The 54,524-nt window shown below is 70.6% G+C and carries 55 protein-coding genes and 3 tRNA genes (1 of these 58 running past the window's edge); 18 read left to right on the top strand and 40 right to left on the bottom strand.

Annotation, left to right across the window (positions count from 1 at the left end; all coding sequences use genetic code 11):
- The 3 genes in view from ACFFGY_RS19365 to dapA are tightly spaced (at most 30 nt apart) and all read right to left on the bottom strand, a layout consistent with a single transcriptional unit that may run on beyond the window.
- A protein-coding gene (locus ACFFGY_RS19365; RefSeq protein WP_377046172.1) for a sulfite oxidase-like oxidoreductase crosses the window boundary here: on the bottom strand, positions 1-478 show its 5' portion. The gene continues 182 nt to the left of window position 1, outside the view; the window shows 478 of its 660 coding nt (coding positions 1-478); the start codon lies at positions 476-478; its stop codon lies beyond the left edge, outside the window.
- A 30-nt stretch (positions 479-508) separates the two neighbouring features.
- Positions 509-994: an SsrA-binding protein SmpB gene (smpB, locus tag ACFFGY_RS19360; protein WP_377046171.1), complete on the bottom strand. Its 486-nt coding sequence runs from the start codon at positions 992-994 to the stop codon at positions 509-511.
- A 13-nt stretch (positions 995-1,007) separates the two neighbouring features.
- Positions 1,008-1,886 carry a 4-hydroxy-tetrahydrodipicolinate synthase gene (gene dapA, locus ACFFGY_RS19355; RefSeq protein WP_377046170.1) on the bottom strand — a complete coding sequence of 293 codons (879 nt, stop codon included), beginning with the start codon at positions 1,884-1,886 and terminating at the stop codon, positions 1,008-1,010.
- A gap of 141 nt (positions 1,887-2,027) precedes the next feature.
- Between dapA and ACFFGY_RS19350 the strand changes: the two genes are divergently transcribed.
- Genes ACFFGY_RS19350 through ACFFGY_RS19335 form a run of 4 tightly spaced genes read left to right on the top strand, consistent with a single transcriptional unit; the run spans position 2,028 to position 5,777 of the window.
- A complete protein-coding gene (locus tag ACFFGY_RS19350; RefSeq protein WP_377046169.1) occupies positions 2,028-4,013 on the top strand; it encodes a lytic transglycosylase domain-containing protein in 1,986 nt (661 codons plus the stop codon).
- On the top strand, positions 4,013-4,852 hold the full coding sequence (locus ACFFGY_RS19345; protein ID WP_377046168.1) for an alpha/beta fold hydrolase: 840 nt from the start codon (positions 4,013-4,015) through the stop codon (positions 4,850-4,852). The genes ACFFGY_RS19350 and ACFFGY_RS19345 overlap by 1 nt, the downstream gene beginning before the upstream one ends.
- Positions 4,849-5,298, top strand: a complete 450-nt coding sequence (locus tag ACFFGY_RS19340) for a phosphatidylglycerophosphatase A family protein (RefSeq protein WP_377046167.1) — start codon at positions 4,849-4,851, stop codon at positions 5,296-5,298. The genes ACFFGY_RS19345 and ACFFGY_RS19340 overlap by 4 nt, the downstream gene beginning before the upstream one ends.
- Positions 5,295-5,777, top strand: coding sequence for a CinA family protein (locus tag ACFFGY_RS19335; protein WP_377046166.1), 483 nt, complete (start codon positions 5,295-5,297; stop codon positions 5,775-5,777). The genes ACFFGY_RS19340 and ACFFGY_RS19335 overlap by 4 nt, the downstream gene beginning before the upstream one ends.
- A gap of 2 nt (positions 5,778-5,779) precedes the next feature.
- On the opposite strand, the gene ACFFGY_RS19330 is transcribed toward ACFFGY_RS19335, so the two are convergent.
- A complete protein-coding gene (locus ACFFGY_RS19330; RefSeq protein WP_377046165.1) occupies positions 5,780-6,847 on the bottom strand; it encodes a threonine aldolase family protein in 1,068 nt (355 codons plus the stop codon).
- 202 nt (positions 6,848-7,049) lie between these two features.
- Between ACFFGY_RS19330 and ACFFGY_RS19325 the strand changes: the two genes are divergently transcribed.
- Positions 7,050-7,475, top strand: coding sequence for a CidA/LrgA family protein (locus ACFFGY_RS19325; RefSeq protein ID WP_377046164.1), 426 nt, complete (start codon positions 7,050-7,052; stop codon positions 7,473-7,475).
- Positions 7,468-8,166 (top strand): LrgB family protein, encoded by a 699-nt coding sequence (locus ACFFGY_RS19320; protein ID WP_377046163.1) that lies wholly within the window; start codon positions 7,468-7,470, stop codon positions 8,164-8,166. Before ACFFGY_RS19325 ends, ACFFGY_RS19320 begins: the two co-directional genes overlap by 8 nt.
- Positions 8,167-8,314: 148 nt before the next feature.
- On the opposite strand, the gene ACFFGY_RS19315 is transcribed toward ACFFGY_RS19320, so the two are convergent.
- The 9 genes from ACFFGY_RS19315 to eno form a co-directional block, all read right to left on the bottom strand.
- Positions 8,315-8,788, bottom strand: a complete 474-nt coding sequence (locus tag ACFFGY_RS19315; RefSeq protein ID WP_377046162.1) for a type II toxin-antitoxin system RatA family toxin — start codon at positions 8,786-8,788, stop codon at positions 8,315-8,317.
- A gap of 3 nt (positions 8,789-8,791) precedes the next feature.
- Positions 8,792-9,841: a lipoyl synthase gene (gene lipA / locus ACFFGY_RS19310; RefSeq protein WP_377046161.1), complete on the bottom strand. Its 1,050-nt coding sequence runs from the start codon at positions 9,839-9,841 to the stop codon at positions 8,792-8,794.
- A 4-nt stretch (positions 9,842-9,845) separates the two neighbouring features.
- Positions 9,846-11,240 (bottom strand): dihydrolipoyl dehydrogenase, encoded by a 1,395-nt coding sequence (lpdA, locus tag ACFFGY_RS19305; protein WP_377046160.1) that lies wholly within the window; start codon positions 11,238-11,240, stop codon positions 9,846-9,848.
- A gap of 119 nt (positions 11,241-11,359) precedes the next feature.
- Positions 11,360-11,836 carry a GNAT family N-acetyltransferase gene (locus tag ACFFGY_RS19300; protein ID WP_377046159.1) on the bottom strand — a complete coding sequence of 159 codons (477 nt, stop codon included), beginning with the start codon at positions 11,834-11,836 and terminating at the stop codon, positions 11,360-11,362.
- Entirely contained in the window at positions 11,833-13,230 is a 1,398-nt protein-coding gene (locus ACFFGY_RS19295; RefSeq protein ID WP_377046158.1) for a pyruvate dehydrogenase complex dihydrolipoamide acetyltransferase, read from the bottom strand. Before ACFFGY_RS19295 ends, ACFFGY_RS19300 begins: the two co-directional genes overlap by 4 nt.
- A gap of 12 nt (positions 13,231-13,242) precedes the next feature.
- Positions 13,243-14,667, bottom strand: coding sequence for a pyruvate dehydrogenase complex E1 component subunit beta (locus ACFFGY_RS19290; protein ID WP_377046157.1), 1,425 nt, complete (start codon positions 14,665-14,667; stop codon positions 13,243-13,245).
- A 1-nt stretch (position 14,668) separates the two neighbouring features.
- On the bottom strand, positions 14,669-15,691 hold the full coding sequence (gene pdhA / locus ACFFGY_RS19285; RefSeq protein ID WP_377046156.1) for a pyruvate dehydrogenase (acetyl-transferring) E1 component subunit alpha: 1,023 nt from the start codon (positions 15,689-15,691) through the stop codon (positions 14,669-14,671).
- 317 nt (positions 15,692-16,008) lie between these two features.
- Entirely contained in the window at positions 16,009-16,308 is a 300-nt protein-coding gene (locus ACFFGY_RS19280) for an FtsB family cell division protein (RefSeq protein ID WP_377046155.1), read from the bottom strand.
- A gap of 258 nt (positions 16,309-16,566) precedes the next feature.
- A complete protein-coding gene (gene eno, locus ACFFGY_RS19275) occupies positions 16,567-17,850 on the bottom strand; it encodes a phosphopyruvate hydratase (protein ID WP_377046154.1) in 1,284 nt (427 codons plus the stop codon).
- A gap of 176 nt (positions 17,851-18,026) precedes the next feature.
- On the opposite strand from eno, the gene ACFFGY_RS19270 reads away from it, so the two are divergent.
- A complete protein-coding gene (locus ACFFGY_RS19270; protein WP_377046153.1) occupies positions 18,027-18,653 on the top strand; it encodes a YceI family protein in 627 nt (208 codons plus the stop codon).
- Between the two features lie 53 nt (positions 18,654-18,706).
- Here the strand turns inward: ACFFGY_RS19270 and kdsA are convergent, their stop codons facing one another.
- From kdsA to tpiA, 4 genes are all read right to left on the bottom strand, one after another.
- Positions 18,707-19,540: a 3-deoxy-8-phosphooctulonate synthase gene (kdsA, locus tag ACFFGY_RS19265; protein ID WP_377046152.1), complete on the bottom strand. Its 834-nt coding sequence runs from the start codon at positions 19,538-19,540 to the stop codon at positions 18,707-18,709.
- Positions 19,537-21,168, bottom strand: a complete 1,632-nt coding sequence (locus ACFFGY_RS19260) for a CTP synthase (RefSeq protein ID WP_377046151.1) — start codon at positions 21,166-21,168, stop codon at positions 19,537-19,539. The genes kdsA and ACFFGY_RS19260 overlap by 4 nt, the downstream gene beginning before the upstream one ends.
- A 176-nt stretch (positions 21,169-21,344) precedes the next feature.
- A complete protein-coding gene (gene secG / locus ACFFGY_RS19255; protein WP_377046150.1) occupies positions 21,345-21,719 on the bottom strand; it encodes a preprotein translocase subunit SecG in 375 nt (124 codons plus the stop codon).
- 66 nt (positions 21,720-21,785) lie between these two features.
- Entirely contained in the window at positions 21,786-22,535 is a 750-nt protein-coding gene (gene tpiA, locus ACFFGY_RS19250; protein ID WP_408905992.1) for a triose-phosphate isomerase, read from the bottom strand.
- Positions 22,536-22,667: 132 nt separating this feature from the next.
- On the opposite strand from tpiA, the gene ACFFGY_RS19245 reads away from it, so the two are divergent.
- The 6 genes from ACFFGY_RS19245 to lexA all read left to right on the top strand — a co-directional run bounded on the left by ACFFGY_RS19245 (position 22,668) and on the right by lexA (position 29,159).
- On the top strand, positions 22,668-24,557 hold the full coding sequence (locus ACFFGY_RS19245) for a SurA N-terminal domain-containing protein (protein WP_377046148.1): 1,890 nt from the start codon (positions 22,668-22,670) through the stop codon (positions 24,555-24,557).
- 136 nt (positions 24,558-24,693) lie between these two features.
- Entirely contained in the window at positions 24,694-25,725 is a 1,032-nt protein-coding gene (gene trpD, locus ACFFGY_RS19240) for an anthranilate phosphoribosyltransferase (protein WP_377046353.1), read from the top strand.
- Positions 25,726-25,758: 33 nt separating this feature from the next.
- Positions 25,759-26,616 carry an indole-3-glycerol phosphate synthase TrpC gene (gene trpC / locus ACFFGY_RS19235; protein ID WP_377046147.1) on the top strand — a complete coding sequence of 286 codons (858 nt, stop codon included), beginning with the start codon at positions 25,759-25,761 and terminating at the stop codon, positions 26,614-26,616.
- Complete coding sequence (moaC, locus tag ACFFGY_RS19230; protein WP_377046146.1) at positions 26,613-27,092, top strand: cyclic pyranopterin monophosphate synthase MoaC; 480 nt, start codon at positions 26,613-26,615, stop codon at positions 27,090-27,092. Before trpC ends, moaC begins: the two co-directional genes overlap by 4 nt.
- On the top strand, positions 27,092-28,297 hold the full coding sequence (locus ACFFGY_RS19225) for a molybdopterin molybdotransferase MoeA (RefSeq protein ID WP_377046145.1): 1,206 nt from the start codon (positions 27,092-27,094) through the stop codon (positions 28,295-28,297). The genes moaC and ACFFGY_RS19225 overlap by 1 nt, the downstream gene beginning before the upstream one ends.
- 121 nt (positions 28,298-28,418) lie before the next feature.
- Complete coding sequence (gene lexA, locus ACFFGY_RS19220) at positions 28,419-29,159, top strand: transcriptional repressor LexA (RefSeq protein WP_377046144.1); 741 nt, start codon at positions 28,419-28,421, stop codon at positions 29,157-29,159.
- Here the strand turns inward: lexA and ACFFGY_RS19215 are convergent.
- Complete coding sequence (locus ACFFGY_RS19215) at positions 29,153-31,339, bottom strand: ComEC/Rec2 family competence protein (RefSeq protein ID WP_377046143.1); 2,187 nt, start codon at positions 31,337-31,339, stop codon at positions 29,153-29,155. The genes lexA and ACFFGY_RS19215 overlap by 7 nt on opposite strands.
- Before the next feature lie 144 nt (positions 31,340-31,483).
- Here ACFFGY_RS19215 and gltX point away from each other — a divergent pair, with 144 nt between their 5' ends.
- Positions 31,484-32,866 (top strand): glutamate--tRNA ligase, encoded by a 1,383-nt coding sequence (gene gltX / locus ACFFGY_RS19210; protein WP_377046142.1) that lies wholly within the window; start codon positions 31,484-31,486, stop codon positions 32,864-32,866.
- Positions 32,867-32,960: 94 nt separating this feature from the next.
- Here the strand turns inward: gltX and ACFFGY_RS19205 are convergent, their stop codons facing one another.
- The 4 genes from ACFFGY_RS19205 to gloA all read right to left on the bottom strand — a co-directional run bounded on the left by ACFFGY_RS19205 (position 32,961) and on the right by gloA (position 37,010).
- A complete protein-coding gene (locus ACFFGY_RS19205; protein WP_377046141.1) occupies positions 32,961-34,190 on the bottom strand; it encodes a PQQ-dependent sugar dehydrogenase in 1,230 nt (409 codons plus the stop codon).
- A 107-nt stretch (positions 34,191-34,297) separates the two neighbouring features.
- Positions 34,298-35,179: a DUF697 domain-containing protein gene (locus tag ACFFGY_RS19200; protein ID WP_377046140.1), complete on the bottom strand. Its 882-nt coding sequence runs from the start codon at positions 35,177-35,179 to the stop codon at positions 34,298-34,300.
- Complete coding sequence (locus tag ACFFGY_RS19195; protein ID WP_377046139.1) at positions 35,176-36,591, bottom strand: YcjX family protein; 1,416 nt, start codon at positions 36,589-36,591, stop codon at positions 35,176-35,178. Before ACFFGY_RS19195 ends, ACFFGY_RS19200 begins: the two co-directional genes overlap by 4 nt.
- Positions 36,592-36,614: 23 nt before the next feature.
- On the bottom strand, positions 36,615-37,010 hold the full coding sequence (gene gloA, locus ACFFGY_RS19190) for a lactoylglutathione lyase (protein ID WP_377046138.1): 396 nt from the start codon (positions 37,008-37,010) through the stop codon (positions 36,615-36,617).
- Between the two features lie 642 nt (positions 37,011-37,652).
- On the opposite strand from gloA, the gene ACFFGY_RS19185 reads away from it, so the two are divergent.
- Positions 37,653-37,994 carry a hypothetical protein gene (locus ACFFGY_RS19185; RefSeq protein ID WP_377046137.1) on the top strand — a complete coding sequence of 114 codons (342 nt, stop codon included), beginning with the start codon at positions 37,653-37,655 and terminating at the stop codon, positions 37,992-37,994.
- 187 nt (positions 37,995-38,181) lie between these two features.
- Here ACFFGY_RS19185 and ACFFGY_RS19180 read toward each other — a convergent pair.
- From ACFFGY_RS19180 to ACFFGY_RS19095, 18 genes are all read right to left on the bottom strand, one after another.
- A tRNA-Glu gene (locus ACFFGY_RS19180) sits at positions 38,182-38,257 on the bottom strand.
- 48 nt (positions 38,258-38,305) lie between these two features.
- A tRNA-Arg gene (locus ACFFGY_RS19175) sits at positions 38,306-38,382 on the bottom strand.
- Positions 38,383-38,554: 172 nt separating this feature from the next.
- Positions 38,555-38,631 (bottom strand) — tRNA-Arg (locus ACFFGY_RS19170).
- Positions 38,632-38,816: 185 nt separating this feature from the next.
- Positions 38,817-39,932, bottom strand: coding sequence for a 3-isopropylmalate dehydrogenase (leuB, locus tag ACFFGY_RS19165; protein WP_377046136.1), 1,116 nt, complete (start codon positions 39,930-39,932; stop codon positions 38,817-38,819).
- A 1-nt stretch (position 39,933) separates the two neighbouring features.
- A complete protein-coding gene (gene leuD, locus ACFFGY_RS19160) occupies positions 39,934-40,560 on the bottom strand; it encodes a 3-isopropylmalate dehydratase small subunit (RefSeq protein ID WP_377046135.1) in 627 nt (208 codons plus the stop codon).
- Complete coding sequence (gene leuC, locus ACFFGY_RS19155) at positions 40,560-41,975, bottom strand: 3-isopropylmalate dehydratase large subunit (RefSeq protein ID WP_377046134.1); 1,416 nt, start codon at positions 41,973-41,975, stop codon at positions 40,560-40,562. Before leuC ends, leuD begins: the two co-directional genes overlap by 1 nt.
- A gap of 60 nt (positions 41,976-42,035) precedes the next feature.
- Entirely contained in the window at positions 42,036-42,470 is a 435-nt protein-coding gene (gene rplS / locus ACFFGY_RS19150; protein WP_377046133.1) for a 50S ribosomal protein L19, read from the bottom strand.
- A gap of 15 nt (positions 42,471-42,485) precedes the next feature.
- The gene (trmD, locus tag ACFFGY_RS19145) at positions 42,486-43,226 is read right to left on the bottom strand and encodes a tRNA (guanosine(37)-N1)-methyltransferase TrmD (RefSeq protein WP_377046132.1); all 741 of its coding nucleotides are present in this window, start codon (positions 43,224-43,226) and stop codon (positions 42,486-42,488) included.
- The gene (rimM, locus tag ACFFGY_RS19140; RefSeq protein ID WP_377046131.1) at positions 43,223-43,777 is read right to left on the bottom strand and encodes a ribosome maturation factor RimM; all 555 of its coding nucleotides are present in this window, start codon (positions 43,775-43,777) and stop codon (positions 43,223-43,225) included. Before rimM ends, trmD begins: the two co-directional genes overlap by 4 nt.
- A 28-nt stretch (positions 43,778-43,805) precedes the next feature.
- Positions 43,806-44,141 (bottom strand): 30S ribosomal protein S16, encoded by a 336-nt coding sequence (rpsP, locus tag ACFFGY_RS19135; RefSeq protein ID WP_377046130.1) that lies wholly within the window; start codon positions 44,139-44,141, stop codon positions 43,806-43,808.
- A gap of 29 nt (positions 44,142-44,170) precedes the next feature.
- Positions 44,171-45,559, bottom strand: coding sequence for a signal recognition particle protein (gene ffh / locus ACFFGY_RS19130; RefSeq protein WP_377046129.1), 1,389 nt, complete (start codon positions 45,557-45,559; stop codon positions 44,171-44,173).
- 245 nt (positions 45,560-45,804) lie between these two features.
- Positions 45,805-46,512 (bottom strand): RraA family protein, encoded by a 708-nt coding sequence (locus ACFFGY_RS19125; RefSeq protein WP_377046128.1) that lies wholly within the window; start codon positions 46,510-46,512, stop codon positions 45,805-45,807.
- 78 nt (positions 46,513-46,590) lie between these two features.
- A complete protein-coding gene (locus ACFFGY_RS19120) occupies positions 46,591-46,998 on the bottom strand; it encodes a hypothetical protein (protein WP_377046127.1) in 408 nt (135 codons plus the stop codon).
- Between the two features lie 3 nt (positions 46,999-47,001).
- Positions 47,002-47,271 carry a hypothetical protein gene (locus tag ACFFGY_RS19115; protein ID WP_377046126.1) on the bottom strand — a complete coding sequence of 90 codons (270 nt, stop codon included), beginning with the start codon at positions 47,269-47,271 and terminating at the stop codon, positions 47,002-47,004.
- 238 nt (positions 47,272-47,509) lie between these two features.
- On the bottom strand, positions 47,510-49,174 hold the full coding sequence (locus ACFFGY_RS19110; RefSeq protein WP_377046125.1) for a sensor histidine kinase: 1,665 nt from the start codon (positions 49,172-49,174) through the stop codon (positions 47,510-47,512).
- A gap of 68 nt (positions 49,175-49,242) precedes the next feature.
- The gene (locus ACFFGY_RS19105) at positions 49,243-49,449 is read right to left on the bottom strand and encodes a NepR family anti-sigma factor (RefSeq protein ID WP_377046124.1); all 207 of its coding nucleotides are present in this window, start codon (positions 49,447-49,449) and stop codon (positions 49,243-49,245) included.
- Positions 49,450-49,455: 6 nt separating this feature from the next.
- Positions 49,456-50,088, bottom strand: a complete 633-nt coding sequence (locus ACFFGY_RS19100; RefSeq protein WP_377046123.1) for a sigma-70 family RNA polymerase sigma factor — start codon at positions 50,086-50,088, stop codon at positions 49,456-49,458.
- A 131-nt stretch (positions 50,089-50,219) separates the two neighbouring features.
- Positions 50,220-50,729, bottom strand: a complete 510-nt coding sequence (locus tag ACFFGY_RS19095; RefSeq protein ID WP_377046122.1) for a sigma-70 family RNA polymerase sigma factor — start codon at positions 50,727-50,729, stop codon at positions 50,220-50,222.
- 65 nt (positions 50,730-50,794) lie between these two features.
- On the opposite strand from ACFFGY_RS19095, the gene ACFFGY_RS19090 reads away from it, so the two are divergent.
- The 3 genes from ACFFGY_RS19090 (at position 50,795) to ACFFGY_RS19080 (ending at position 54,259) form a co-directional block, all read left to right on the top strand.
- Positions 50,795-51,514: a response regulator gene (locus tag ACFFGY_RS19090; RefSeq protein ID WP_377046121.1), complete on the top strand. Its 720-nt coding sequence runs from the start codon at positions 50,795-50,797 to the stop codon at positions 51,512-51,514.
- Between the two features lie 298 nt (positions 51,515-51,812).
- Complete coding sequence (locus ACFFGY_RS19085) at positions 51,813-52,400, top strand: hypothetical protein (protein WP_377046120.1); 588 nt, start codon at positions 51,813-51,815, stop codon at positions 52,398-52,400.
- Positions 52,397-54,259 carry an ABC transporter ATP-binding protein/permease gene (locus ACFFGY_RS19080; protein ID WP_377046119.1) on the top strand — a complete coding sequence of 621 codons (1,863 nt, stop codon included), beginning with the start codon at positions 52,397-52,399 and terminating at the stop codon, positions 54,257-54,259. The genes ACFFGY_RS19085 and ACFFGY_RS19080 overlap by 4 nt, the downstream gene beginning before the upstream one ends.
- Positions 54,260-54,524 lie beyond the last annotated feature (265 nt).

The raw sequence follows: 54,524 nt of genomic DNA, 5'->3' as shown, positions 1-54,524 counted from the left end.
CGGCCCAGCCGAAGGCCAGGAAGTTCTCCGGACGGGCGAAATCTTCCATGGCGAGGTTCGTGGTGTAGCCGTCATGCGCCTCGAGCGACACGAAGCGCGCCTCGTCCTTGGGGCGGACCATCTCCAGCAAGGAGCTGACCGGCACGCCATCCCAATCGTTGTCGTAGCGCGACCACTGGGTGACGCAGTGGATGTCGTTGCGGAACGCCTCGCGCGGCAGGGCCTGGAGGGCGGCCCAATCCAGCCGCACCGGCACGGCGACGAGCCCGTCGAGCCCGAGCCTGACGTCCTCCGGAGGCAGGTTGGGCTGCACGCCCAGGTCCAGCACCGGGAAATCCGTGACCAGGCGCTGCCCCGGCGGCAGGCGGTCCTGCGCCGGATCGGAGGTCTGCCCGGTCAGCAGCCGCCCCGCCCTGGCCCAGCTTTCCTTGGTGCGGATCAGCTTGTCGCGGAAGCGCCCCTCATCGTCACCGGGCATGCGCGGTCTCCTCCGTTTTCAGGCGCGGCCTCAGCCGCGGTCGCGCATCAGCCTCGCCTTGTCGCGCTGCCATTCGCGCGCCGCGATGGCCTGACGCTTGTCGGCCTTGTTCTTGCCCTCGGCCAGACCGAGCACGACCTTGGCCACGCCGCGCTTGTTGAACAGGATCTCGAGCGGCACCAGCGTGGTGCCTTCGCGCGACACCTCGCCCGCCAGCGCGTTCACCTGCTTGCTGTGCAGCAGCAGCTTGCGCGGGCGGCGCGGCTCGAACTTGGCCACCACCGAGCCCGCCTGCCATTCGGGGATGTAGCAGTTGAACAGCCACATCTCGCCGTCGCGCTCGCCGGCCCACGCCTCGGTCAGGGTCGCGCGGCCGGCGCGCAGCGACTTGACCTCCGGCCCCACCAGCACGAGTCCGGCTTCCACGGTGTCGTTGATCTTGTAGTCGAAGCGCGCCTTGCGGTTGGACGCTGCCGTGCCGTGGCTGATCAGGCCCTTCTTGCGGGGTTCCGCCATGCTCGCTGTCCGTTCAGTTCAGGAGGCCGGCGCGCACCATGGCGTCGCGCAGCGCGGCCTTGTTGGTCTCGCCCACCGGCGCCAGCGGCAGCCGGCAGTGCTCGCTGCCGTAGCCCAGCAGGCTCGCCGCGTACTTCACCGGCCCGGGCGAGGTTTCCGCGAACAGCGCGTCGTGGATCGGCAGCAGCCGGTCCTGGATCGCCTGCGCGTCCTCCATGCGGCCGAGGTCCCAGGCATCGTGCATCTCGCGGCACAGGCGCGGCGCGATGTTGGAGGTCACGCTGATGCAGCCATGGCCGCCGGCGGCGCGGAAGGCCATGGCGGTGTGGTCCTCGCCGCTCAGCTGGCAGAACTCGGGACCGCAGGCGGCGCGGGTGTGCAGCGGCCGCGCCAGGTTCGCGGTCGCGTCCTTCACGCCCACGATGTTCGGGTGCTTCGCCAGCCGCGCCATGGTGGCCACGGTCATGTCGATCACCGAGCGAGGCGGGATGTTGTAGATGATGATCGGCAGGTCCACCGCGTCGGCGATGGCCATGAAATGAAGGTAGAGCCCTTCCTGCGTCGGCTTGTTGTAGTAGGGCGTGACGATCAGCGCCGCGTCCGCGCCCGCCTGCTTGGCGTTGCGCGTCAGGCGGATCGCCTCGGCCGTGCTGTTGGAGCCGGCGCCGGCGATCACCGGCACCCGCCCGCCCGCGGTCTCGACGCAGAGCTCCACCACCCGGTCGTGCTCGGCATGGGACAGGGTCGGGCTTTCGCCGGTGGTGCCCACGGGGATGAGGCCCTGGGTGCCTTCCGCGATCTGCCAGTTCACGAAATCCCGGAACGCAGCCTCGTCCACCGCTCCCTCGCGCGTCATGGGCGTGATCAGGGCGGTGAGCGAGCCCTCGAACATGGGGAACATCCTTGATGAGATTGAGGCCGCAGCGATCACGGCGGACAGTGAGGCGTGAAGGTAAGGGCGCGAGTGCGGCGGAACAAGCCGGTCACAATCCCCGTCGCGACAGGCCGGCCGGGATCGGATAAGAGGAGCGCCATGCGCCGCGCCGTTTCCGCCCTGCTTCTCGCCACCCTGGGTGCGGCGGTGGCCTGGCCCCCTTCCTCGCCAGCGCAGCCCTGGCCGCCCGAAGAGCGCCGCGCCGCCGGACGGCTCGCCCTGAGCACGGCGGAGAGCGGGCGCGTGGCCGAGGCGCAGGCGATCGCGCAGATCGCCGATCCGCTGCCGCGCAAGATCATCACCTGGATACGCCTGCAGGCCAAAGGCCAGGCGGATGCCGCCGAACTGTCGGATTGGCTGCTCAACAACCCCGACTGGCCCTTGCCGGATCTGATCGCGCGGCGGGCGGAAGAAGCGCTGGTGTCAGACGCGGACGACGCGCTGGCGCTGGGGCAGTTCTCCCGCTTTGCCCCGCGCACGCTGGACGGGGCGCAGCGCTACGCCGACGCCCTGAACCGCGTCGGCCGCGGCGCCGAGGCGGGGCCGGTGCTGCGGGCCGCCTGGGTCGCGGCCGCCACCGATCCGGTGGCGGAGCCCGGCTTCGCGGTGCGCAACGCCTCGGTGCTGACGCCCGAGGATCACTGGGCGCGCTTCGAGCGCCTCACCACGGCACGCGATGCTGCCGGCGCCGCACGGCTGCTGTCCTTCCTTGACCCTTCGCGCCGCCCGGCCGCGGAGGCGCGGCTGGCCCTGATGGCCGACCGCCCCGACGCGGAACCGCTGCTGCCTCCGCCCGAGGCGCGCGACCTCGGCCTGTCGGTGGAATATGCGCGCTGGCTCCGCCGCAAGGACCGCGACAGCGATGCCGCAGCCGTCTGGGCCACCCTCGTCGCGTCGCAGCACGACCTCGCCCCCGAACTGGCGCGCGCCATCTGGTCGGAGCGCGAGGTTCTGGCCCGCAAGCTGATCCGGCTGAGCGACGCGCCGACGGCCTATGCCGTGGCCTCGGCGAACGGGCAGCTTCCCGGCACCGCCGCGCGCAGCGATGCGGAGTTCCTGGCCGGCTGGATCGCCCTGCGCCGCCTGAACGACCCGGCCGGTGCGGAAGACCACTTCCGCCGCGTGGCGGAGCGCAGCACCAGCGTCATCACCCGCGCCCGCGCCGCCTACTGGCAGGGCCGCGCCCTGGCAGCGGAGGGGCAGGACGCCGCTGCCCGCGCCCAGTGGGAAGCGGCCGCGACCCTGCCGACGGCCTTCTACGGGCAGCTGGCCTCAGTCGCGCTGGGGGAAACGCCGGCACGGCTGGCGGAGCGCGTCCGCACCGCCGACACCCCGGTGGCCACGGCGGATCAGGCGCAGCTCTTCCTGGGGCGTGAGTTGCCGCGCGCCGTGCTGAGCCTGGCCGACCTGGGCGACAGCCGCCGCGCCCTCACCTTCCTGCTGCGCCTCGAAAGCCTGAGCTCGGACGGGCCGACGCGGGTGCTGGTGGCGGACCTCGCCGATACCATCGGGCGCCCCGACCAGGCGGTCTGGGTGTCCCGGCGCGCGGCGATCGACGGCGTGGCCATGGTGCCGCAGGGCTGGCCCACCCCCTACCCGACGCCGGCCGAGGGGCCCGAGCCCGCGCTGGTGCGCGCGATCTCACGCCAGGAAAGCAATTTCGACCCGCTGGCCGTCTCGCCCTCCAACGCGCGCGGGCTGATGCAGCTGCTGCCCGCCACCGCGGCCGAGGTGGCGCGCCAGAACGGCATCGCGCACCAGGTCGGCTGGCTGACCGCCGACCCGGCCCACAACATGCGCCTGGGCTCGCTCTACCTGTCGCAGCAGCTTCTGCGCTTCAACAACAACCCGGCCCTGGCCGCGGCCGCCTACAATGCCGGCCCCCGGCGCGTGGCCGAGTGGCAGGTGACCTACGGCGACCCCACGGCAGGCACGGCGGACATGATCGACTGGATAGAGCTGATCCCCTTCGGGGAAACCCGGAACTACGTGCAGCGCGTGGTGGAGAACATCGTGGTGTACCGCGCGCTCGACGCCGCGGCGGCGCCGCAGCCGCATCCGCTCAGTAGCTGGCTGCGCTCCTGATGCGGCTGCGCGACGTTTCGGCGGCCGACGGGCTGCGCCTGCGCCTGCGCGACTGGCCGGGCGATCCCGGCCGCACGCCGCTGCTCTGCCTCGCGGGCATCGGCCGCAACAGCCTCGACTACACCGGGCTGGCGGAGCGCCATGCCGGCACCCGCCGCATCATCGCCCCCGACTACGCCGGCCACGGCGAGAGCGACCGCGCCCCCGAGCCCGAGCGCTACACGCCGGATCACGCGATCTCGGACCTGCTGGACTGCTGCGCCTCGCTGGGGATCGACCGCTGCGTCGTGGTCGGCACCTCCTTCGGTGGGCTGCTCGGGATGTTTCTGGCGGTGGCGCGTCCGGCACTGGTGCGCGGCGTGGTGCTGAACGACATCGGCCCGCAGATCGAGATGCAGGGCCTGATGGAAGCCCAGGGCCTGCTATCGGACGACCCGGCCTTCCTGGACCTCGCCACGGCGGCGGACTACCTGCGTCGCCTCATGCCGGGCGTGCCGCTCGAGGGCGAGGCACGCTGGCAGGACTTCGCGGAACGGACCTATCGGCTGGGCGAGGACGGACGCTGGCACCCGCGCTGGGACACCCGGCTGGGGCAGGTCGCCTCTTCCGGCACGCCCATGACCAGTTTCGATCCCGTCTTCGAGGCCTTGGCCGACCTCCCGACCCTGCTGGTCTGGGGCGAGCAGAGCCACATCCTTTCGGCCGGAACCGTCGCCGCCATGCGCCGCTCCAAGCCGGACCTCGAAGTCCTGGTGGTACCGGAGGCCGGGCACGCCCCGACGCTGGAGGAAGACAGCGTCATTCCCCGCCTCGATGCCTTCCTGAACCGCCTGGCATGACCGCGGCCGGTTTCCTGGCCTCCATGGCCGGCATCGGCCGCCTGCGCCCGGCACCCGGCACCTGGGGATCGGCCCTGGTGCTGCCGCTGGCCTGGGGCGGCCCGGCGCTGTGCCTCCTGGCGGCGGCGCTGTTCTCGGCGCTCGGGGTCTGGGCCATCTCGCGCCTGCCCGAGGCACGGGACGATCCGTCCTGGGTGGTGATCGACGAGGGCGCGGGGCAGAGCCTCGCCCTGGCGGCGCTGCCCGGCTTCTGGACGCCAGGCTGGACCGCGCCGATCTGGGTCGTGGGCGCCTTCGTGCTGTTCCGCTTCTTCGACATCGTGAAGCCCTGGCCGGTGTCCTGGGCGGATCGACGCGCGGGCGCGGTCTGGGTGATGCTGGACGACCTGGTGGCCGGAGCCCTCGCGGCGGCCTGCCTCCTGGCCATGAGGATCGTAGCCGGATGATCTCACAGGATATGTTCGCCCAGGCGGAGGCGTTGCTGGCGCGGCTGCAGGCGGCGGGGTTGACGGTGGCCACCGCGGAGTCCTGCACCGGCGGCCTCGTCGCCGCCTCGCTCACCGCCGTGCCGGGCTCCTCCGCCACGGTGCTGGCCGGCTTCGTCACCTACGCCAACAGCGCCAAGACCGGGATGCTGGGGGTCGCGGAGGAACTGCTCAACCGTGTCGGCGCGGTCAGCGAGGAGGTCGCGCGCGCCATGGCGGAAGGCGCCCTCGCCCGCGCCGGCGCCGACCTCGCCGTGTCCACCACCGGCATCGCCGGTCCGGGCGGCGCGGTGCCGGGCAAGCCGGTGGGCACCGTCTGGCTGGCGGTGGCGCGTCGCGGTGGCGCCACCACGGCGCGGCGGCACGTCTTTCCCGGGGACCGCACCGAGGTCCGCAACGCCACGGTGGCCGAGGCGCTGCGGATGCTCGAACCCGGCTGAGTTCAGGCGCGGGCCAGCGCCTCGCGGATCGCCGTCAGCGCGTCGTCGATCATGGCGGACCCCACGTCGAGATGCGTGCAGGCGCGCAGCCGGCCGCCCAGCAGGCTGATCAGGATGCCCCGCATCCGCAGTTCCGCCTGCAGCCGCTCGGAGGAAAGCCCGGCGCCGGTCGGGTCGAAGTAGACGAGGTTGGTGTCGGGGTCCGTCACCTCGACGCCCGGGATCTGCTTCAGGCCGCGGGCCAGCGCCTTGGCGTTGGCATGATCCTCCGCCAGCCGGTCCACGTTGTGGTCCAGCGCGTAAAGGCAGGCCGCCGCGCAGACGCCGCCCTGCCGCATCGCGCCGCCCAGCCGCTGCTTCCAGCGCCAGGCATGGCCGATGAAGTCCGAAGTTCCCACCAGCACGGCACCCAGCGGCGCCCCGAGACCCTTGGTAAAGTCGAGCCAGGCAGTGTCGTAGCTCGCGCACATGTCGCTGGCCGAGATGCCCGAGGCCACGCAGGCGTTGAGCAGCCGGGCGCCATCCATGTGCGTCACCCAGCCCTGCTCGTGGGCCACGGCCGCGACCTCGTCCAGCTGCGCCTTGGGCCAGACGGTGCCGCCGCCGGTGTTGGCGGTCTGCTCGACCTCGAGCATCGTTTGCGGCGGCGCGTTGCGGTTGCGCGGGCGGATGGCGCGGCGCACGGCGTCGGCATCGAACAAGCCGTTCGGCCCTTCGAGGCCGGTGATCTGCACGCCGCCCAGCGCGCCGTGGGCACCGCCCTCGCTGGTCAGGATATGCGCGGTCCGGTGCGCCAGGATCTCGTCGCCCGGGCGGGTGTGCACCAGCGTCGCGATGACGTTGCACATGGTGCCCGAGGGCAGGAACACCGCCGCTTCCTTGCCCAGCAGCGCCGCCATCCGGTCGCACAGGGCATTGATGGTCGGGTCGTCGCCGGACTGATCGTCGCCCGTGGGTGCCGACATCATGCTGGCGAGCATGGCCTGGCTCGGGCGCGTCTGGGTGTCGGAATACAGGTTGATGCGGACGGGCGGGGCACCCTCGGGCGGGCGGCTGGGGGCGTGAACCATCTCGGAGGACCTTTGCAGGCAAGAACGGGCAGGAAAACAGGTGCCGCCCGGAAAGCTGACAGGGATACTCCGCCGCGTCACCCCTGCGGCAGCGGCAGATCTGGATCGCGTGATCGGGGCGGCCCAGCGCGGCGCGCACCCTTCGGGCATGCTGCAATGCAGCGTAGAACGGGCGGCTGTTAATGGAGGTCGAAGCGGTTCCATGGTTGCACGCGCGCTGGTCGGTCGCTGGAAGCACGAGTGGATCAAGCGCTGGTGGCTCCAGACCGCGTTCTTCATCCTGTTGTCCTGGCTCGGGGATCAGGCAGTGCGGCTGCTGCACCTTCCCATGCCGGGCAGCATCGTGGCGCTGCTGGCGATGCTGCTCCTGCTGCTGACCCGGACGCTGTCGGTGGAAGGCGTCCGGCGCGGCGCCCTGAAGCTGCAGGACCACCTGATGCTGTTCTTCGTGCCGCCCATGCTGGCACTGCTGGACCATCCGGAGCTTCTCAGCTTCCGCGGCGTCGAGGTGCTGGCGGTGGTGCTGCTCGGCACCGTGGCGGTGCTCCTGGGGACCGGCCTGGCGGTGGAGCGCTTCATCCGGCGGCTCGAGCCGCAGGCGCAGGACCGGACGCCCGATCATGCTTGAACCGAAGCTCTACGCCGAGGGCATCGCCTGGCTCCTCGTCACGCTGGTGATCTACGTCCTGTCCAGGCGAGCGAACCGGCGCTACCCGAGCTGGTGGACCTCGCCGCTCCTGGTCACCTGGGGATCGCTGCTGGTGCTGGTCCCGCTGTTCCACTCGAACTACAGCACCTACCTGATCGGGACCTCCTGGCTCGGCGCGCTGGTGGGACCTGCGACCGCAACCTTCGCCCTGCCGATCTACGACCAGCGGCAGCTGATCCGCCGGCACTGGCCCATCCTCCTGGCCGGGGCCTGCACCGGCAGCCTGTTGTCGGTGGCGCTGTCCTGGGTGCTCGCCACGGCGCTGCACTTCCCGGAGGAACTGCGCCTGAGCCTCCTGCCCCGGTCCGTCACGACGCCCTTCGCCATGGCGATCTCGGGCACGATCGGCGGCTCACCGGGCCTGACCGCGAGCTTCGTGGCCATCACCGGCATCTTCGGCTCGACGGTGGGCCCTGCCCTCACCCAGCTGATGCAGCTGCGCAGCGCCTTCGCGAGCGGCGCCGGCCTCGGCATGGCCGCCCACGGTACCGGCGTGGCACGCGCTTATCAAATTGGCCCGGCGGAAGGCTCCATTGCCAGCGCCACGATGGTGCTGGCGGGGCTGCTGAACGTGCTCGCGGCCACGATCATCAGCGCGCTGGCGCGCTGACCTTCAGCGTGTGACCTTCTGACATGTCAGCGGAAAGATTAAGCAAGGCGCCTGGGCGCGTCCTGGAATGGCTTCCTGAGACGGCGCCACACAGGAACCGCGGAGCCCGAAGGAGCCCGACAGCGAAGACTCGCGGCTACGCTTGGCTTCAGCTCGCCGCCTGGGGCGCGGCGGATCGGGCAACGGCGCCCGGACGACCGTAAAGGACCATGGCGCGCCGCTCGAAGGCCCGCACCATCATTCGCACGGCTTCCGTGAACACGGTCCCGATCACCGCCTGCAGGAGGCGCGACCGGAACTCGAAATCCACGAAGAAGTCGACCTCGGTGCCACCTTCCACGGCACGAAAGCGCCAGCGGTTGTTCAGATACCGGAACGGCCCATTCAGGTACTCGACATGCACCTCGGTCGGGCGCTGCAAGGCAACGCGGGACCGGAAGGTTTCGCGGAACATCTTGAAGCCGATGGTCATGTCCGCCACCAGCTCGTGCTCATTCTCCGAGATGATCCGCGCCCCGACGCACCAGGGAAGGAACTCGGGATATCGTCGGACGTCCGCAACGAGTGCGAACATCTGGTCCGGCGTGTACCGGAGCACTTTCTTCTCGGAATGGGTCGGCATGCGCTAGATCGAACGCGCCGTTGAAGCACCCAGTTTCGCCTCGCGCGCCGAACGCAGGGCCGCGAAGTCCCGGTCCGCATGGTAGGAGGAGCGCGTCAGCGGCGTCGCCGAGACCAGCAGGAAGCCCTTGGACCGCGCCATGGCGGCGTAGTCCGCGAACTCCGCGGGCTCCACGAAGCGGTCCACGGCGGCGTGCTTGACGGTGGGCTGCAGGTACTGGCCGATCGTCAGGAAGTCGATCTCGGCCGCCCGCATGTCGTCCATGACCTGCAGCACCTCGATCCGCTCCTCGCCCAGCCCGACCATGATGCCGGACTTGGTGAAGATCATCGGGTCGAGCTGCTTCACACGGTCCAGCAGCCGCAGCGAGTGGAAGTAGCGGGCGCCCGGCCGGATCGTCGGGTAGAGCTTCGGCACCGTTTCGAGGTTGTGGTTGAACACGTCGGGCTTCGCCTCGACCACCACCTCCAGCGCCCCGTCCTTGCGCAGGAAGTCGGGGGTCAGGATCTCGATCGTGGTGTCCGGCGCCGCCGCACGAATGGAGCGGATCACCGCCGCGAAGTGCGCGGCACCACCGTCGCGCAAATCGTCGCGGTCCACCGAGGTGATCACGACGTGACGCAGGCCGAGCTTGGCCACCGCCTCGGCGACGCGACGGGGCTCGTCATGGTCCAGCGCCTTGGGCAGGCCCGTGGTAATGTTGCAGAAGGAGCAGGCGCGGGTGCAGATCTCGCCCATGATCATCATGGTGGCGTGACGCTGCGACCAGCACTCCCCGATATTCGGGCAGGCCGCTTCCTCGCAGACCGTGACCAGCTTGTTGTCCCGCATCAGCTCGCGGGTCTCGTGATAGATCGGGTGGGTCGGTGCCTTCACGCGGATCCACTCGGGCTTCCGCTTGATCGGGTTGTCCGGCCGGTGCGCTTTCTCGGGATGGCGCAGGGCCGCGCGTTCCGCCGGCTCGGCGGCCGGAGCCACGGCCGGAACCTCAATGGCACCGGCGACGCTGAGAGCGCCGCCGGAACGATGATCCACGAGAATGCGCTGGGACATGGCGCTAGATGTGGATCACCCGGCCGTAGGCATCAAGCACGGCTTCGTGCATGGCTTCCGAGACCGTGGGGTGGGGGAAGACCGTGTTCATCAGCTCGGCCTCGGTGGTCTCGAGCGTCCGGGCGATGGTGTAGCCCTGGATCATCTCGGTGACCTCGGGGCCGACCATGTGGGCGCCCAGCAGCTCGCCGGTCTTGGCGTCGAACACGGTCTTTACGAAACCCTCCGGCTCGCCCATCGCGATGGCCTTGCCGTTGCCGATGAAGGGGAAGCGGCCGACGCGGACCTCATGGCCCTTCTCCTTGGCCTTGGCTTCGGTGATGCCCACCGACGCCACCTGCGGACGGCAATAGGTGCAGCCCGGGATGTTGGTCACGTCCATGTGGTGCGGGTGCATCCCCGCGATCCCCTCGACGGTGGCGATGGCCTCGTGGCTCGCCTTGTGCGCCAGCCAGGGCGGGCCGGTCAGGTCGCCGATGGCGTAGACGCCGGGCTCCCCGGTGAAGCCGGCCGGGTCGGTGACCACGTGGGTGCGCTCCACCTTCACCTTGGTGCCTTCGAGGCCGATATCCTCAACATTGCCCACGATGCCCACCGCCGAGATCAGCCGGTCGGCCGTGATCTCCTGCGTCTTGCCGCCGACTTCCACCGAAACGGTGACGGCATCGGCGGTCTTGCGCACGGCGTTGACCTTGGCCGCCGTCAGCACGGTCATGCCCTGCTTCACGAAGGCCTTGTTCACGAAGGCGCTGATCTCGGCATCCTCGACGGGGAGGATACGGTCCAGCGCCTCGATCAGCGTGACCTTGGCGCCCATGTTCAGGAAGAAGGAAGCGAACTCCGACCCGATCGCGCCCGAGCCCACCACGATCAGCGACTTCGGCATGGTGTTGGGCACCAGCGCCTCGCGGTAGCTCCAGATCAGCTTGCCGTCCGGCTCCATCCCCGGCAGCACGCGGGCGCGGGCGCCGGTGGCCAGGATGATGTTCTTGGTCTCGAGGTCAGCGACCGGCTTGCCGTCCTTGGTGACCGCGAGCTTGCCCGGGCCGTTCAGCTTGGCATGGCCGTCGAAGACCGTGACCTTGTTCTTGCGCAGCAGGTGCTTCACGCCGCCCGAGAGCTGCCCGGCGACCGCGCGGGAACGCTTCACCACCTTCTCGAAATCGAAGCGCACGTTGTCGGCCGCGAAGCCGTAGGCGTCGAGGCTGTGCAGCAGGTGGTTGATCTCGCTCGCGCGCAGCAGCGCCTTGGTGGGGATGCAGCCCCAGTTGAGGCAGATGCCGCCGAGGTTCTCACGCTCCACCAGCGCCGTCTTCATCTTGAGCTGCGCCGCGCGGATCGCCGCGACGTAGCCGCCGGGACCGCCACCCACCACCACGAGGTCGAACTGCTCGGCCATCGGTTCTTTCTCCGATCATTCCCGCCAGAAGGGGGCGGACAGGGAACAGGGGCATGGCCGATGCCAAGCCGCGAATACTTCAAGATCAACGTACTGAGCCATGATGCTCAGAACAACACTCAGGCTGCCAGGGCCCTCAGCGCGGCACCTTCGAGGTACCGGCGGGAGGTTGCCGGTGGCGTTCCGGCACCCAGGCGATCATAGAAGGCGATGGCCGAACGGTTGGTCTCGAGGACGCTCCACTCCATCCGCTCCAGCCCTTCCGCCACGGCCCGCGCCGCCAGGGCCGCGAAGATCCGCCGGCCGAGGCCACGCCCCTGCCATGCCGGTTCCACGAACACCGTGTTGACCGACAGCACGCCCTTGCCCCGGTACATGCTGAAGGGCGTGCTCCAGGCCGCGAAGCCCACCGGCTCCCCCGCCACCTCGGCGACAAGGAACCAGACGCGCCGCGGGTCGCCGAAGCCGGCCGACCGGAGGTCGTCCAGGCCGGCGCTGACCGCCTCCGGACGTCCCTCATGCGCCGCCAGCGCCCGCGTGAAGCGGAGGATGGCGGGCAGGTCGGCCTCTACGGCGTCCCGCAGCAGCACGGTCACAGCAGCAGGCTCAGCGGATCCTCGACGGTCTTCTTGAACGAGGCCAGCCATTCCGCCGCCAGCGCGCCGTCCACCACGCGGTGGTCGACGGACAGGGTGCAGGTCATGACGGTCGCCACCGCCAGCGCCCCGTCGATCACCACCGGCCGCTGCTCACCCGCGCCCACGGCCAGGATACCGGCCTGGGGCGGGTTGATGATGGCGGCGAAGTCCTTCACGCCGAACATCCCCATGTTGGAGATGGAGAAGCCGCCGCCCTGGAACTCCTCGGGCTTCAGCTTGCCGGACTTGGCGCGAGCGCCGAGGTCCTTCATCTCGTTGGAGATGGTGGCGAGGCCCTTGCGGTCGGCGCCACGGACGATCGGGGTGATCAGCCCGTCGGGGATCGACACCGCGACCGAGATGTCCACGTCGTGGAACTGCAGGATCGCGTCGTCGGTCCAAGTGGCGTTGACGTTGGGGAACTTCCGCAGCGTCGCGGCCGCCGCCTTGATGACCAGGTCGTTGACCGAGAGCTTGTAGGCGCCCGGACCGTCCTTGGGCGAACGCGCGTTCAGGTCGGCCCGCAGCTTCAGCAGCGCGTCGAGGCGGATGTCCATCGACACGTAGAAGTGCGGAACGGTTTGCTTCGACTCCGACAGGCGACGCGCGATGACCTTGCGCATCGAGGAGTTCGGCACGGCCGTGTGCGGCGCGGTGATCGCGGGCGCCTTGGGCGCGGGCTTCGGCGCGGCGGGCGCCGGGGCCTCGGCCGCCGCGGGCTGCGCCGCCGCCTGGGCCGGCTGAGCCTTGGGCGCCTTCTGCGCCGCCTCGACATCGGCCTTCACGATGCGGCCGTTCGGGCCGGAGCCGCTGATCGCCGACAGGTCGAGGCCGGCCTGCTCCGCCATGCGGCGCGCCAGCGGCGAGGCGAAGACCCGCCCACCCTGCGAACCACCCTTGGACGCGGCACCGCCGGTCTGCGCTGGGGCGTTGTTGCCACCGGTCGGCGGCGCCACTGGCTGTTCCGGCGCACCGGCGACCTTGCCGCCCGAGGCCTGCACGGCCTCCAGCGCCGGGCTGCCGGAAGCGGAGGGGTTCGGCCCCTCTGCGCCCTTGGCTCCGCCACCCTGCGCACCGCCGCCGGCCGCGGCGCCTTCCGGCACCGCCTCGCCTTCCTCGACCATGATGCCGATGGGCTGGTTGACCTTCACGCCCTCGGACCCTTCGGGCACCAGGATCTTGCCGAGGATGCCCTCATCCACGGCCTCGAATTCCATGGTGGCCTTGTCGGTCTCGATCTCGGCCAGCACGTCGCCGGACTTGACCGTCTCGCCTTCCTTCTTGAGCCAGCGCGCCAGCGTCCCTTCCGTCATGGTCGGGGACAGCGCGGGCATCAGGATATTGGTCGCCATGCGAGCTGCCCCTTACTTCCGGTAGGTCACGGTCTTGACCGCGTCCACCACTTGGTCGAGCCGCGGCAGCGCCAGCTTCTCGAGGTTGGCGGCGTAGGGCAGCGGCACGTCGGCGGCACAAACGCGGACCGGCGGCGCGTCGAGGTGGTCGAAGGCCTCCTCGATCACGCGCATCGACACCTCGGCGCCGATGCCGGCATATGGCCAGCCTTCCTGCACCACCACGAGGCGATTGGTCTTCCGGACCGAGTTCACGATCGTCTCGGTGTCGAGCGGGCGCAGCGTGCGGAGGTTGATGACCTCGGCCTCGATCCCCTCGGCCGCCAGCTTCTCGGCCGCCTGCATCGCGAGCCCGACCTCGATCGAGTAGGCGACGATGGTGACGTCCTTGCCCTCGCGCTCGATCTTCGCCTTGCCGATCGGCAGGACGAAGTCGTCCGAGGTCGGGCACTCGAAGGTCTGGCCGTAAAGGATCTCGTTTTCCAGGAAGATCACCGGGTTCGGGTCCTGGATCGCGGCGCGCAGCAGACCCTTCGCATCGGCTGCCGACCAGGGTGCCAGCACGATCAGGCCGGGCACGCTGGCGTACCAGGCGGCGTAATCCTGCGAGTGCTGCGCCGCCACGCGGGCCGCCGCGCCGTTGGGGCCGCGGAACACGATCGGACAGGCGATCTGGCCGCCCGACATGTAGCGGGTCTTGGCGGCGGAGTTGATGATCTGGTCGATCGCCTGCATGGCGAAGTTGAAGGTCATGAACTCCAGGATCGGCTTGAGGCCGTTCATGGCGGAGCCGACCGCGATGCCGGTGAAGCCGTGCTCGGTGATCGGGGTGTCGATCACGCGGCGCGGGCCGAACTCATCCAGCAGGCCCTGGGAAATCTTGTAGGCGCCCTGGTACTGCGCGACTTCCTCGCCCATCAGGTAAACGCGATCGTCGGCGCGCATCTCGGCGGCCATGGCGTCGCGCAGCGCTTCGCGCACCGTGATCGGCTTGGTCGGACCCCAATCCTTCTCGGGCGCGACCGGCTTGGCGGAGGCCTCAGGCCGCTCGGCGGCGCCCTTCTCGGCGACCTGCTTGTGGTCCTCGGCCTTCTTGGCCGTTTCACCCGTGCTGCCACCGGCGGCCGCCGCCGGCGGGGCGGGCTGCTGCGGCATGTTGGTGTCAGCGCCCGGCGCCTGCGGCGTCACCGCGCCGCCGCCGCCGTCGATCTCGGCGATGGGGGAGTTCACGCTGACGCCCTCGGTGCCTTCCGGCACCAGGATCTTGGTCAGCTTGCCCTCGTCGACGGCCTCGAACTCCATGGTGGCCTTGTCGGTCTCGATCTCGGCAATCACGTCGCCGGAGCGCACCTCGTCGCCTTCCTTCTTCAGCCAGCGGCTGAGCTTGCCCTCCGTCATGGTCGGGGAGAGCGCGGGCATCAGCAGGGTCGAACCCATCTTACTTCGTCTCCGCCAGCACGTCGGTCCACAGCTCCGACTCTTCGGGTTCGGGCGAGGTCTGCGCGAAATCCGCAGCGTCCTGCACGATCACCTTCACCTCGTCGTCAATCTTCTTCAGGTCCGCTTCCGTCACGTCCTGGCCGAGCAGCAGCCGGCGCACCAGCTCGATGCAGTCGCTGGTCTCGCGCATGTGCTGCACCTCCTCGCGGGTGCGGTACTTCGCGGGGTCGGACATGGAATGGCCGCGGTAGCGGTAGGTCATCATCTCCAGCAGGTACGGGCCGTTGCCAGCGCGGCAGTGCGCCACCGCCCGCTCACCGGCCTCACGCACCGCGGTCACGTCCTGACCGTTCACCTGCTCACCCGGGATGCCCCAGGGCGCGCCATTCTTCGACAGGTCCTTGGAGGCCGAGGAACGCTCGACGCTGGTGCCCATGCCGTACTTGTTGTTCTCGATCACGAACACGACCGGCAGCTTCAGCAGCGCCGCCATGTTGAAGCTTTCGTAGACCTGGCCCTGGTTCGACGCGCCCTCGCCGAAATAGGCGACCGACACGTTGTCGTTCTGGCGGTACCAGTTGGCGAAGGCGAGGCCGGCGCCGAGGCTCACCTGCGCGCCCACGATGCCGTGGCCGCCGAAGAAGCCCTTCTCGACGCTGAACATGTGCATCGAGCCGCCCTTGCCCTTCGAGTAGCCACCCGAACGGCCCGTCAGTTCGGCCATCACGCCGCGCGCTTCCATCCCCGTGGCCAGCATGTGCCCGTGGTCGCGGTAGGAGGTGATCACCTGGTCGCCCTTCTTGAGCGCCATCTGGAGCCCGACCACCACGGCCTCCTGGCCGATATAGAGGTGGCAGAAGCCGCCGATCAGCCCCATGCCGTAGAGCTGACCGGCCCGCTCCTCGAAGCGGCGGATCAGCACCATGTCCCGGTAGGCGCGCTGAAGGTCTTCCCGCGACATCGCGGGGGCGTTCTCCCCTCCGCGACGCTGCTTCGGTGAGGTCTCGACACCCTGGCTCATGGGAGTCCCTTCGCTGCTGCCCAGAAGAACCTCAGTCCAAAGGACCTTGGTTGCTCTGGCAGATACGCGCGCCCAGAGGGCTGCGCAAGCGAGCGGGCCGCGCCGAAAGATCGCAAGCCATTGATGTTGCGGCGCAACATGCAAAATAGCCGGTTTTACATGCGCCGCGTTACGCAGAACTCGGGTTATTTACCCATAACTTGTAGAATTCTACAACTATGCTTTTAACGGAGAATGGTCTCGTCCGAGGCACTCCAGGGCTCCTCGGAACAGCGGCCGGGAGTCGGCCGGTTAGACCTCCCCGCGATGCCGCGGCGTCAGAAAAGACGCTCGTTCGGGCCGTAGGGAATCACGAGTTCATCCTTGGCCACCACGTTGAGCAGCGCCCGGGCACGCTCGTCGAGCATGTCGAGGTCCAGGTGCTCGCCGCGCAGCCCGTTGACCTTCACCGCGATCGCGTCGCGTTCCGCCACGGCCGCCGCCAGTTCCCCTTGCGCCGCCGCGATTTGCGCCAGGCGCACGGCACGCGCCTCGGTCCCGCGCGACCCGCTGATGGCGTGCTGCGCGAAATAGGCACAGATCGCCAGGAATAGCGCCGGCAGGATCGCTGCCTGCAAGCGCCGCTTCAAACTCTTCAGCACGATGTTCGCCCCCCAGCGAATACGTCCCCACGAGCCCAACCAGACACGGGCGCGTGATGCTCCACAACAGATTCGGCGGAACCGCGGCGCTTTGCGGCCGCACTGTGTCGCGCCTGCCAGAGCGCTGGCCAGGAAATGGCACAGGCAGAACAGTTAGCGCTCCCGACTGCGGAAAGGTTCCCCGCAGGCGCGCCGGGGCCGGGCGCCGATGGCGCCCTGTCCCGGCAACCGGGATCAGCCGCGGCGCGGCAGAACCGTGCGGCCGGCGTAGCGGGCGGCGGAGCCCAGGCTGCCCTCGATGCGGATCAGCTGGTTGTACTTGGCCAGACGGTCCGAGCGGCTCAGCGAGCCGGTCTTGATCTGCCCGCAGTTGGTGGCGACGGCCAGGTCGGCGATCGTCGCGTCCTCGGTCTCGCCGGAGCGGTGCGACATCACGGCCTTGTAGCCGGCGCGGTGCGCGATCTCGACCGCGTCCAGCGTCTCGGTCAGGGTGCCGATCTGGTTCACCTTGACCAGGATGGCGTTGCCGACGCCACGCTCGATGCCGGTGCGCAGGCGCTCCGGGTTGGTGACGAACAGGTCGTCGCCCACCAGGTTCATGCGGCCGCCGAGCTTGTCGGTCAGCAGCTTCCAGCCTTCCCAGTCGTCCTCGGCGCAGCCGTCCTCGATCGACACGATCGGCCACTTGTCGGACAGCGCCGCCAGGTAGTCGACCATGCCGGCCGGATCGAAGGTCTTGCCCTCACCTTCCATGACGTACTTGCCGTCGTGGAAGAACTCGGTGGAGGCACAGTCGAGGGCGAACATCACGTCCTCGCCCACGCGGTGCCCGGCGGCCTCGCAGGCCTTGGCGATGAAGCCCAGCGCCTCGTCGGCCGACTTCAGGTTGGGCGCGAAGCCGCCCTCGTCGCCCACGTTGGTGTTGTGGCCGGCATCGTGCAGCGCCTTCTTCAGCGAAGCAAAGATTTCGGCGCCGATGCGCACCGCGTCGGCCATGGTGCCGGCCGCCACCGGCATGACCATGAATTCTTGAATATCAATGGGATTGTCGGCGTGCTTGCCACCGTTGATGATGTTCATCATCGGCACCGGCAAGGTGCGGGCGAAGACGCCGCCGACGTAGCGATACAGCGGCGTGCCGAGGTCGGCCGCGGCTGCCTTCGCCACGGCCAGCGACACCGCCAGCATGGCATTGGCACCCAGGCGCGACTTGTTGGGCGTGCCGTCCAAGTCGATCATCGTCTCGTCGATCAGGACCTGCTCGGTCGGATCCATGCCGGAGATGGCATCGAAGATCTCGCCCTCGACATTGGCTACGGCCTGCAGCACGCCCTTGCCGCCGTAGCGCGCCTTGTCGCCGTCGCGCAGCTCGACCGCTTCGTGCGCGCCGGTGGAGGCGCCCGAAGGAACGATGGACCGGCCGGTGGCGCCACTGTCGAGAACGACGTCCACTTCGACGGTCGGATTACCGCGCGAGTCTAGGACCTCGCGCGCGATGATGTCGGCGATGGCTGCCACGTCCAGGCTCCCAGATTCGAGGTTGTTCCCCGCGCATAGGGGGCTGCTCAGACCAGAGCAAGTCCCGGCCGGTGAATACCACGCGACGACGCTTGACCGCACCGCCGTCAGCCTGCCCCCTTGCGGCCGAGAGCCGGGACCATGGACTCGGCAGCCGAATCCTTACGAGAGGCAGGATGATCAACCGACGCGCCTTCGCCGGGCTTCTGATGCTCGCGCAGACCATGTTCCTGCCGGCGATGGCGCAGGACGCTCCTCCGGCGATGAACCGCGATCCCATGGCGATCCGCGCCGGCAACTACGTCCTCGACCCGCAGCACGGCAAGATCACCTGGGCCGTCACCCATGTGGGGCTGTCGCTCTACCAGGGGCAGTTCACCAACCTGTCCGGCAAGCTCACGATCGACCCGGCGAACCTGGATCGCACGAGCCTGCAGATCGAGATCCCCGTGGACGGGCTGCGTGCCAACGAGCCGGAGCTGGACCAGCACCTGCGCACGCCGGACTTCCTGGACATGGCGAAGTTCCCGACCGCCAGCTTCACCGCCACCAAGGTCGAACGGGTGGGCGAGCGCGGCGGACGGGTGCGTGGCAACCTGACGCTGCACGGCATCACCAAGCCCGTCACCTTGCGCGTCAACTTCAACGCGGCCGGGGTGCATCCGGTCAGCAAGCGCTACACGCTGGGCTTCGACGGCCACACCACCATCCGCCGCTCGCAGTTCGGCATCGTTACCATGGTGCCGGCGGTGGGCGACGAGGTGAAGCTCGACCTCGAGGGCGAGTTCCAGCTGGTGGAGTAAGGACCGGTGGGCCGCCGCCGGGGTAAGCTTCCCTGGCGGCGGTCCCGCGACCGTCAGCCCTTGCTCAGCCGGTCGAAGGCTGCCAACCGCGCGATCAGCGCCGGCATCTCGCGGATCGGGATCATGTTCGGCCCGTCGCTCGGCGCGTGGTCCGGATCTTCGTGGCACTCGATGAACACCGCCGCCACGCCCACCGCCACCGCGGCGCGCGCCAGCACCGGCGCGTATTCCCGCTGCCCGCCCGACGAGGTGCCCTGCCCGCCCGGCTGCTGCACCGAGTGCGTGGCGTCGAACACCACCGGGAAGCCAGTCTCGGCCATGATCGGCAGCGCCCGCATGTCGGACACCAGCGTGTTGTAGCCGAACGAAGCACCGCGCTCGCACAGCATCACCTGGTCATTGCCGGTGGAGGCGATCTTGCTCGCCACGTTGCGCATGTCCCAGGGCGCCAGGAACTGGCCCTTCTTGACGTTCACCGGCTTGCCCGTCCGCCCGGCCGCGATCAGCAGGTCGGTCTGGCGGCACAGGAAGGCGGGGATCTGCAAACAGTCCACCGCCTCGGCGACGGGGGCGCATTGTTCGGCCTCGTGGATGTCGGTCAGCACCGGCAGGCCCGTGCGCTCGCGCACCTCGGCCAGGATCGCCAGCCCTTCCGCCATGCCGACGCCCCGCGCCGCATTGGCGCTGGTGCGGTTCGCCTTGTCGAAGGAGGACTTGTAGATCAGCCCGACGCCGGCCTTCTCGGCCATCTCGCGCAGCGCCTCGGCCGTTTCGATCGCGTGGGCGCGCGATTCGATCTGGCAGGGGCCGGAGATGAAGGCCAGCGGCCGGTCGTTGGCGATCGTGACCTGCCGGCTGCCGGCAGGCCCCACCGTGACCGCGATCATACCAGCCGGGCCTGCTTCACCGCCGCGCCCACGAAGCCCGCGAAGAGCGGGTGCGGCTCGAACGGCTTGCTCTTGAGCTCGGGGTGGTACTGCACGCCGATGAACCAGGGATGGTCCGGACGCTCCACGATCTCGGGCAGCACGCCGTCGGGCGACATGCCGGAGAAGCGCAGCCCGTGCTCTTCCAGCCGGTCCTTGTAGTTGACGTTGACCTCATAGCGGTGGCGGTGCCGCTCCACGATCTCGCTCTCGCCGCCATAGACCTGGCGGATCAGCGAGTCCTCGGCCAGCACCGAGGGATAGGAGCCCAGCCGCATCGTGCCGCCGAGTTCGGCGCCCTCGACCCGGCGCTCCGTGACGTTGCCGCGGCGCCATTCGGTCAGCAGGCCGACCACGGGCTCGTCGGTCGGACCGAACTCGGTGGAGGATGCATCCTTCAGCCCGACCTCGTTGCGCGCCGCCTCGACCACGGCCATCTGCATGCCGAAGCAGATGCCCAGGAAGGGGATCTTGCGCTCACGCGCGAACTGCACGGCGCGGATCTTGCCCTCCGCCCCGCGCTCGCCGAAGCCGCCCGGCACCAGGATGCCGTGGACGCCCTCCAGCCGCTCGATCGCGCCCTCGCCCTCGAAGACCTGGGCGTCCACCCAATCGAGGTTGACCTTGACGTTGTGCGCGATGCCGCCGTGGGTCATCGCCTCGTTCAGCGACTTATAGGCGTCGAGCAGGTTGGTGTACTTGCCCACCACCGCGACGGTGACCTCGCCCTCCGGCTGCTTGATGGAGTGCATGATGCGCCGCCAGCGGCTCAGGTCCGGCTCGCCATAGGCCGACATGTCGAAGTGGCGCAGAACCTCACGGTCCAGCCCTTCCTCGTGGTACTTCAGCGGCACCTCGTAGATGCTGGCCGCGTCCAGGGCCGGGATCACGCTCTCGGGCCGCACGTTGCAGAACAGCGCGATCTTGCGGCGCTCGTTGTCCGGGATCGGCCGGTCGCAGCGGCACAAGAGGATCTGCGGCTGGATGCCAAGCCCCAGCAGCTCCTTCACGCTGTGCTGCGTGGGCTTGGTCTTGAGCTCGCCCGCGCTGTTGATCCAGGGCACCAGCGTCAGGTGGACGAACAGGCTTTGGCGCGGGCCGAGCTCGTTGCCCAGCTGCCGCAGCGCTTCCAGGAAGGGCAGGCTCTCGATGTCGCCCACCGTGCCGCCGACTTCCACGATGATGAAGTCGTAGTCGTCGGTCTCGGCGACCACGCCGGCCTTGATGTGGTCGGTGATGTGCGGAATGACTTGGACGGTACCGCCCAGGTAGTCGCCCCGGCGCTCCTTGCTCAGCACCTCGGAATAGATGCGCCCCGAGGTCCAGGCATCGGCCTGGTTGGCATGAACGCCGGTGAAGCGTTCGTAGTGGCCGAGGTCGAGGTCGGTTTCCGCCCCGTCATCGGTCACGAAGACCTCGCCGTGCTGATAGGGGCTCATCGTCCCCGGATCCACGTTGAGGTAGGGGTCGAGCTTGCGAAGGCGGACCTTGTACCCGCGCGCCTGGAGCAGCGCCGCCAGCGAGGCGGCCGCGATACCCTTGCCGAGGGAGGAAACCACGCCGCCAGTGATGAAAACATACCGCGTCATGGGAGGCCCTTATACGCTCGGGGAACAGGAAGTGACCAGACGCGCCGCACGCGCGGGCGCCATGCGCGGCCGGGACCGCAGCTCGGCCGGCCGGGCACGGAGCCTCGCGGCACCCGGCACCCGCCGCGGATCAGCCGGGCGGCAGCGGAAAGACGCGCTTCCCCCTGCCAGCCGGATCAGTTGTTGGGAACGCCCGGCGCCGCGGGGGCGGCCGGTGCCCCCGGCGGAGTTGCGGTCGGCGGGGCGTTCAGCGCCGGGCCGGTCGCGGCCGGCGGCGTCACGGAAGGCGGGTTGTCGAGGATCGAGCTGCCGCCACCCTGCGTCGCACCGCGGTTGAGCAGGCCCAGCAGCACGGCCAGCACGAAGAACAGCGTCGCCAGCACCGCGGTCGAGCGCGTCAGCAGGTTCGCCGTGCCGCGCCCGGTCATGAAGGCACCCATGCCCTGGGTGGAGCCGATGCCGAGGCCGCCGCCCTCGCTGCGCTGGAGCAGCACCACGCCGATCAGGGCGAGGGCGACGATGAAGTGCAGGACAAGGAGGACGGTGGTCATGTTGGCCCGGCTTCTAGCCGCCAACCGCGGCCGTTGCTACCCCGTCCCTGTTTGCGGAGGGCCCGTTCAGCCCGCGACCGCGGCCGCGATGGCCAGGAAATCCCCCGCCACCAGCGAGGCGCCGCCCACCAGCGCGCCGTCCACGTCGGGCAGCGCCAGGATGGCGGCGGCGTTGGAGGGTTTCACCGAACCGCCGTAGAGCAGCCGCGTGGTGCCGCCCGCCGGGCCGAAGCGGCCGGTGACCTCGGCCCGCATCCGCGCGTGCATGGCGCGGATATCGGCCTCGGTGGGCGTGCGGCCGGTGCCGATCGCCCAGACCGGCTCGTAGGCCACGACACCCTTGGCCGCCGCGAAGCCGTCCGGCAGCGATCCGGCGAGCTGCGCCGCCACCACCGATTCGGCCTCGCCCGCGTCGCGCTGCGCCTCGCTCTCACCCACGCAGACCACCGGGATCAGGCCGGCGGCGATCGCGGCCTCCGTCTTGGCGCGGACCTGCGCGTCGGTCTCGCCGTGATCGGCCCGGCGCTCCGAATGGCCCAGGATCACGTAGGCGCAGCCGGCATCCACCAGCATCGGCGCGGAAACGTCGCCGGTATGCGCGCCCTTGGCGTGGGGCGAACAGTCCTGCGCCCCCACCGCGATCGGCTGCCAGGCAATCGCTGCCGAGGCCGCATGGATATGGACGAAGGGCGGGCAGACCAGCAGGTCGCAGCGCGCCGTGACGGCCCCGGCCCCGGCGCGCACCGCCTCGGCCAGCTGCGCCGCCTCGCGCGCGGTTCCGTGCATCTTCCAGTTGCCGGCGATCAGCGGGCGGATGTCGGGCGTCATCGGAACTCTCCTGGCGGGGCACTGCGGCCTTGTATCGCTTCGTATTCCGGGCCGGCGGCGGTTTGGCAACAGCGCGCCGCTCCGCTAAGGCATCGGCGTTCAGCACTGCCCGGAACCGAGATGCTTTCCGCTTTCCGCCGCTTCGCCGGGACATGGGTCGCCAAGGTCCTGTTCCTGTTGTTGGTCCTGTCCTTCGGCATCTGGGGGATCGAGGACGTCGTCCGCAATTTCGGCGCCTCCCCCACCGCGGTGGCGCGCGTGGGCGGCGAAGAGATCGACCTCGTGACCGCGCAGCAGGCGGCGCGGCGGGAAATGGCGCGGGTGCAGCGGCAGCTCGGCCCCAACTTCCAGCAGACGCCGGAAATCCGGCAGTCGGTCGCGCAGCAGGCGGTGGCCGCGCTGGTCAACAGCCGGGTGATGGAACAGGAAGCACAGTCGCTGGACGTGGTGGCCCCGCGCGAGGCCGTGCGCCGCTACGTCTTCGCGATCCCGGCCTTCCAGGCGGGCGGGCAGTTCGACCGCCGCATCTTCAACCAGTTCCTCCAGGGCAACGGCCTCGACGAGCCGACCTTCCTGCGCTTCGTGGAGGAGGAGCTGAAGCGCCAGCAGCTCGCCGCTGCCGTGCGGGCCGGTGCCTTTGCCCCCGACGCGCTCGCCCGTCAGCTGGTAGCCCTGGCCGGCGAGCAGCGCACGGTGCAGCTGGTGCGGCTGCGCCTGAACGACGCGCCCGAGCCCGCCGCCCCCACCGAGGAGGAGCTGCGCCGCTTCCACGAGAACAACCCGGCCGAATTCTCCACCCCCGAAACCCGTACCGCCACCGTGGCGCGGCTCGCGGCCGAGATCGTGGTGCCCGAGGTGCAGGTTTCCGACGCCGAGATCCAGGCGGCCTACGACGCCGCCGGCACCCGCTTCCGCAAGCCCGAGCAGCGCCAGCTGGAACAGGTGCTGATCGCCGACGAATCCAAGGCGCGCGAGCTGGCCGAGAGCTGGAAGAACGGCGCCTCCTTCGCCGACATCGCGAAGCAGGCGCAGGCGGCGGGCGGCCAGGCCCTCGAACTCGGCAGCCTCGACCGCGGCGGCATGCCGGTGCCGGAACTGGCCGAGGCCGCCTTCTCGGCGCCCGAGGGCGGCGTCACCGCGCCGATCAAGAGCGCCTTCGGCTGGCACGTGCTGCGCGTGGTGAAGATCGAGCCCGCCAGCACCCAGTCCCTGGACGAAGTCCGCGACCAGCTCCGCACCGAAGTCGCGCAGACCAAGGCCGCCGACCTCGCCTACCAGCGGATCAACGACGCCCAGGACGCGCTGGCCGGCGGCACCAAGCTGGCCGACGTGGCGCGGCAGGCGGGCATGCGGGTGGACACGGTCACCACCGACAGCACCGGCCACGACGCCGACGGCAAGGAGGTCGCCCTGCCCGTTCCCGACTACGCGCGCCAGGAAGCGCTCGCGGCGATCTTCGCGGCCTCGGCCGGGCAGCCGGGGCGCATCGACGAGTCGAAGTCCGGCGCCGGCTTCCTCGGCATCGAGCTGCAGTCGGTGCAGCCGCCGAAGCTGCGCCCCTTCGAGCAGGTGCGCGACGCCGTGCGCGCCGCCTGGGTGCAGGACGCCCGTGCCCATGCGCAGGAGGTCCGGGCCACGGCGCTGATGACCGCCACCGAGGGTGGTAAGACGCTGGCCGCCGCCGCCACCGAGGCGGGTCTCGGCAGCGAGCAGATCGGTCCCGTCGGTCGCGGCCCCGGCACCATCCTGCCGCCGGAGATGCTGGCGCCGGTCTTCGCGACCAAGCTCAACGCCGCCACCATGGCCCGCACGGCGGACGGCTTCGCGGTGGCGCAGGTGCTCTCGGTCCAGCCCGGCGACACCGAGGCGCCCAACGCGCTCGCCGGCACCCGCAGCGAGGTCGAGACCGCGATGCAGGACGAGCTCGAGCAGAGCTACCTCGACGCGCTGCGCCGCCGCGCCAAGGTGGAGGTCAACGAGGGCCTCATGGCGCAGGTGGCCGGCCAATGAGCGCGCGGATCACGGCGCGCCCTGCCCTGCGACGTTCCTTGACCCTCCGCTCACCCAGGGATGAGGCTGGTGCCTCCGCGCGCCGCGGCCATGTCGCGCCGCCCGCCCTCCATTCCCCGAACCCGGGAGCAGTGAGCTGAGCGCCTCCCTGAAGCCGGTCCTGGCCCGCGTCGCCGCCGGCGAAACGCTGAGCGAGACCGAGGCCGAGGAGGCCTTCGGCGTCATCATGTCCGGCGAGGCGACGCCGGCGCAGATCGCCGGGCTGCTGATGGCCATGCGCGTGCGCGGCGAAACCGTGCCGGAGCTGACCGGCGCGGTGCGTGCCATGCGGTCGCGGATGATCCCGGTGGAGGCGCCGGCCGGCGCGGTGGACATCGTGGGCACTGGCGGTGACGCGGCCGGGACGCTGAACATTTCCACCGCCGCGGCGATCGTGGTGGCGGCCTGCGGCGTGCCGGTGGCCAAGCACGGCAACAAGGCCCAGTCCTCCTCCTCGGGCACGGCAGACGCCTTCGCGGCCATGGGCGTGAACCTGGAGGTCCCGATCGAGCGCCTGCCGGAGGTGCTGCGCGAGGCCGGGCTTGCCTTCCTCCTGGCGACCCGGCATCACGCGGCGCTGCGCCACGCGGCTGGCCCGCGCGTCGAGCTCGGCACCCGCACCATCTTCAACCTGCTCGGCCCGCTGGCGAGCCCGGCCCGCGTGCGGCGGCAGATGACGGGCGCCTTTTCCCCCCGCTGGCTGCGGCCGATGGCGGAAACCCTGGCGCGGCTGGGCAGCGAGCGCGCCTGGCTGGTGCACGGCCAGGGTCTCGACGAGCTCACGGTTGCCGGGCCCTCTCAAGTGGTCGAGCTGCGCGACGGCGCCTTGCGGGAGTTCACCGTCAGCCCGGCGGATGCCGGCCTGCCCGAGAGCCCGGCGGAAGCGCTGCGCGGCGGCACCCCGGCGCACAACGCCGCGGCGCTGCTGGCGCTGCTGGACGGCGTGCGCAGCCCCTATCGTGACTGTGTGGTACTGAACGCGGCAGCTTCCCTTGCAGTGGCCGGGCGGAGCGATGATCTGCGCGAAGCGGCCGACATGGCGTCGCGCGCGATCGACGGGGGTGCGGCACGGGACGTGCTGGAGCGCCTGCGTCGCGCCACGGCACCGGCGGTCGAACCCCAGGCTTGACGAGGTGGCTGGCGCCGCCGCAGGAAACCGCCGATGGACCAGCTGCCTCCCCTTTCCGCCCCCTCCCTCCGCCCTGGGGCCCAAACCGCCGGCGAGATGCCCGACGTGCTGGCCCGGATCATGGCGGAAAAGGCCGTCGAGGTTGAGGAACGCCGCCGCGCCGTGCCGCTCGCCGAGCTGGAAAAGCGCGCCGTTCACGCCCCGGCACCCCGCTCCTTCACCGGCGCCTTGTGTAACGCCGTGGGCGAGGGCCGCGTCGGCCTGATCGCCGAGATCAAGCGCTCCTCGCCGTCCGGCGGGCTGATCCGGCCGGACTTCCAGCCCGCCGCGCTGGCGAACTCCTACTGCAACGCCGGCGCCGCCTGCCTGTCGGTGCTGACCGACGGCCCGCATTTCGGCGGCAAGCTGGAGGATTTGGCCGAGGCCCGCGGCGCCTGCCACCTGCCGGCGCTGCGCAAGGACTTCCTGCTCGACCCCTATCAGGTCTTCGAGGCCCGCGTGGCGGGTGCCGACTGCGTGCTGCTGATCATGGCCGCCCTGTCGGACGCCCAGGCGCAGGAGCTCGAGGATACGGCGCGGAGCCTGGACATGTCGGTGCTGGCCGAGGTGCATGACGAGGCCGAGCTGCAGCGTGCCCTGGGGCTGGAAACCCGCCTCATCGGCATCAACAACCGCAACCTGCGCACGCTCAAGACCGACATCGGCATGACCGAGAAGCTGGCGCCGCTGGTGCCGGCCGACCGCATCCCGGTGGCCGAGAGCGGCATCCGCACGCCCGAGGACGTCCGCCGCATGTCCGCCGCCGGTGCCCGCTGCCTCCTGGTGGGTGAGCACCTGCTGCGCCAGCCCGATGTCGAGAGCGCCGCGCGCGGGCTGATCGAAGCGCTGTGAGCGGCGATTCGCTGACGCATTTCGATGCGTCCGGCCGCGCCCACATGGTCGACGTGGGCGCCAAGGGCGTTTCCGAGCGCCGCGCCGTGGCGGGCTGTGAGGTGGTGATGCAGCCCGAAACGCTGCGGCTGATCCGCGACGGCCGGGCTAGCAAGGGCGACGTGCTGGGCGTCGCGCGCCTGGCCGGGATCATGGCCGCCAAGCGCACCGCGGACCTGATCCCGCTCTGCCATCCCCTGCCCTTGAGCGCCGTGTCGCTGGAGCTGGAGGCCGCCGAGCCCGACCGTGTCACGGTGACCGCGACCGTGAAGACCACCGGGCGCACCGGCGTCGAGATGGAGGCGCTCACCGCCGCCACCGTCGCGGCGCTGACCATCTACGACATGTGCAAGGCGGTCGACCGCGGCATGCGGATCGAATCCGTGCGCCTGCTGCACAAGTCCGGTGGCAAGTCCGGCAGCTACGAGGCCATCTGATGATCCCGGTCGAGGAAGCGCTGATGCGGGTGCTCGGCGCGCTGTCGCCGGTTTCCGCCGAAACCGTGGCGCTGCCCGAGGCCTGGGGCCGCGTCCTGGCCCGCCCGGTCGCCGCGCGGCTGAGCCAGCCGCCGGCCGACGTGTCCGCCATGGACGGCTATGCGGTGCGCGCCGCCGATGCCACCGAGGGCGCCCGCCTCGCGCTGATCGGCGCCGCGCCGGCCGGGCACCCCTTCGAGGGTGAGGTCGGCTTCGGGCAGGCCGTGCGCATCTTCACCGGCGGCTTCGTGCCGCGCGGCGCCGACGGCATCCTGCTGCAGGAGGATGCGGAGCGGAGCGGCGACTCCGTGCTGGTCCGCGAGACCGTCCGCGCCGGCCGCTGGATCCGCGCCGCCGGCCTCGACTTCCGCGAGGGCGAGTCGCTGCTGCAACCCGGCCGAGCGCTGTCGGCCCGCGACGTTGGCCTGGCCGCGGCCGCCAACCATCCCTGGCTCACGGTGCATCGCCGCCCGACGGTCGGCATCCTGGCCACCGGCGATGAGATCGTGCTGCCCGGCGAGCCCCTGCCGCGCGGCAGCATCGTGTCCTCCAACGCCCACGCGCTGGCGGCACTGGTGCGAGCGGGCGGCGGGCAGCCGGTCGTCCTGCCGGTGGCACGCGACAGCGCCGAAGCGCTGGCGGACACCGTGGGTGCGGCTGCGCGCTGCGACATCCTGGTGACCTCGGGCGGGGCCAGCGTGGGCGAGCACGACCTCGTCCGCTCCGCCCTGGCGCCGCACGGCTTCGCCCAGGATTTCTGGCGGATCGCCATGCGCCCCGGCAAGCCGCTGATCTGGGGCCGGTTGGGCGAGGTTCCGTTGCTGGGCCTCCCCGGCAACCCGGTTTCCGCCCTGGTCTGCGGCATCCTCTTCCTGTTGCCAGCGCTGCGCCGGCTGTCGGGGCTGGAACGCTGCGAAACGCCGCTCACGCGCGCCGCCACCGCGACGGCGCTGCCCGCGAATGACGGGCGGCAGGACTACCTCCGCGCCCGCGTGGAACAGGTGGAAGGCGAGCTGCCGCGGGTCGAGGTTTTTGCCCGCCAGGACAGCTCCATGCTCCAGCTCCTGGCCGCGGCCTCGGCGCTGGTGATCCGCGCGCCGCATGCCGAGGCGCTTCCCGCCGGGGCCGAGGTGCGGATGATCGAACTGGGCAACCTCGGCATCTGACCCTTTGGTGAGCGGAAATCCCGGCTTTACAAGGGCGATTCGCTTGACCGGCGGTGTGGAACCTTTCTAGAACAGCGCAGTTTCTCCTTTTGTTCGACACGGCGCTCGGAAAGGTGCTTTCATGCTCACCCGCAAGCAACACGAGCTGCTCGTCTTCATCGATCAGCACCTGCGTCAGACCGGCTTCTCGCCCTCCTTCGAGGAAATGAAGGAGGCGCTGAACCTCCGCTCGAAGTCCGGCATCCACCGCCTGATCACCGCCCTGGAAGAGCGCGGCTTCCTGCGCCGCCGCGCACACCGCGCCCGGGCGTTGGAGGTCGTGCGGCTGCCGGAGAACGTAGGCAAGACGCCCACGGCACCCGCGACGGCGGCGCCCGCCTCGCTGGGTTCCCCCCTGGGTTCTCCTGTGGGCTCCAACGTCATCCGCGCGAACTTCAACTCCGCGCCGGCGGCCAATGCCGCGGCCGCAGCGGCCGCGGCGGTGGTGCAGCTGCCGCTCTATGGCCGGATCGCCGCGGGCCTGCCGATCGAGGCGATGCGCGACGCCGGGGCCAGCGTCGAGGTTCCGGCCGCGCTGCTGACGGGCGGCGACCACTACGCGCTCGAGGTTTCGGGCGACTCGATGATCGAGGCCGGCATCCTCGACAGCGACACGGTGATCATCCGCCGCAGCGACACCGCCGAGAACGGCGCCATCGTGGTGGCCCTGATCGACGACAACGAGGTCACCCTGAAGCGCCTGCGCCGCAAGGGGAACTCGCTGGCGCTGGAGCCCGCCAACGTCCGCTACGAGACGCGCATCTTCGGGCCCGACCGCGTCAAGGTTCAGGGCACGCTGGTCGGTCTGCTGCGCCGCTACTGAGCGCCGCCCTCGTCCGTCTTCGCCATGGGCTCGCGCGCCCGTGGCACGGGCGGCGGGGGAACCCAGGGCCGGTTGCCGCGCCAGGCCCGGTCCGAAACGACCCGGACGGCACCGCCCTCCAGCCAGATCGCGTGCGGACCGTCGCGCCACACGCTGAAGCGGTCGACCGTGGCGGACGCGCGCGATGCAGGTGCGCAGCGACCGCGGATCGGTTCCGCCGAGATCAGGATGTCGGCGTCGTCGCAATGGCTCGCCCGGACCTCGGCACCCGCGCCCTTCCTGCCGGACAGGGGTGATCGCAGCAGTGCCGCCGTGGTGCTTCCCTCCGAAGGCTGAAGCAGGCAGGCGTCCGCGGAGCAGCGGGCGCTACCCTCACCGACCGTGCCGCTCACCGGGAACGCCGCGAGTTCCGCCTCGCCCCAGCCGCGCAGCCAGCCGCTTTCCACGAAGTCATTTCTGCCGCTCTGCTGCGCCAGCACGCCCGCAAGGCTGCGGAAGGCGATCAGCCGCGCATCCGAGGACACCAGCAGGTCGGGCGGCCGCGCGAATTCGCCCGCGCCCAGCCCCAGCAGGATCAGCGGCAATCCCAGCAGGCGCAGGCGGGTCTGCCAAAGGCACAACCAGCAGAAGCCGAGGCTGAAGACCAGCAGCCCCCAGGCCGGGATCGGCGTGGCGGTGGCCGTTGAGCCGGGCAGCGCCGCCACCGTTCGGGCCGTCCAGAGCACCAGCTCCGTTCCCCAGCCCATCGGCACCAGCGCCAGGGCCTCCACCCCGAAGGGCATCAGCAGCACGGCCAGCATGCCCGCCGGCATCACCAGCACCGAGGTGATGGGCACCGCCACCGCGTTGGCCAGCACGCCGTAGAGCTGCAGCCGCCCGAAATGGTGCAGCCCGAAGGGCGTGGTGGCGAGGCCCGCCAGCAGCGAGGTCAACACCAGCCCGAGGATTGCCATCAGCCCGCGCCGCCAGAGCTCGCCCTCGCCACGTAGCCGCTCGATCAGCGGGTGCAGCACTTCCCAGCCGGCGATCAGCGCCAGCACGGCGGCAAACGACATCTGGAAGGAGGGTCCGGTCACCGCCACCGGGCTCCACAGCAGCACCGCCGCGGCGGCCAGCGCCAGGCTGCGTAGCGACAGCACCCGCCGGCCCAGCACGATCGCCAGCGTCGCCAGCGCCGCCGTGGCGAGGGAGCGCAGCATCGGCACCTGCGACCCCGTCAGCACCGTGTAGGCCGCGCCCAGGATCAGCCCGGCGACGGCCGCCACGGCCTTGCTGTTGAACCGGGTGGCGAGCGGCGGCACCAGCGCCACCAGCGTCCGCACCACCGTCATGCCGAGGCCCATCACGATCACGATGTGCAGCCCCGACACCGACAGCAGGTGCGCGAGGCCGCTGTCGCGCATCGCCGCCACGGCGTCGCGCGGGATGGGCGACTGGCTGCCGGTCAGCATGGCGCTCGCGACGCTGCCGGTGCCGCCCTGGCCAAGCACCGCCATGACGCGTCGTTCCAACAGGCTGCGCAGCCCGGCGAAGCTGCCACCCTGCCCGTGTTCCAGAACCTCCACCGGGCCCAGCGCCGTGCCGCTGCCGGCCAGCCCGTCGAAGAAGGCGTCGCGCTGGAAATCCCAGGCGCCCGGCGCCGCCGGACCGGAGGGCGGGCGCAGCAGGGCGCGGACCCGCACGAGGCTGCCGACCTCCACCAGCGCGGCGTCGTCGGCGCGCAGGCGAAGGCGCAGGTCGCGCTCCAGCGGGTTCCCGCCGCCGAGCCGGGGTTCCTCCAGCCGCAGCCGCCGCGCGCCGGGCAGCAGGTCGACGGCGGCGACGCGGCCGGTGACCACGGTGGCCTGTCGCGGCAGGTCCGGCATCGGCGGCGCGGCCACGGTGGACCAGAGGGCCGCCGAGAAGCCGATCGCCGCCGCCGTGGGGATCGCCGCCGGCAGCGCCCAGGCCGAGCCCCGCGCCCATAGCCCCAGGCTCAGCAGCAGAAAGGGCGCGGGCAGCCAGAGCCAGACCGCGGAAGGTTCCACCCGCAGCGCGAAGTAGAACAGCACGCCGCCACCCAGGCTCACCGCCAGCCAGGGCGGCAGGCGCACCCATTCCGCCGCTGCCGCGCCGATCGCGGCATCGCGGAAGCGGGATCGGAGGCCGGGTGCTTCGGCGGGAAGGATGGCGAGCGACAAGCGCGCGACAATCCCCGCAGCGGCGGGGCAATGCAACCGGCACTTGTGGCGCGCACTGTTCAGGATCGCTGCGCCGGGTGTTTTTCCGCTGCCCTGCGTTCGGTGCGCTTCAACTCCGGCGCGGCCGGATGCTAAGGCGCCTGCATGACCGTACGCACCCGTTTCGCCCCCTCGCCCACCGGCTACCTCCATATTGGCGGGGCGCGGACGGCGCTGTTCAACTACCTTTTTGCCCGGCACAACGGCGGCCAGTACCTCCTGCGCATCGAGGACACCGACAAGGCGCGCTCCACCCCGGAAGCGGTGCGGCAGATCGAGGAAAGCCTGGCCTGGCTGGGCCTCTCGCCCGACGAGCCGCCGGTGATGCAGTCCACCCGCGAGGCGCGCCACGCCGAGGTCGCCCGGCAGCTGCTGGCGGAGGGCAAGGCCTACCTCGCCTTCGACACGGCCGAGGAACTGGCCGCGATGCGCGAGCTGGCGATGAAGGAAGGCCGCCCGCCGCGCTACGACGGCCGCTGGCGCGACCGCGACCCGAGCGAGGCGCCGCCGGGCGTGCCGGGCGCGATCCGCATCAAGGCGCCACGCGGCGGCGAGACGGTGGTGGACGACCTCGTGCAGGGCGAGGTCCGGGTGGCCGACACCGAGCTCGACGACATGATCATCCTGCGCTCGGACGGCACGCCGACCTACCTCCACGCGGTGGTGGTGGACGACCACGACATGGGCATCACCCACGTCATCCGCGGCGACGATCACCTGACCAACACCTTCCGCCAGTGCATGGTCTACGACGCCATGGGGTGGGAGCGTCCGCGCTTCGCCCATGTTCCGCTGATCCACGGCGCGGACGGCGCCAAGCTGAGCAAGCGCCACGGCGCGGTGGGCGCGCTGGAGTTCCGCGACCAGGGGCTGCTGCCGGAGGCCGTGTGCAACTACCTCCTGCGCCTCGGCTGGGGCCACGGCGACGAGGAGGTGGTGTCGCGCGAGCGCGCCATCGAGCTGTTCGAGCTGCACGATGTCGGCCGTGCCGCCAGCCGAATGGACTACGCCAAGCTGTCGCACCTCAACGGCATCTATATCCGCGAGGCCGATCCGGCACGGTTGGCCGAGGAAGTGCTGAGCCGCCTGCGCAACCGCGGCACCGCCGTGGACGCCGAGGGCGAGCGCCGGATCCGCGTGCTGATCCCCGATCTGCAGCCGCGCGCCCGCACGCTGGAGGAAATGGCCGACAGCGCCGGCTTCGTGCTGGCCCGGCCGCCGCTGGATGCCAAGGCCGCGGCGCAGCTGACCCCGGAGGCGCGCGAGCGTCTCAACCGAGTGGCGGAAGGGCTGCGGACGGTGGACTGGGACAAGGCGGCGCTGGACGCACTGCTGCGCCAGGTGGCGGAGGAACTGGGCGTGAAGCTCGGGATGATCGCCCAGCCGCTGCGCGCGGCGCTCACCGGCAGCACCCAGTCGCCGCCGATCGACTCGGTGCTGCTGGCGCTGGGGCGCGAGGAAAGCCTGAACCGCCTCGCCTCGGCCTGAACTGCCGAACGCCGGGGGCTGTCCCCCGGCGGGGCGGGTGACGGCAGGTTGGCGCCGGTCTCAGGTCGGCGGGGCCGTCAGGCGGGTGGCCGTTTCAGGTGGGCGTCACCCGCCAGACCGTGTCGCTCACGTCGTCTGCCACCAGCAGGGCGCCGGCGGCATCCACCGCGACGCCCACCGGCCGACCGTAGGTCTGCCCCGTTTCGGGATCGGCCATGAAGCCGGTCAGGAAGTCCTGCGCCATGCCGGCGGGCCGGCTATCGCGGAACGGCAGGTAGAGCACGCGGTAGCCGCTGAAGGCGGAGCGGTTCCAGGAGCCGCGCTGGCCGATAAAGGCGCCGCCGCGATAAGCATCGGGGAACAGCCGCCCGGTGCTGAAGGCCAGCCCGAGCGAGGCGGTGTGCGGCCCCAGCGCGTAGTCCGGCACGATGGCCCGGGCCACGAGGTCGGGCCTTTGCCCCTGAAGGCGTGGGTCGGGGTTCTGGCCGAAGTAGCTGAAAGGCCAGCCGTAGAAGCCGCCCTCCTGCACCCGCGTGAGGTAATCCGGCACCAGGTCGTCGCCGATGTTGTCGCGCTCGTTCACCACGGTCCAGAGCGCGCCGCTGGAGGGTTCCCAGTCCAGGCCGACGGGGTTGCGCAGGCCGGCGGCGAAGATCTGCTCGCCCGAACCGTCGAGCCCGACATGGAGGATGTTGGCGCGGCGGATCTCGTTGTCGAGCCCGTGCTCGGCCGCGTTGCTGCCCGAGCCCACGGTCAGGAACAGCGACCGCCCGTCGCGCGCGGGGAGGATGTTGCGGGTCCAGTGGTTGTTGTAGCCGCCGGCCGGCAGCCGCAGCAGCGTCTCGCCCCGCGCGGTGATCCGGTTGCCGTCGTTCCAGGGAAAACGCAGCAGCGCATCGGTATCGGCCACGAACAGCGTCCGCCCCATCAGTGCCATGCCAAAGGGCCGGTTGAGCCCTTCGAGGATCGTCACGCGCCCGCGCGACCGACCGTCGGGCCCCGGCGCACGCAGCAGCGACACGCGGTTGGCGGCCGGGGCCTCGGCCACCAGCACGTCGCCGCCCGGCAGCGGGGTCACCCAGCGCGGATTGTCCAGCCCCTCGGCGAAGGCGGTTACCGTGAAGCCCGGCGGTGCCTTCGGCACCCGTCCGCGCGGCCAGCCGCCGCCATGGGAGCGGTTCACCACCCGGTGAGTCGTGTTGGGCGGCGGGAGCTCGGGCTGCGGGCCCATGCCGGGGAGATCACCCGGCCCGCTCTGGGCCAGCGCCCGTCCGGTGGCGAGGCCGCCCGCCAGGCCGAGGATCACGTCGCGACGTCGTGCCATGTGCGTCTCCTTCCGGCGCATCCCGGCGCCCTGCCCGGCCCCATGCGCCCTGAGGTCGCAGGGGCTTCATCCTGCCGCGCCCCGGCCCTTGCCCGCCAGCCGGGCGTTCATCGCCCCGGCGGCGGCACGATCCGGCAGGCGATGGCGGTGGCGCGCGCCAGCGCCAGCATCCGGCGCGCGGCCACGGCGCCGGTCGCGGCCTCGCCCGCCAGCTTCTCGATCAGCGGGTTCGACACCACGGCCCGCGTCGCGGCATCGGCCAGGACGTTGGTGGCGGCCACCGCGACGGCGGACAGCGCGCTGCGGCGGAGCAGCGACACCGTGGCCGCGACGCCCGGGCGCAACCCGTGCAGCTCCGCCACCTGGCGCACCAGCCGCACCGCGCGCCAGCCGAAGACCAGCGCATCCCAGGCAGGCGACGGACTGATGGCGGTGGCGGCGAAGGCCTGGATGGCGGCGTTGCGGCCCAGCGTCGTGGCCTGGCTGTCCAGCTGGCGCAGCGGCCCGCCCTCCAACAGAGCGCGGACCGTGGCGGCGTCGGGGGCGGCGCGGAGCTCGGCGCGGATGGGAATGGCGGCTGGGACGCGGGCGGCCCAGGCCACGGCCTCGGCGCGGGCCGTCTCGGTGTCGCCCGCCACGATCGCGAGGCGGCAGCGATCCACCGCCCGCAGCGCTGCCAGCGAGCGGAGTTCCCGCGCCACGCCCCCGAGGATCAGCCCGAAGCCCAGCACCGCCACCAGCAGGGTAACGCCGCCGGAGAACCAGCCTTCGCGGAACTGCGCCAGCACGAAGCCCACCGCATCGATCAGCGCGAAGCCCAACACGAGGCAGGCGATGCCCGCGGTCACGAGGCCGACCGAGGACCAGCCGATCCTCGGGCTGGGCTCGATCGGAACAACGGCCTGTTCCCAGCCGAGGTCCACCCGCTCTCCCGCCACCGGCGGCCGCTCTTCCTCCAGGATGATCCTGGGCCCATCCTTAAGGGTCACAACAGGTCTCCGATCAGGGCGTTGAGCAGCCCGTCCAGGCCCAGGTGCGGCACGCCCGACAAGCCTTCGGCCGCCAGGCGCGGCGGCTGGAAGACCGGCATGGCGAAGTAGGGCAGCCGCCAGTAGCCGGGGCCCGGGCGGGTCGCCGGCACGGTGCCGGGGTCGATCCTGGCCCAACGCCCGCTGTCGAGCATGACGCCGCGCACCGCCGGCACGGTGCGCCCGTCGCGCTGCACCACGGTGTCCTCGGTGCAGCGGATCGCGGCGATCTCGTGCACCGACAGCTCGGCGCCGCCGCCCATGATGCGCGTGCGGCTCTCGCCCAGAAGATCCTCCAGCAGCGAGCGCAGGGCGGGGCGCGACGCGTCGGGAACGTGGTCGGCCTTGGTGGCGGCGAAGGCCACGCGCGACACGCCGCGCCGGGTGAACCGGTCCAGCCAGGAACTGCCGTAGCGCAGGCTGGCGGCGATGCTGCCCAGCGCCTCGGCGGTGTCGTCGAAGGCGCGCTCCCCGGCATGGAGGGCGCCTAAGACGTCCACCAGCACCACCTGCCGGTCGAAGCGGTTGAACACGGGCGTGAAGAAGGTGTCGCGCTGGTCCGCGAGGTAGGCGTCGTGGCGACGCTCCATCAGCACGAACAGTGCCCCGCCCTCGGCCACGGGCGGTGTGGGAAAGAACCACAGCAGCGGCATCTCGCCGCGCGGCCCGGGGTTGAGCACCCGCCCGGGCTGCAGGAAGCGCAGGCCCAGCGCGTCGCGGCAATGGCGCAGCGCGTCGCGGTACAGGGTCCAGCCGCGCCGCACCAGCGCCTCGTCACCCGGCGAGGCCGGCGGCAACGCCTCGGCGAAGCGGAGGAACTCGGCCACCGGCTCCGCGTCGATCGCGCGCAGGCGGCGCAGCGTGGCGGCGGACCAGCCGGCGTAGTCGCCGCCCAGCATCGGCAGGTCCAGCAGCCATTCGCCGGGATAGTCCAGCAGTTCCAGCGTCACCTGCCGGTCCGGCAGCACCTGGCCCCAAAGGTCGCGCCGGCGCAGCGTCAGCTGCAGCGACAGCGTGGCGAGGTCCTCGGTGCGGGCGGGCCATTCGGCCGGATCGGCGGCGAGCGACTGCAGGTGGCCCAGGGCGTCGAAGCGCGGCGTGGTTTCCACATCCGCCGGCACCAGCCGGACATCCACGAGGCGCCCGGCGGTGGCCTCGCTCAGCAGCGGCAGCGTCCGCGCCTTGCCGCCCGCGGCCAGGAGGTTGGCCACGAGCGAGGTGATGAACACCGTCTTGCCGGCCCGCGACAGGCCGGTGACGGCGAGGCGGATACGCTCCCGCCCCGCGACCGCCAGCGCCGCGTCCTCGGCACCCGCCAGGACGTCGCGCATCAGCCGGAAGGGCGCCTCGGCGACGGAGACGAGCGTGCTCACCGCCGCTTCGGCCCCAGCGCGGCTCAGGCGCGCTCGATCAGCTCGATCTTGTAGCCGTCGGGGTCCTCGACGAAGGCGATGATCGTGGTGCCGTGCTTCACCGGCCCGGCCTCGCGCGTCACCTTGCCGCCGCCGTTGCGCACCAGCTCGCAGGCCGCGGCCACGTCGGGCACGCCCACCGCCAGGTGGCCGAAGGCGTTGCCGAGCTCGTAGGACTTGACCCCGTAGTTGTAGGTCAGCTCGATCTCGCCGCCATTGTCCTTGTTGCCCTCGCCGTAGCCCAGGAAGACCAGCGTGTACTCGCCGGCGGGCACGTCGTTGCGGCGCAGCTCCTTCATGCCGAGGAGCTTGGTGTAGAAGGCGACGGAGCGGTCGAGGTCGCCGACGCGGATCATGGTGTGGAGGAAGCGGCCAGCCATGCGGAACAATCCTTCTCGACGAGTGTCCGGCGGTGCCGGACGATCGGCTGTCTAGCTGGCGCGGCGCCGGAAACCAGGCAAGGGGCGGCGCGGCGGGAAGCGTGATTGTGACGCAGGCGGCGCCGGTCCGAGGGCCGCTCCGGCGCGCGGGGCCGGCACCAAGCGGGGGCGGACTGCCTTACTATCTTACCATCTTACTATCTTACTTCCTCACCCGCAGGCACCCGGCCGAGAGCCGTGCTCCGGACACCAGCAGCCCCGGCGCGACGTTCGTGGCGAGCGGGCGGGTCCGAGGGCATTGTCACAGGGAGGGGGCGGCACCGCCGCTGCCGAGCATGATTCGGGTGCTGACCTGAGGAGTGTTTCAGAAAGGAACCGCGCTCCGTAAGCAGGAAGGTCGCCGCGGGCGGCGGGCAGGGCCGATCGAGGCGCTGGAGCCCTGAAGGATGCCGAGGCGCAGGAAGTGCTTCCATCCCGCTCCGCACAGCCGCTGCCATGGCGGAAACGCCCGACCCGGGCCAGGCTGGCAAGCAGCCCCGGCCGGCAGCGACTCGTGCCGTCCGCCACCGTGCCCTCGTCCGGCTGCGGCGCCCTGGAGACACGACCGTGCGATGCACCGCTCTTCTGGTTCTGGCCGCGCTGATGAGCACCGCGGCGGGCGCGTATTCCCAGACGCCGCCCAAGCCGGCTCTGAGAGAGGGCTGCCTGAAGAGGCACCGCGCCCCGCCCGAACTGGCGACCGGGCCAGCCGGCACCTTCTTCCTGCTGCTCTCCTATGATCGGGACGGCATGATCACGAGCGTGGAGGCGGCACGGGGCGGGCCACCTCTCGATCCGAGGACGCGCGCCGTCTTCGACCTCGCGCGCACCACCTTCCTAGAGCCCAAATGCAGCCCGGTCCTGCTTCCGCCGGAACTGGCCGGGAAGCCGGGCACCATCCTTATCAGGATGCGCGGGTCACGGGGCATGTTCCGCCTCGACTGAGGCCGCCTCACGCAGCCTGAGCCTCGGCGGCCCAAGGCCGTTCCGAACATCGGCGATGCGTCTTATGCCCGCGCAGCGATGCCGCGGAACCTCCGCGTGCTCAGTGGGCGGTTGGGCACCGTCGGATCAGGGGATAATCCTGGGCCGGGCGGATGCCGCTCCGTGCACCAGGGCAGTACGAGGGAGATGGCGTCCCGTACGGGATTCGAACCCGTGTCGCCGCCGTGAAAGGGCGGTGTCCTAGGCCTCTAGACGAACGGGACAAGGCCTGTGCCGCTTTCCGCGACAGGTCGCAGCGAGCGGAAGTTGATTGGCGCGCCCGAAAGGATTCGAACCTCTGACCCCCAGATTCGTAGTCTGGTGCTCTATCCAGCTGAGCTACGGGCGCTTGCCAATGAGGGGCCTGATATCCGACCCGGCCGCGGCTTGCAACGTGGCTGGAGGATTTTTCTCCGATCGTTCCGCCTGCCCCATCATCGCACGCCGGGACGGCGCGCAAGTCTCCGCGACCTGCGGAGGAGCAGGCTGGAAGAAGATGGCGATGTCGGGAAAGGAGAAACTGGCGCGCCCGAAAGGATTCGAACCTCTGACCCCCAGATTCGTAGTCTGGTGCTCTATCCAGCTGAGCTACGGGCGCTGACCAGTGGCGGCCTGATAGCCGGGGCTCCCCGGGAACGCAAGGCCCCTCGCGGGTTTTTACTGCATCCGTCCCGGGCGGATGCTTCGAGGCGCCACGTTGCATCGCGGCGCCTCGCGGCAGGTCGGTCGTTCAGGGCCGTGCCGGATGTTCCGGCGACCCCTTCGGCGGTCCTTCCGGCAGCCTCAGGCGGCGAGCTTCTCGAGCTCGCGCAGGATCGCGTCGCCCATCACCGAGGTGCCGACGCGCGCCGTACCGGGCGACATGATGTCGGCCGTGCGCAGCCCGCCCGACAGGACGTTGTTCACCGCCGTCTCGATGCGCCGGGCATCCCCTTCCATGCCGAAGCTCCAGCGCAGCAGCATCGCGAAGCTCAGCATCTGGGCGCAGGGATTGGCGACGCCCTTGCCCGCGATGTCGGGGGCAGAGCCGTGGATGGGCTCGTACAGGGCGTGGCGCTTGCCCGAGGCGTCGGGCGCGCCCAGCGTGGCCGAGGGCAGCATGCCGAGCGAGCCGGTGAGCGCCGCCGCCAGGTCCGACAACACGTCGCCGAACAGGTTGCCCGCCAGGATCACGTCGAACTGGCGGGGGTTGGAGGCCAGCTGCATGGCGCAGTTGTCGGCGTACATGTTGCTGAGCTCGACATCGGGGAACTCGGCCTTGCCGACCTCCCCCACCACGGCGCGCCAGAGGCGGCCGGACTGCATCACGTTGGCCTTGTCGATGCTGGTCAGGCGGTTGTTGCGGCTGCGCGCCAGCTCGAAGCCCACGCGGGCGACGCGGGCGATCTCGTCCTCGGTATAGACCTCGGTGTCGATGCCGCGGCGCTTGCCGTCCGCCATGGTCTCGACACCGCGCGGCTCCCCGAAATAGATGCCGCCGGTGGTCTCGCGCACGATCATGATGTCGAGGCCGCTGACGATCTCGGCCTTCAGCGACGAGGCGCTGGCCAGCGGCGCCAGCACGGTGGCCGGACGCAGGTTGGCGAAGAGGCCGAGTTCCTGCCGCAGGCGCAGGATGCCCAGCTCCGGCCGCTGCTCGAAGGGCAACCCGTCCCACTTCGGGCCGCCCACCGAGCCGAACAGCACCGCGTCCGCCGCCCTGGCGCGCGCCACCGTGTCGTCGGAGCAGGGCGTGCCCTCGGCGTCGATCGCGGCGCCGCCGACCAGCCCTTCCTCGACCTCGAAGGAAGCCAGGCCGCGGCGGTTCATCCAGTCGATGACGCGGCGGACCTCATGCACAACCTCGGGCCCCACGCCGTCGCCGGGCAGGACCAGGAGCTTCTTGCTGTTGCTGCTCATCTCAGGCGTTGACCTCCGTACCCGTCATCCAGGGCTGGGTGGCGCGGCGCTTCTCCTCGAAGCTGTCGATCGCCGGAGCGTGCGCCATGGTCTGGCCGATGTCATCAAGTCCGTTGAGCAGCAGGTGCCGGCGCAGCGGATCGACCTGGAAGGGGATCTCCTCCCCGTCCGGGCGCACCACGACCTGCCGGGCAAGGTCCACCGAAAGGCGGGCGTTGCCGCCCATGCGGGCGTCTTCCATCAGCTTCGTGCAGACCTCGTGCGGCAGGCGCACGGGGAGGATGCCGTTCTTGAAGCAGTTGTTGTGGAAGATGTCGGCGAAGTCCGGCGCGATCACGCAGCGGATGCCGAAGTCGAGCAGCGCCCAGGGCGCGTGCTCACGCGAGGAGCCGCAGCCGAAGTTCTCGTAGGCGATCAGGATCTCCGCCTTGCGGTAGGGATCCTGGTTGAGAACGAAGTCCGGGTTCTCGCTGCCGTCGGCCTGGTAGCGCAGGTTGGCGAAGACGTCCTTGCCCAGCCCCGTCCGCGCGATGGTCTTGAGGAAGCGCGCCGGGATGATCTTGTCGGTGTCGACATTGGCCATCGGCAGCGGCGCCGCGATGCCGGTCAGCGTGGTGAAGGGCTGCATCAGTTGATCTCCCGCACGTCGACCAGGTGCCCGGTCACCGCCGCCGCGGCGGCCATGGCGGGGCTGAGCAGGTGCGTGCGCCCGCCCGGACCCTGACGGCCTTCGAAGTTGCGGTTGGAGGTGCTGGCGCAGCGCTCGCCGGGCTTGAGCTTGTCCGGGTTCATGCCCAGGCACATGGAGCAGCCCGCCTCTCGCCACTCGAACCCGGCCTCGATCAGGATCTTGTCCAGACCCTCGGCCTCCGCCTGCTCCTTGACCAGGCCGGAGCCCGGCACGGCCATGGCGCGCACGCCCGGGGCGATCTTGCGGCCCTTCAGGATCGCGGCCGCGGCGCGGATGTCCTCGATGCGGCCGTTGGTGCAGGAGCCCAGGAACACCGCGTCGATCTTGACCTCGGCGATAGGGGTGTTGGGCTGGAGGTCCATGTAGTCCAGCATGCGCTGGATCTGGGCGCGCTTGGCCTCGTCCGGCTCGGCCGCCGGGTCGGGCACGCGGCCGGTCACCGGCACCACGGTTTCCGGCGAGGTGCCCCAGGTGACCTGCGGCGCGATGTCGTCGGCATGGAGGTACACTTCCGCGTCGAACACCGCGTCCGGGTCGGAGGGCAGCGTGCGCCAGTACTCGATCGCGCGCTCCAGCGCCTCGCCCTTGGGCGCCATCGGACGCTCGGCGACGTAGGCGAAGGTGGTGTCGTCGGGCGCCACCATGCCGGCGCGGGCACCGGCCTCGATGCTCATGTTGCAGATCGTCATGCGCCCGGCCATGTCGAGGGCGCGGATGACCTCGCCGGCGTACTCGACCACGTAGCCGGTGCCGCCGGCGGTGCCGATCTTGCCGATGATGGCCAGCATCACGTCCTTGGCGGTGACGCCGCGGCCCAGCACGCCGTCCACGGTGATGCGCATGTTCTTCGCGGGCTTCTGCAGCAGCGTCTGGGTGGCCAGGACGTGCTCGACCTCGGAGGTGCCGATGCCGAAGGCCAGCGAGCCCATGGCGCCGTGCGTCGAGGTGTGGCTGTCGCCGCACACGATGGTCATGCCGGGCAGGCTGAGGCCCAGCTCAGGCCCGATGATGTGGACGATCCCCTGCCGCTTGTCGTTCAGCGGGATGTAAGGGACGCCGAATTCCTTGACGTTCTTTTCCAGCGTGGCGATCTGCAGCGCGCTCTCGGCCTCGTTCACGCCGGTGAAGCGCGTGGCGTCGGTCGGCACGTTGTGGTCCACCACCGCGATCGTCGCGTCGGGGCGACGGACCTTGCGGCCGGAAAGGCGAAGACCCTCGTAAGCCTGCGGGCTGGTGACCTCGTGCGTGAGGTGACGGTCGATGTAGAGAAGCGAGGTGCCGTCGGGCAGGGTTTCGACGACGTGCGCGTCCCAGATCTTGTCAAACAGCGTGCGCGGCTTCGTGGCCGACATTATGCGTCCTCCAGAGGTAGAAAAGGCCCGCACCGTTTCCGGCGCGGGCCTTGCTCGGCGTCAGGCCTGATCGGCCTCCGCCGGGGCGGTGTCCTGCGCCGGGGCGGCGGCGGCAGGCTTGGCGGCGTCGCCGCGCGGCATGATGCGCTCGGCGATGCGGGCCGACTTACCGGTGCGGCCGCGCAGGTAGTACAGCTTGGCGCGACGCACCTTGCCGCGGCGGACCACCACGATCTCGGCCACGTTGGGCGAGTACAGCGGGAACACGCGCTCCACGCCCTCACCGTAGCTCAGCTTGCGCACGGTGAAGTTGCTGTGCAGGCCCTTGTTGGAGCGCGCGATCACGACGCCCTCGTAGGCCTGGGTGCGGGTGCGCTCGCCCTCGACCACCTTCACCATCACGCGGACGGTGTCGCCCGGATCGAAGTCCGGGGTGGTGCGGTTGGCGCTCAGGCGGGCCTTCTGGTCCGCATCGAACTGCTGAAGCAGGTTCATCGAAAGTGGTCCTTCCTAAATCTCTACGTGGGCAGCGTGGGCCGCTGCCGCAAATCCTGTCTGCTTTGCCCAAAGGTCGGGGCGGCGCTCTTGCGTCGCGGCCGCCGACTGGGCAGCGCGCCAGCGCGCAACCTCGGCATGGTGGCCGGACAGCAGCACGTCGGGGACGCGCCGGCCGTTCCACTCGGCGGGGCGGGTGTAGTGCGGGTATTCGAGCAGGGTGCCACCCCCATTGGGAGAGAAGGATTCCTCCTCGCCGCTCTCGCTCGCCCCCATGACGCCGGGGAGGAGGCGGACGCAGGCGTCGAGGAGGACCAGCGCCGCGGGCTCACCGCCCGACAGCACGTAGTCGCCCACCGACACCTCGACCATGTTGCGCGCCTCGATGACGCGCTGGTCCAGCCCCTCGTAGCGGCCGCAAAGGATGACGGCGCCGGGCCCGGAGGCCAGGTCGCGCACCAACGCTTGCTGCAGCGGACGGCCGCGCGGCGTCATGTAGAGGAGCGGCCGATCGTCGCCCCCCTGCATCGCCGCCTCGATCGCCGCGTCCACCACGTCGGGCCGCATCACCATGCCGGCCCCGCCCCCGAAGGGCGTGTCGTCCACGTTGCGATGGCGCCCGGTGCCGAAGTCGCGGATCTGCCGCGCCTCCAGGCTCCAGTCGCCACGCTCCAGCGCACGACCCGCCAGCGACATCCCGAGCGAGCCCGGGAACATCTCGGGAAACAGGGTCAGGACAGTGGCGCGCCAGCTCATGCCGCGCTCCCCTGCCCTTCGTCCGCGCCCTCATCCACACCGTCGCCTTCCGGTGGCGGCACCACGACCTCATCCGGCGGCACCACGGTGCAGCGGCCAGCCTTGGCGTCGATCACCGGGACGCAGGCCCTGGTGAAGGGGATCTCGCGATCCCGCCCCGCCTTGTCGCGCACCGTGACGAAGGCGCCACCGCCGAAGTCGTCCACCGACATGACGCGGCCGAACTCCGCCCCGTCCTCCGTCACGGCCAGCAGGCCGATCAGGTCGGAAAGGTAGAACTCGTCCTCCTCCGTCGCCGGAAGAGCGTCGCGCGCGACGTAAAGCCGCATGCCCGTGAGCTTCGCCGCGGCATCCCGGTCGGCCACGCCGCGCAGCCGGGCAAGCCCGCCCGGCAGCACCTCGACGGCGAAGGAGCGGGTGCCGCTCTCGTCCGTCAGGGTGCCGTAGCGGCTGATCGCGTCCGGCTCCTCGGTGAAGGAGCGCAGCTTGACCAGCCCCTTCACGCCGTGAGGCCGGCCGATCTCACCCACCAGGATACGCTTGGCGTCCATCGCTGCCGTGTCGCTGCCCTAAGCTGCCTCAGCCGTTCGCGGCGGCCGCGGCGCGCTCCTGCGCCTTCTTCTTCGGCGCGGACTGCTTGGGCTGGTCGCGGTACTGCGGCATCGGCGCCAGGCCGGCATGGCCCAGGAACTTCGCCACGCGGTCGGTCGCCAGCGCGCCCTGGCTCAGCCAGTGAGCGATGCGGTCGTCCTGCAGGCGGATGCGCTCGGCATGGTCGGCCGGCAGCATCGGGTTGTAGGAGCCCAGCTTCTCGATGAAGCGGCCGTCACGCGGCGAGCGGCTGTCGGCCACCACGATGTGGTAGTAGGGGCGCTTCTTGGCACCGGCGCGGGCGAGACGGATCTTAAGTCCCATGAGAACCTCTTCTCTCTAAGTCTAGTGAACTAAAAGGGGCGTCGGCCGCCGGCGCCCGGAAGCAGGGAGGCCAGTCCGCCCCCCCGCATCAGACCCTTCTGGCCGAGTTTGCTCATCCGCTTCATCATCGCGGACATGTCGTCGAACTGCTTGAGCAGCCGGTTGACCTCCTGCACCGAGGTTCCCGAACCGGCCGCGATGCGCCGCTTGCGCGAGGCCTTCAGGATCTCGGGCTTGCGCCGCTCGGCTACCGTCATCGAGCTGATGATGGCGGCCTGGCGCTTCAGGATGGACTGATCGAGGTTGGCGTTCTCGATCTGCGCCTTCATCTTGCCGATGCCGGGCAGCATGCCGAGAATGCCCGAGATCGAGCCCATCTTGCCGATCTGCTTGAGCTGGCTCGCGTAGTCCTCCAGGTCGAACTGACCCTTGGACATCTTGTTCGCGAGCTTCTCGGCCTCGTCGCGGTCGATGGTTTCCGACGCGCGCTCGACCAGCGACACGATGTCGCCCATGCCGAGGATGCGGCCGGCGATGCGGTCGGGGTGGAAATCCTCCAGCGCGTCGAGCTTCTCGCCCGCGCCCAGCAGGCGGATCGGGGCGCCGGTGACGGCGCGCATCGACAGCGCCGCACCGCCGCGGGCATCACCGTCCACGCGGGTCATGGCGATGCCGTTGACGCCGACCACCTCCTGGAAGGCCCGGGCGGTGTTCACCGCGTCCTGGCCGGTCATGGCATCCACCACCAGCAGCGTCTGGTGCGGCTTGACCATGGTCTTGACCGAGGCGACCTCGGCCATCAGCGCCTCATCGATTGCGAGGCGGCCGGCGGTGTCGAGCACCACCACGTCGTAGAGCTCGCGACGCGCGGTCTCCATCGCGCGGGCGGCGATCTCGAGCGGCCCCTGCCCGGCGATGATCGGCAGCGAGCCGACCTCGGCCTGCTTGGCCAGGGTTTCCAGCTGCAGCTGCGCCGCCGGTCGGTGCACGTCGAGCGAGGCCAGCAGCACCTTCTTGCGGTCACGCGTGCGCAGCCGCAGGGCGATCTTGCCCGAGGTCGTGGTCTTGCCCGAGCCCTGGAGGCCCACCATCAGGATCGCGACGGGCGCCGGAGCGTTGGTGTCGATGCCGCGCTGGCCGTCGTCGCCCTCGCCGCCACCGAGCGCCTCGACCAGAACGTCGTTGACGATCTTCACGACCTGCTGGGCCGGCGAGACGGAGCGGATGATCTCCACGCCCACCGCGCGCTCGCGCACCTTGTTGATCAGGTCGCGCGCCACCGGCAGGGCCACGTCGGCCTCGAGCAGCGCCACGCGGACCTCGCGCAGCGCCTCGTTGACGTCCGCCTCGGAGAGGGCGCCGCGCCGGCGAAGCCGGTCGAACACCCCACTCAATCGCCCTGACAGCGCCTCGAACATCCGGCCGGAAACACCCCAACGCAATACGCGCCGCTGCGCGAGCCTTCGCGGAGCGGCGGTGCCGGCCACCCTGGGCGGCCGACAGATGGAACGGGACAAGTCCCGAGTTGCGGGGGGCTATAGCGGCGGGGGGTGCGGGCGGTCAAGCGGCACGGAAGTGTGGCCGTGGGGACGGGATTTCCGGCCCCTCCCCGCCTTGGGCTGAATGCGGCCGCCAGGAAGCTGCAGACCCGGCGGCCAGAGGTTCAGTGGACCTCGTCGGCCCGCGCCAGCACGTCCTTCAGCCCGGCGGCCGAGAACTCGCGCGAGCGGCAGAACTCTAGGATCACCGCCTCGCGCCGGATGCACTGGTCGATGGCGGCCGGCAGCTTGGTGACGGCGTCGTGCGGAATCACCACCGCGCCGTGGCGGTCGGCATGCACCACCGCTTCGTGGTGCGCCGCCATGCCATGGACCGAGACCTCCTGCCCGTACTGCACGATGTGGACGTAGGCGTGCGAGGGGCTGACCATGCCGGCCAGCATCTGGAAGCCCGGCGCGCTCATGTCGATGTCGCGGGTCGCGCCGTTGGTGACCACGCCCTGGGCGCCCAGCGCCTTGTGGACCGCGGTGTGGACCTCCCCCCAGAAGGAGCCGGTGCCGGGCGTGTCGTCGAGGTCGTGCAGCACCACCACGGTCGGCATGGGCGCGGCCTCGACGTAGTCGTACCAGCCCAGGCGCGCGGCGCGGTCGACCTCGCGCGTGCGGCCGGACGGCGCGGAGGCGCGGATGGTGCCGGTGCGCGCTAGGCCGCAGATCGGGCGCAGCGTCGGGTCCACGGTCAGGAAGGGGCGGATGGTGAAGCCGTAGCCGCGGCGGTGCGGCACCACGAGTTCCAGCGCGTTGCAGATCGTGGGCGTATCCCATTGCCGCAGCGCGGCCAGGTCGTCGGCGGTAAAGGGGAAGTCGGTCATCGGGCAGGCTCCGGAAGGGCCGTGGGCGGGGCGGAGCCTAGCAGCAATGCCCCGCCCGTCGCGCGGTATTCGGGCGCCTCAGCGGCGGCGCAGCAGGGTCATCAGCACGCCGCCGGCCAGCGCCATCGGGGCGCTGCGCTTGGCCACGCCCAGGAACAGCTCTTCCGCCGCGCCGGACAGCGCCACGTCGCGGATCGCGCGGGCTTCGAGCTCGGCCCGCGGGTGGGCGCCGCGCATCGCGATCAGCGCCATGACCAGCGCCACCACGAGGTCGATCAGCAGCAGGATGCCGGCGGCGCCGACCGGGCCGAAATACACGAAGACGCCGTTGTAGATCAGGATATGGAGCAGCACGAAGGCCGCGATGCCGAAGACCCCGGCCACCGCCCAGTAGAGCAGGCCGTTGATCTTGCTGCCGACATTGACCTTGAGCCGCTGGCTCTCGGCCTGGGCGGCCATGCCGAGGAGGCGAAGGGCGCGCAACATGCCTCAGCGCCCCAGGACGCGGGCGAGGATGAAGCCGGTCAGGCCCACCAGGAACAGCGTGCCGAGCGGCCTTTCCCGGATGCGGTCCGACAGGGCGTCGACGCGGTACTGCGCGGCCTCGGCCACGTCGCCGGCATAGGCTTCCAGGCGGTCAGCCTTGCGGCTCACGGCCTGGCTGCGCTCGGCCAGGAGCTGCTCCACCTTGGCCCGCAGCTCGGCGATCTGCGCGCGGGCATCGCCCGAGGTTCCGGGGGTGTTGTCCTGCTCTGACATCAAGCAATTCCTGTTGCAAAGGCTGAAACGGCAACGTCGCGTCGCAGGGGCGGTTTCGAGGCGACCGCACGCCATCTTCAGCCTCGCGCGGAGTGTGCTTTCCGCGCCCGGCCCGGGCGCGAGGCGCGTCCTCGGGGTGGCTCGGCCTGAGCTTGACGGATGTTAGCGAAGTCCTGCGAGGCACACGTTCCGGGCGCCAAGGCCGGACGTCAGCACCGGAGGGCTCAGCACATCCCGCTCAGGCGGCGCTGCGGCGTTGCAGCTCACCGCGGGTCCGGGGCGGTTCCGCCTTGTTGCGCAGCGGAAAACTGACCTGCCAGGCGGTTCCGGCGCCGTGCTCCACCGCCACGAGGCGCCCGCCCAGCTGCCGGGCGAAGCTGTCGAGGAACTGCAGGCCGAGGCCGCGCCGCGCGCCGCCCGTCAGGCCGATGCCGTTGTCGCGAACGCCCAGCACCGCCTCCTCCCCCTGCGTGGAGAAGCTGACCCAGAGCTCGCCGTCGCGGTCGTCGGGAAAGGCGTGCGACAGGGCGTTGCTCACCGCCTCGGTGGTGAAAAGGGCGACCGAGACCGCCTGGTCGGCCGAGATGGACACCGGCTCCAGCTCCAGCGTCAGCTGGATACGCTCGCCCGGAACCTCGCCCTGCGAGGTGAACTGCCCGTTCACCAGCTCCTCCAGGAAGGGCGCGATGGCGATCGCCTCGAAGGAATGCTGGAGGTAGAGGTGGCGGTGCAGGGTCGCCAGCGCCCTCACCCGGTTGCGCGCCGCCCGGAATTCCTGCTGCGCCGCCGGATCGGCGATGCGGTTCGCCTGGAGGTTCAGCAGCGAGGACACGATCTGGAGGTTGTTCTTCACGCGGTGATGGATCTCGCCCATCATCGCCTCGCTGTGTTCCACTGCGGATTGCAGCGCCTGCTCGCGCGTGCCCAGCGCCTCGGTGGCCGAAGCGAAGGCCGCTTCCAGCTCCGTCACCTCGCGCGGGGCACCGCGCAGGCTGGAGGGTTCGAAGGCCTTGCCCGGCGTCCATCGCTTCACCCGCGAGGCCAGCATGCGCAGCGGCCGGACCATGGCGCCGTCCACGGCGATCACGATCAGCATCAGGCAGGCCAGCAGAAACACCGTCAGCTCCACCAGGCGGCGGATCAGGGTGCCCCAGGCGGTGTCGCGCGCGCTGCTCGCCGGCTGCCCCACCAGCACCGTGAGACCCGCGGCCACCGGCACGGCCCCGAAGGCCATCGACCCGGCCTCGGCGGTCGACACCGTCTGGATCGTGCCGCTGGACAGGGCCTGGCGCGAGAGCGGCGGGGGTGCCGCCGCCGGGGCGCCGGCCAGCATCACGCTGTTGCCCACCGGGTCGACCAGCCAGACGGGCTGGGCGGAGGCCGAAAGGGCATCGGCCGGCAGCAGCGAGGAGGTGATCAGGGTCCCGGCGATGGCGCCGCCCTGACCGGCCAGGATGATGGGCAGCATGGCCGGCGCGTCGGCGGAGGCCGGCACGAGGGCGCCGGCGGCGAGGCGCGCGGGCTCGGCACGGATGGTGCGGGACGCGTTCGCCCGGATGTCGGGAAGTGCCGTCGCCGGCGCCCCGGGAAGCGCGGAACAGAGCACCGCGCCGTCGGCCCGCAGCCGCCAAAGGTTGCCGAAGCGGCCGGCCTGATCTTCCAGCAGGCGCCGGAGCTGGGCCGAACATTCGGCGGCCGAGGCGCCCGCGGCCTCGTCGGTCAGCGCGAAGTGGAGGAGGCTCTCCAACCCTGAGAAGGTGGCGCCGAGCTGCGCGCCGAAGGCAGCCCGGCGCACGCGCAGGTCCGCGACGCCCTCGTCGAGGGCGGCCTGCCGGCGCTGAACCGCGTCGGAGATCGCGAGAAAGATAACGGGAACACCAGCGGCGAGGAGCAGGAGGATCATGCGACCCCGGATACCTGCCAGGAAACCTGCCACCCGCCCCGCGCCTCGCGGCGGGGCGGGGGTCGGCGTCACTTCTGCCGGTCCTGCTCGATGAGGCGCAGAAGCGCCTCGGGAATCGGTTCGTTCGTCACGTCATCGAACATCGAGTGCAAGCCGTTCTGTAGCCACTGATCGAAGGCAGCGTCGGGAGCGTCCTTGGACGTGCGCGCTCCCTTGGCTGACCCTTTGCCGCTGAGGGGCACGGGTCGCTCCTTGTCGGAAGGTTTGTCCTGCATCAACCCTTAGATGGTTGCCCAGCCTCCCTCGGCCTCGTCGGAGCGCGGCGCGCGGCGGGACGGAAGGCTGCGGCCCTTTTCGCGGCCCTTCTGGGCCTTGTTCTGGTCGGCGATGCTGTGCTCCTCGCCGGTCAGCCAGCGCTGCAGGGTCTGGCGGGCGCGGAACACGCGGCACTTGGCGGTGCCCACGGCGCAGTCCATGGCCTTGGCCACTTCCTCGTAGGACATGCCCTGCACCGTCACCATCACCAGCGCGGTGCGCTGCTCGGCCGGCAGGCGCGCCATGTGGATGCGGAGCTCACGCATCACCAGGCTGTCTTCCTGGGCGCCGGGGCGGGCGAAGGCGCTGCTCGGAACGTCGTCGAGGTCCGCCGTCTCACGCTTGCGGCGGATGTCGGAGATGAAGCGGTTGCGCAGGATGCGGAACATCCAGGCGCCGAAGTTGGTGCCGGGGGTAAAGGAGTCCCGCGCCGCCAGGGCCGAGGTCACGGCAGCCTGAACGAGGTCGTCGGCGTCGGAACGGTTACGGGTCAGTGCCAGGGCCTGGACGCGCAGACGGGGCAGCGTGGTGGTCAGCAGGTCGTGGAAGTTGAACTCAACATCGGCGGCGACGGGCTGCATGGTCTCGGTCTGGCTCATCTGGTCACTCCGATTTTCCGGCCGGCGCGGGGCCGGGCTTCACCTGACCAATGAGCGGGCGCGAAAATCGGTTGCCGCGGATCGGGAAAAAAATCGCGGGCAGGGAAAGTTTTCTTTTCCGCTGCTCCCGCTCACGCTTCCGGGGGCGCCTGCTCGCCGAAGCGGCTCGCCAGGTTGCGCCGGGCCCGCGACACACGGGCCTTGAGCGTGCCCACCGCCACGTTGGCGACCTTGGCGCCCTCCTCATAGGAGAAGCCCAGGGCGCCCACGAGGACCAGCGCCTCGCGCTGCTCGGCCGGCAGGGAGGACAGGGCATGGTCCAGCCCCTGCACTTCCATGCGGGCGTGCTGGCGCGCTTCCTCGGCCTGTTCTTCGCGCGGGGCGACCGCTTCGAGCACCCTCTGCTCCACCCGGCCGCGCCGGCGCCCCTCGTAGAAGGTGTTGCGGAGGATGCTGAAGCTCCACGCACGCAAGCTTGTTCCCTGTTGCCATTGCGATTCCGCGCGCAGTGCCCGCACTAAGGCCTCCTGAACGAGGTCGTCGGCCGCCGTGGGATCGCGGGCCAGAAAGCGGCTGAAGGCACGCAGGTCAGGAAGAAGACTGGCCAGTTCGTGTCGGAAGCGGTCGTTGTCCTGGTTCATCCGTCTTTGCACTGCGGGGCGCCCGGCGGGGTTTTCCGCCGGCGCCTGGAATTGGGAGTAGCAACATGAACGCTGTCACGCAGGGAGAGCTTCTGCGCGCGCTGCCCTACGCGCGGCGCTATGCGCGCGCCCTGGCCGGAAGCCAAGAGGCCGGCGATCGCCTGGTGGCCGCGGCGCTCCAGTCTCCCCTGCCCGACCTGCCGCCGCACCTGGCGCTGTACGGCGGCGTCACGGCGCAGGTGGCGCGGCAGGCCTCCGATGCCGGCGACATGGGGCTGCGGCACCGCCAGCTGCTGCTGCTGACCGCGCTGGAGGACCTGCCGCTGCGCGATGCCGCGCTGGTGGTGGGGCTGGGGGCTGAGGAAGCGCAGGGCGAGCTCGACGCCGCGCGCGGCACGCTGCGCTCGATGGCGGCGGCCGAGGTGCTGGTGATCGAGGACGAGCCGATCATCGCCATGGACATCCGCCAGCTGGTGGAAGGCTGCGGTCACAACGTCGTGGGCCTCGCCTCCGACGAGGCCGAGGCGGTGGAGATGGCGCGCACGCTGCGCCCCGGGCTGATCCTGGCGGACGTGAACCTCGGCCCTGGTGGCGACGGCATCTCGGCGGTGGAGAAGATCCTGAAGGAGCAGAAGATCCCGGTGATCTTCGTGACCGCCTATCCGGAGCGCCTGCTGACGGCGGAGCGGCTGGAGCCGGCCTTCATCATCAGCAAGCCCTTCGAGCCGATCGCCCTGGCGATCGCCACCTATCAGGCCGTGACGGGCGGCGTGGTTCCCGGCTGAGCCGTTCCGGCCCAGCGGCCGGGACGCACCACCCCAAAAAGGCCTGATTCGCGCTCCATGAACGGGGCGCGACGGGTGTTTCCATTGTCAGGCCACGAGAAGAATGACCGCGTTCAGCCACCTGGCTCCCTCCGGAAGGCCGGCGGGGGGCGTTTTGCCTTCCGCCGGGCGCCCCGCGCCGTTCGGGCGGGATGGCCGCGCCTGGGCGCCGTGGCGGCTTCGCAGCGCTGCCGCGCTGGCGTTGCTGCTGGGGGCCGTGGCCCTGCCCGTTCACGCGCAGGATACCGGAACGCTGGCCGTGCCGCAGGATCAGGACCGCCGGCTGTGGTTCGATCCGACGCAGCTGCCCTCCTTCACCGGGGTGGTGGAGCGCTACCTGATCAACCCGGAAGGCAAGATCGACCGGCTGGTGTTCCGTGAAGGACCGCAGGTGATCCTGCCCGATCCGGTCGGCACCGACGTGATGGCGGCCGTGCCGGTGGGCAAGGACATCATGGTCTGGGGCATCCGGGCGCGTCAGGCGCCGGTGATCACCATGCTGGCCTGGGCGCCCAACGCCGAGACGCCTCCCCGCTTCGTGGAACGCCCGAGCTGGGGCATCGGCGGCTATCACGCCGGTACGGAGGCGTTGCAGGTCGAGGGCGAGGTTTCCGCAACGCTGCTGACGCCGCAGGGCGTCAGCATGGGCGCGATCCTGGCCGACGGCACGGTGCTGCGCCTGCCGCCCGCGGTGGCGCAGGCCGTGGGCGACCGTTTGTCGGCCGGCCGGCACGTCGCCGCGGCCGGGCACGGGCTGCGCAACGACAAGGGCACCGCGATCGACGTCGAACGGCTGGGCGACACCCCGCAGGCTCTGCAGCCGCTGCCCGCCGGGCAGACGCCATGAGCGGCAACAACGGCAACGGCAGCAACGGCGCGACGACGGCGATTCAGACCGGGGCGCTGCAGGGCTTCCTGAGGCTCGCGGGGGGATATTTCCGGCAGGAGCGGAGCGCACGCTGGCTGGTGTCCGGGCTGGTGGCGCTGACCATCCTGCAGATCATCATCCAGATCCGCTTTAACCTATGGAACCGCGACTTCTTCAACGCGCTGGAAAATCGCGACAAGGCGCAGTTCTTCCACCAGATGACGCTGTTCGTGGCGCTGGCGGTCGCCTCCATGATCACGGCCGTGTACCAGCTCTACGTCAAGCAGCTGGTGCAGCTGCGCTGGCGGCAGTGGCTGACCATGAACCTGACCTCGCGCTGGCTGTTCGAGGGTCGGCACTACCAGCTCGAGAAGACGGGCGGCACCGACAATCCCGATCAGCGCATCGCCGAGGACGCGCGGCTGAGCACCGAGATGGCGGTGGATTTCGCGACCGGGCTGCTCAACGCCGTGGTGATGCTGGTTGCCTTCATCGGCATCCTCTGGACGATCTCCGGCCCGCTCTACGTCACGCTGTTCCGGCACGACCTGGTGATCCCGGGCTACATGGTCTGGGCGGCGCTGCTCTACGCGGTGATCGGATCGGCGCTGACCTACATGGTCGGCAAGCCGATGGTGGCGCTGAACTATCGTCGCGCCACCCGCGAGGCGGACCTGCGCTTCGGCCTGGTGCATGCGCGCGAGAACAGCGAGAGCATCGCGCTGATCGGCGGCGAGCCGGATGAGCGGCGCTCCATCCGCGTGCTGCTGGACCAGACGGCCGAGGCCGTGCGCGACCTGATGCAGAGTCAGCGTCGGCTGATGTGGCTGACCAGCGCCTACGGGATGCTGACCTACGTCTTCCCCACCATCGTCGCCGCGCCATCCTATTTTTCGGGCGCGATCACGCTGGGCGGGCTGATGCAGATCGGCTCGGCTTTCGGGTCGGTGCAGTCGTCGCTGAACTGGTTCGTCGACAACTTCCCCCGTCTGGCGGAATGGCGATCGAGCGTCGAGCGGCTCCTCACTTTCAACGAGGCGCTGAAGGGGATCGACCAGCTGACCTCTGGCGAGCGGCAGTCGCTGATCCAGCGCAGTCTCGCCAGGGAGGATGGGCAGGAGCCGCAGATGCTCAGCTTCCGCGAGGTGCAGGTGGCGCTGGTGGACGGTTCCGTGGTGATCAACGAGGCCACGGCCGAGATCCGGCTGGGCGAGCGCGTCCTGATCAAGGGTGAGTCCGGAACCGGCAAGAGCACGTTGTTCCGGGCGCTCGCCGGTGTCTGGCCCTGGGGAAGCGGCGAGATCCGCATGCCGCCGGCCAGCGCGACCATGTTCATGCCGCAGCGTCCCTACCTGCCGCTGGGTAGCCTGCGCGCCGCCCTCGCCTACCCGTTCAACTCGCGGATCGCGTCGGGTGAGTCCGTGGTGGTGGCGCTGCAGAAGGTCGGCCTGCCGCAGCTGATCGACCGCCTCGACGACCAGGAGCGCTGGGACCAGACCTTGAGCCTGGGCGAGCAGCAGCGCCTCGCCTTCGCGCGGTTGATCCTGCAGAAGCCCAAATGGGTCTTCATGGATGAGGCGACGTCGGCGCTCGACGAGGCCAATCAGGACCTGATGATGGAACTGCTCGAGGCGGAACTGCCGGAGTATTCCCTGATCTCCATCGGTCACCGCCCCAGCCTGGACAAGTTCCACGACCGCATCCTGTTCCTCCGACGCAGTTCGGAAGGCGCCAGGCTGACCTTCCCGGTCAAGCGGACCATCACGCTGAAGCGGATGCGGGATCGCCTGCCGCGCTTGCGAAACGGGAAGCGGTCGGCGGAGGTTGTGGAGGGGTAGTCGGGAGGGGGCAGGCGCGGTTCAATCCAGCGAACAGCGGTCATAGCCTGCGTTGTCTTCCAAGAGCCCACCATGGTCCTGTGCTGGCGCGTATGGGTCTGATTGTTGTCGGGCGATCTACGGGTAACGTCTGGGCACACAGCCTTAGAGTTGGTGCGGGCGGGTGTGGGATGGCTCGCCCTGTTCTGTCCGGTTGGGTCTGGGCGGGCGTGTCGCGCGAGCGCGAGCTGTGTTTGTCGTTGCGTACTGGCCGGCTGTCCATGTT

This window comes from Roseomonas elaeocarpi (assembly GCF_042433915.1).
Classification (GTDB): Bacteria; Pseudomonadota; Alphaproteobacteria; order Acetobacterales; family Acetobacteraceae; genus Roseomonas; species Roseomonas elaeocarpi.
The sequence above is the reverse complement of the archived record's forward strand: the minus strand, read 5'-3'. Positions and strand labels throughout refer to the sequence as shown.

Excerpts from the sequence above, each read along its gene's own strand:
- ACFFGY_RS19115 (WP_377046126.1), bottom strand. The coding sequence starts at position 47,271 with ATGTCAGAGCAGGACAACACCCCCGGAACCTCGGGCGATGCCCGCGCG.
- ACFFGY_RS19290 (WP_377046157.1), bottom strand. The coding sequence starts at position 14,667 with ATGGGTTCGACCCTGCTGATGCCCGCGCTCTCCCCGACCATGACGGAG.
- ACFFGY_RS19340 (WP_377046167.1), top strand. The coding sequence starts at position 4,849 with ATGACCGCGGCCGGTTTCCTGGCCTCCATGGCCGGCATCGGCCGCCTG.
- ACFFGY_RS19345 (WP_377046168.1), top strand. The coding sequence starts at position 4,013 with ATGCGGCTGCGCGACGTTTCGGCGGCCGACGGGCTGCGCCTGCGCCTG.
- ACFFGY_RS19270 (WP_377046153.1), top strand. The coding sequence starts at position 18,027 with ATGATCAACCGACGCGCCTTCGCCGGGCTTCTGATGCTCGCGCAGACC.
- ACFFGY_RS19325 (WP_377046164.1), top strand. The coding sequence starts at position 7,050 with ATGGTTGCACGCGCGCTGGTCGGTCGCTGGAAGCACGAGTGGATCAAG.
- ACFFGY_RS19110 (WP_377046125.1), bottom strand. The coding sequence starts at position 49,174 with ATGATCCTCCTGCTCCTCGCCGCTGGTGTTCCCGTTATCTTTCTCGCG.
- ACFFGY_RS19205 (WP_377046141.1), bottom strand. The coding sequence starts at position 34,190 with ATGGCACGACGTCGCGACGTGATCCTCGGCCTGGCGGGCGGCCTCGCC.
- rpsP (WP_377046130.1), bottom strand. The coding sequence starts at position 44,141 with ATGGGACTTAAGATCCGTCTCGCCCGCGCCGGTGCCAAGAAGCGCCCC.
- ACFFGY_RS19245 (WP_377046148.1), top strand. The coding sequence starts at position 22,668 with ATGCTTTCCGCTTTCCGCCGCTTCGCCGGGACATGGGTCGCCAAGGTC.
- ACFFGY_RS19100 (WP_377046123.1), bottom strand. The coding sequence starts at position 50,088 with ATGAGCCAGACCGAGACCATGCAGCCCGTCGCCGCCGATGTTGAGTTC.
- dapA (WP_377046170.1), bottom strand. The coding sequence starts at position 1,886 with ATGTTCGAGGGCTCGCTCACCGCCCTGATCACGCCCATGACGCGCGAG.
- ffh (WP_377046129.1), bottom strand. The coding sequence starts at position 45,559 with ATGTTCGAGGCGCTGTCAGGGCGATTGAGTGGGGTGTTCGACCGGCTT.
- ACFFGY_RS19185 (WP_377046137.1), top strand. The coding sequence starts at position 37,653 with ATGAGCACCGCGGCGGGCGCGTATTCCCAGACGCCGCCCAAGCCGGCT.
- ACFFGY_RS19095 (WP_377046122.1), bottom strand. The coding sequence starts at position 50,729 with ATGAACCAGGACAACGACCGCTTCCGACACGAACTGGCCAGTCTTCTT.
- gloA (WP_377046138.1), bottom strand. The coding sequence starts at position 37,010 with ATGGCTGGCCGCTTCCTCCACACCATGATCCGCGTCGGCGACCTCGAC.
- trmD (WP_377046132.1), bottom strand. The coding sequence starts at position 43,226 with ATGAGCTGGCGCGCCACTGTCCTGACCCTGTTTCCCGAGATGTTCCCG.
- ACFFGY_RS19330 (WP_377046165.1), bottom strand. The coding sequence starts at position 6,847 with ATGGTTCACGCCCCCAGCCGCCCGCCCGAGGGTGCCCCGCCCGTCCGC.
- leuC (WP_377046134.1), bottom strand. The coding sequence starts at position 41,975 with ATGTCGGCCACGAAGCCGCGCACGCTGTTTGACAAGATCTGGGACGCG.
- pdhA (WP_377046156.1), bottom strand. The coding sequence starts at position 15,691 with ATGAGCCAGGGTGTCGAGACCTCACCGAAGCAGCGTCGCGGAGGGGAG.
- smpB (WP_377046171.1), bottom strand. The coding sequence starts at position 994 with ATGGCGGAACCCCGCAAGAAGGGCCTGATCAGCCACGGCACGGCAGCG.
- ACFFGY_RS19320 (WP_377046163.1), top strand. The coding sequence starts at position 7,468 with ATGCTTGAACCGAAGCTCTACGCCGAGGGCATCGCCTGGCTCCTCGTC.
- ACFFGY_RS19225 (WP_377046145.1), top strand. The coding sequence starts at position 27,092 with ATGATCCCGGTCGAGGAAGCGCTGATGCGGGTGCTCGGCGCGCTGTCG.
- ACFFGY_RS19105 (WP_377046124.1), bottom strand. The coding sequence starts at position 49,449 with ATGCAGGACAAACCTTCCGACAAGGAGCGACCCGTGCCCCTCAGCGGC.
- kdsA (WP_377046152.1), bottom strand. The coding sequence starts at position 19,540 with ATGATCGCGGTCACGGTGGGGCCTGCCGGCAGCCGGCAGGTCACGATC.
- rplS (WP_377046133.1), bottom strand. The coding sequence starts at position 42,470 with ATGAACCTGCTTCAGCAGTTCGATGCGGACCAGAAGGCCCGCCTGAGC.
- ACFFGY_RS19335 (WP_377046166.1), top strand. The coding sequence starts at position 5,295 with ATGATCTCACAGGATATGTTCGCCCAGGCGGAGGCGTTGCTGGCGCGG.
- ACFFGY_RS19315 (WP_377046162.1), bottom strand. The coding sequence starts at position 8,788 with ATGCCGACCCATTCCGAGAAGAAAGTGCTCCGGTACACGCCGGACCAG.
- ACFFGY_RS19260 (WP_377046151.1), bottom strand. The coding sequence starts at position 21,168 with ATGACGCGGTATGTTTTCATCACTGGCGGCGTGGTTTCCTCCCTCGGC.
- ACFFGY_RS19350 (WP_377046169.1), top strand. The coding sequence starts at position 2,028 with ATGCGCCGCGCCGTTTCCGCCCTGCTTCTCGCCACCCTGGGTGCGGCG.
- leuD (WP_377046135.1), bottom strand. The coding sequence starts at position 40,560 with ATGCAGCCCTTCACCACGCTGACCGGCATCGCGGCGCCGCTGCCGATG.
- ACFFGY_RS19120 (WP_377046127.1), bottom strand. The coding sequence starts at position 46,998 with ATGTTGCGCGCCCTTCGCCTCCTCGGCATGGCCGCCCAGGCCGAGAGC.
- gltX (WP_377046142.1), top strand. The coding sequence starts at position 31,484 with ATGACCGTACGCACCCGTTTCGCCCCCTCGCCCACCGGCTACCTCCAT.
- leuB (WP_377046136.1), bottom strand. The coding sequence starts at position 39,932 with ATGAGCAGCAACAGCAAGAAGCTCCTGGTCCTGCCCGGCGACGGCGTG.
- rimM (WP_377046131.1), bottom strand. The coding sequence starts at position 43,777 with ATGGACGCCAAGCGTATCCTGGTGGGTGAGATCGGCCGGCCTCACGGC.
- lipA (WP_377046161.1), bottom strand. The coding sequence starts at position 9,841 with ATGTCCCAGCGCATTCTCGTGGATCATCGTTCCGGCGGCGCTCTCAGC.
- lexA (WP_377046144.1), top strand. The coding sequence starts at position 28,419 with ATGCTCACCCGCAAGCAACACGAGCTGCTCGTCTTCATCGATCAGCAC.
- ACFFGY_RS19295 (WP_377046158.1), bottom strand. The coding sequence starts at position 13,230 with ATGGCGACCAATATCCTGATGCCCGCGCTGTCCCCGACCATGACGGAA.
- ACFFGY_RS19080 (WP_377046119.1), top strand. The coding sequence starts at position 52,397 with ATGAGCGGCAACAACGGCAACGGCAGCAACGGCGCGACGACGGCGATT.
- ACFFGY_RS19125 (WP_377046128.1), bottom strand. The coding sequence starts at position 46,512 with ATGACCGACTTCCCCTTTACCGCCGACGACCTGGCCGCGCTGCGGCAA.
- secG (WP_377046150.1), bottom strand. The coding sequence starts at position 21,719 with ATGACCACCGTCCTCCTTGTCCTGCACTTCATCGTCGCCCTCGCCCTG.
- lpdA (WP_377046160.1), bottom strand. The coding sequence starts at position 11,240 with ATGGCCGAGCAGTTCGACCTCGTGGTGGTGGGTGGCGGTCCCGGCGGC.
- ACFFGY_RS19090 (WP_377046121.1), top strand. The coding sequence starts at position 50,795 with ATGAACGCTGTCACGCAGGGAGAGCTTCTGCGCGCGCTGCCCTACGCG.
- trpC (WP_377046147.1), top strand. The coding sequence starts at position 25,759 with ATGGACCAGCTGCCTCCCCTTTCCGCCCCCTCCCTCCGCCCTGGGGCC.